The following is a 57671-nucleotide window of genomic DNA, read 5'->3' on the forward strand; positions in this document are numbered from 1 at the left end:
GCCCAGCACCCGGCACAAGGTCAAAGTCATGACCTACCACTCTGACATCGTCAAGCAAAAGGTTCTGGGCAAGCTGTATGCGCCCCTGATGCGCTACACCTTGGGCAACATGGATGCGGTGGTGGCCACATCGCCACGTTATGCGCACACCAGCCCGGTGCTTTCGCGCCATGTGGCGCCCGACCGCCTGCACGTTATTCCCCTGTGCATGAGCGACTCAACGCTCGAACCCGAATCGCTGGCACCCACCGACGTCATCGAGCGCCTTGGGCTGACCAGTCGCCCGTTTGTGCTTTCGCTCGGTGTGCTGCGCGCTTACAAAGGTCTCCACGTTCTGGTGGAAGCCGCGAACGACGTCGCGGGTACCCTTGTGATCGCTGGCAGCGGCCCTGAAGAAGCCAACCTGCGAAGCCAGGTGGCCCGCCTGGGGGTTCACAACGTCGTCTTTGCCGGGCAGGTCAGCGAAACCGAGAAGCACGCCCTGCTAAGGCATTGCGCCGCGTTGGTCTTGCCTTCACACCTGCGCTCTGAAGCCTACGGCATGGTCCTGCTTGAAGCCGCCATGCACGCCAAGCCGATGATCAGCTGCGAGATTGGCACAGGAACCTCCTATGTCAATCAGGACGGCGAGACTGGTTTCGTCGTTCCGCCCGAGGAGCCCGCCGCGCTGGCCCAGGCGATCAACCGATTGCTGGCCCATCCCGAACTGAGCCAGGAAATGGGGCAACGGGCCCTCGAACGCTACCAGCGCCATTTCACGCCCAACGTGATGGCCGACCTCTATTTCAACCTGTATCAGGAATTGCTCAAGGCCTGAGAGGTACCATCTAGGGGTTTCGGACCGCTCACTCACCATTCATGCAAATCATTCCAGTTGTACTTTCAGGCGGCGCAGGAACGCGGCTATGGCCCGTTTCGCGTGAGGCACACCCCAAACCTTTCATGCTGATGCCTGATGGCGAAAGCCTGTTGCGCAAGACCTACGCACGGGCTGCGTTGGCTTGCAACGGTGCTGCCCCGCTCACCATAACCAACAGAGAGTACTTTTTCTCAAGTCGCGATGCCCTTCTAGAAGCCGGCAACAGCGACCAGGGATTTTTTCTCCTGGAAGCGCAGGGGCGCAACACCGCCGGCGCCATCACCATGGCCGCGCTTCAGTTGCAGCAATCGCACGGCGATGAGGCGATCATGCTGGTGCTTCCCGCCGATCACCTGATTCAAAAACAAACAGCCTTTCAGGAGGCTGTGCAAGCAGCGACCGAGCTTGCCCAGAAGGGCTTGCTGGTGACATTTGGTGTAGTGCCCACGCACCCGGAAACCGGGTTTGGCTACATTCAAAAAGGGGCCGCGCTGGCGCCTGGCTACGCGGTTGCACGCTTTGTGGAAAAGCCACCGATCGACACAGCACGGGAATACCTCGCCTCGGGTGACTACCTGTGGAACTCTGGCATGTTCTGTTTCGGTGTGGGCGCGTTCCTGGCGCAAATGGCGCAGCACGCACCAACGGTGCTCGACGCCTGCCGCCATTGCATGGTCGACCTCAAGCCGCGCGAACTGGGCGGCGCGCATGGGCTCGAGATTCCCGATGCTACCTACCGGTTGGTGCCGTCAATCTCGATCGATCATGCCTTGATGGAAAAATCAGCCGATGTCGCCGTGGTGCCCGCAGACATCGGTTGGTCGGACATCGGGTCATGGACCGCCGTGCGCGACCTCTCTGAGCCCGATGACCGGCACAACCGCAGCACCAGCGAAACCCTGTTTATCGACTCGGACAATACCTACGTTCACGGCGACAGCCGGCTCATTGCAACGGTCGGCACCCGCAACCTCGTGATCGTCGATACCCCTGACGCGCTCCTCATCTCCGACGCCGACCGTGTGCAAGATGTTCGCGAAGTGGTCAGCTTGCTCAAAGGCCGGCAACACCCGGCCTACCAGCTGCACCAGACCGTGGCCCGCCCCTGGGGCACCTACACCGTGCTGGGCGAGGGAGACCGGTACAAACTCAAGCGCATCGAAGTCCGGCCAGGCGCCAGCCTGAGCCTTCAGATGCACCACCACCGCAATGAGCACTGGATCGTCGTCAGTGGCGTGGCCGAAGTCACCAACGGCGACCGTATCCTGAAGCTCAATGCCAATGAATCCACCTACATTCCAGCCGAACACCGGCACCGCTTGACCAACATCGGCCCTGACCTGCTGGTCATGATCGAAGTGCAAAGTGGGTCCTATCTTGGCGAGGACGACATCGTCCGTTTTGAAGACAAATATGGCCGAACTCCTGCAATCTGAACCCACCGCAAAAAAAGCCCTGAGCGATCACGCTGACGACTGGTACAACCACGACGGCAGCACCGACATCTGGGTGGCTTTGCGCAACGTGCATGTCTGGGCCGCATTGGGCTGGCACGACATCCGCCAACGCTACCGCCGCTCGGTCATTGGCCCATTCTGGTTCACGCTGAGCACCTTCATCATGATCGGCGTGCTCGGCCTGCTTTACTCCGAGCTATTGAATCAGGACATCGTGACCTACCTGCCCTACCTGGGCATTGGCTTGGTGCTGTGGCAATACCTGTCCACCAGCATCGTCGAAGGGGCCAACGGATTCATCGGCGCGGGCTACCTCATCAAGCAGATTCGCATGCCGGTGACCACCCACATCTGCCGAATTGTGTGGCGAAATTTTTGTATTTTGCTGCACAGCCTGCCTGTTGTCGTGTTGTTCTCGCTGGCGTTGGGCAATCGTCCCGGCATCAGCTTTGTCCTCGTCATACCTGGCCTGTTTCTTTTGTTGCTCTGTGGCGTGTGGATGGGGATCGTGCTGGGCATTCTTTGCCTTCGATTTCGAGATGCGCTGCCCATCATCACCAACGTTCTGCAGGTTGCCTTCTTCTTCACTCCCATCATGTGGTCTCCTTCACTCCTGAAGGACCGCGCATGGATCGCCCACTACAACCCGCTGTACCACCTGATCGAGATCGTTCGAGCGCCCATGACAGGCGAGCCCATCGAAGCCGTTTCATGGCTGTGGGCGATCGGCCTCATTGTGGTTGGTTTCGCCCTGGCGCAGGGTCTGATGAAAAGAACGCGGCACAAACTTTCTTACTGGCTTTGAGCCCATGACTTCAAGCATCATTGCAAACCACCTGACCGTCGAATTCCCCATTTTCGAGAACTCGCATCGTTCCCTCAAAAAGAAGATGCTGCGCCTCAGCACCGGGGGCATTATCGGCAACGACGCAGGCAGCCACCCCGTGGTGACCGCACTCAGCGATTTGAGCTTCAACTTTCAAGATGGGGACCGCGTCGGTTTGGTTGGGCACAACGGATCGGGCAAGACCACGCTGCTGCGCACGCTTTCGGGCATTTACGCGCCGACGCACGGACAACTGCAACTGCGCGGGCGAACGGCGTCTTTGCTCGATATTTCCCTGGGCGTGGATCCAGACGCCACTGGGTTCGAAAACATCTACCTGCGCGGCATCATGAACGGGTTCAAGCCCAGCCGCATCAGAGACAAAATCGACGAAATCGCCGACTTCACCCAACTCGGCGAATACCTGAACCTGCCGGTGCGCACCTACTCCAGCGGGATGATGCTGCGGCTCACGTTTGCGATCTCCACCAGCATCGAGGCCGATATCCTGATCATGGACGAGTGGCTGAGCGTTGGCGACACCGAGTTCCAGGATCGAGCCGCAAAACGACTCAAGTCGTTGGTAGACAAAGCCTCCATCCTCGTGATCGCCTCGCACAGCACCGACCTGATTCAGAGCGTCTGCACTCGGAAGATCCAGCTCGAACACGGTCGCATTGTTACCGATGAAGCTGTCGTGGCCACCGCCAACGAAACCGAAAAATCGACGGGTGAAACGGCCCCGGCGCTGCCTCTACAACATTGAGTCGGCACCCCATGCGATTTGAAGTTCACGCCGATCATCCGGCGCTGCCTTATCTGGAATGGATCTCTGCGCGCCAACCTGTTCGGGCCCTCAAAGGTCTCGTGAGTGCGCAAATGGCCTACCCGGTGGCCGAGCGGATGGAGCATCGTGACGTGCGCTCCAAGCTGGCAGCGCTGCACGGCACCTACCGCACACCGTTCGAAAAGCGTTTGCCAGCCCTGCGCGGCCAGATGGCGGACATCGTGAGCTTTGCCCAGCGCGAGGTGCCTTACTACCGCGACACGCTCCAGGCGATCAAATTCGACCCCGAGAAACTCCGCAACGATCTCCGGTACCTGGACGACCTGCCCTACCTGACCAAAGACATCATCCGGGAACAGGGTGAGCGGCTGCTCAGCCGGCCATTGGCCGACTTGAGGCACCATGCCTGCAAAACCGGCGGATCCACAGGGCAATCCTGCGTCATCTACTACGACCAGCCTGCCGCCGATTATTCTGCGGCCGTTACCCTGTATTGCAGGGCCCGCGCAGGGAAGTCCCAGCGTCAGCCCGAGCTGCATTTCGCCTGCCGTTTCCCTGGCGACCCGGTGCCCATGTGGCCATCGCGCGAAGACTTCAAGTGTTTCGCCATGAACCGCAGCAACATCTTCTTCGGTGCACTCGACGAAGCGGGGCTGGAAGAGATTTGGGCCACGCTGAAGCGCCGCCGGCCCTACCTTGTCCACGGGCACCCTTCCACCATCTATGCCCTGGCCTGCCACATCGAAAGCACACGTGGGAGCGCCAAGTGTTTTGAGGTGTTCGAGTCCAGCGGTGAACTGATGGAAGAATACCAGCGAGCCAAAATCGCGAAAGTGCTGCAATGCCGTGTTGTCAACCGGTACGGCCTTGCAGAGCTCGGCGTGGTGGCCTACGAAATGCAGCACCCTTCCGATGGCACGGGCATGCAGCTCCTTGATTCCGAGGCCTGGTGCGAAATGGCGCCAGTCGACAACGAGACCATCGGCGAAGGCCGTGGAGAGCTGGTGTTCACCGGCCTTCGCAACCGCCTCATGCCCTTGATTCGCTACCGCAGTGGCGACCTCGGCCGCGTGGAGCAGCGCAGCAGTGGCATGTTTCTCACCGAAGTGATCGGGCGCATTCACGACATGGTGCCCATCAACGGGGTGCCCCATGCCACCCACCATATTCAGGACGTGCTGGACCACCGTGTTGGCGGCATCCAGGAGTTCCAGATCGATCTTCGCTCTGCGATGCCGGTGCTGCGCATTGTGGTGGACACCCATGGCAATGCTGAGCAGATTCGCCAGCGCATTGAGTCCTATTGGCCGCAGGCATTTGAGGTGCAGTTCGTCGAACACAGCGATTTTGTTCGGGTCGGCCGGCACGCCAAGTTCCGCCATGTTGTTACAGGGTAAGGCTTCCAATTGATCCACGTCATTGCACCAGGCAGCGAGCAAGCCACGGCCCAACTGCTGGTCTCGGCGCTGCAACGCAGCTGTGGCCAGGGATCCGCCACACTGGGTAGCGCCTCTTTATTGGCAATCCTGCCGGGCGAGCAACCAGCCGTCTATGTGCTCATCCACCCTCGCGAAGAGTGGACCGATGCACTGTTGAAGTTGCTGCGCAGTCCGGTCAAGCTGATCCTGCTCGGGCGATTGTCCACAGGCCTGGCCCAGGCCCTCGACGTGACTTTGGCCCACGAGTGGCCCCAAGACTGGGCCGTGACCACCACCTGCCCCCCTGCCCCGATCCACGGTGCGGCTGAAAGCACCGCCCGGGTCGTCTACCCGGCAACGGCACCCCAGATTGCCAACCGAGTGCCCGCACAGATGGAGCGCCCTTTTCGGCGCTACGACTATGCCGAGGAATGGAACAACCTGGGCTATGGAGCCATCACGGCAGACGGTACCTGCTGGAGCATCGCCCAACATGCAACGGCCCAGTCAGAAAACCAGCTGGCCCAGGTCCATCTCGGCGAAGCACTCCTTTGCTCTTTCGCCGCCCTGTGGGACCGCCCTGCCAGCAGCGTGCTGTGGTTCAACCGTGCTGCGGGGCCCATTGACTCGCAAGAGTGGCGCATTGTCGAAGATTTCCTCTCCTGCCATCGCCACAAAGAGCTGCCGTGCGAGCCGGTTCTGTCAGAGGTACCTCACGGCTTCGACAGCGCCGTGACCATGCGCCTGGATTGCGACGAAAACATTGAATCCGCACGCGCACTGTGGGAGCTGTACCGATCAGAAGCAGTTCCTTTCAGTCTGGCTCTTCATGCCAGGGTGTTAACCGACGAACGCCACCACCGTCTGCCTTGCGAAGTGCTGGCCGAAGGCGGCGCCATACTCTCGCACACCGCAACCCATGCCCCCAACTGGGGCGGTAACCACGAGGCCGCATTCCATGAAGGCCAAACCTCCGCCGCCGTCATCGAATCCGCTATCGGGTGCCGTGTGCGCTACGCTGTGTCACCATTTCACCAGACACCCGCTTACGCACGCCTGGGGCTGGCAGACGCGGGCTATCAAGGTTGCATCGGCGGCATCATCTGCAACGACCCCGACTTTCTGACCGCTCGCGCAGGGATCCCACCCGCATCTGGCATGGGCTTCATCGGCCACAGCCAGCAATGCATGCTGCATGGCGACTGCATGCTGGCCGAGGGCGACCCGCTGCGCAGCTTCCGCCAGGCCTTTGATATTGCCCGGACGGGCGGTGCGTTTTTCGGCTACCTCGACCATCCCTTCTCCGAGCGGTACACCTACGGATGGCTCAATGAAGAACAACGCCTCCAGGCACACAAAGATCTCATTGCACACATCAAGACTGCAGGTGGACGCATCTTGTGGGCCAACGAAGACGACGCCATGGACTTCCTGTTTGATCGAGCCCACACTGCAGTGATGTCATTGGACGGCAGCTACCGAATCAAACGCACAGTGCAGAACTCTTCCTGGCCTCTGAGCGTGCGCCACCGCGGCCAGCACATATGCATCGAGCAAGAAGGGCTGCTGCCATGAAACTGATGATCGTTTTCGGCACCCGCCCTGAAGTGATCAAGCTTGCACCGGTGGTTGCCGAAGGGCAGCGCACGCCCGGCATGGAGATCATCACCTGCTCGACCGGCCAACACCGTCAGATGCTCGACCAGGCGCTGGCCTGCTTTGGCATTCAGCCCGACATTGAGCTGGATCTGATGCGTGAAAACCAGACGCTTCCGTCGCTGACCGCGCTCTTGCTCGAGCAAATGACGAAAACGCTTCAAGAGCAACGCCCCGATGCGGTCATGGTCCAGGGCGATACAACAACCGCCTTCACTGCAGCGCTGGCTGCGTTTTACCAACGCATCCCGGTCGCGCATGTGGAAGCAGGGCTGCGCACCGGCGACCCCTATAGCCCATTCCCCGAAGAAATCAACCGCGCCATGATTGCGCGCATGGCCAAGTGGCACTTCACCCCCACCGACCAAGCCACGCGCAACCTGCTGGCCGAAGGCATCTCCGCTTCGGCCATCACCCAGTGCGGCAACACCGTCATCGACGCCGTGGAGCTGATCAAGCAGCAATGGACAACCAGCCCCTATGTCGGTCCGGGCCGCGAATGGTTTCCTGAGCGGAACCTCGTTCTGGTCACCACCCACCGCAGAGAAAATTTCGGCGAAGGTCTGGAGAATATCTGCTCGGCGCTGCTTCAGCTGTGCAAGGACTACCCTGAACTCGGGTTCGTGTTCCCTGTGCACCTCAACCCCCAGGTGCAGCAAGTGGTGCGCCAACGGCTACACGGCGCAGCAAATCTGATGCTCACAGGTCCCGTTGACTTTGAAACCAGCCTCTATCTGCAAAGTCGATCAACCCTCATCCTGACCGACTCCGGTGGCATTCAAGAAGAAGCCCCCTCCTTTGGTGTCCCTTGCGTAGTCATGCGCGAGCACACCGAACGGAGCGAAGGCATTGATGCCGGGTTTGCTACGTTGGCTGGAACCGGCCAGGTGGCTGTGCTTTCCGCCGCCAAGGCATGGCTGGAAAACACAGAGCACGCTGCACAACTCAAACAACAAGCCAACCCCTATGGGGACGGGCAAGCTGCTTTGCGCATATTCAGTACCCTGACGAAAGACCAATAATTCGAAAGTCGCCAGTCTTTTGCGCAAAGCTACCAAATTCCGCAAGATCAATCATCCATTCAATTCAGACCATGACACAACCCACGCAGCCCTCAGTGACTATTCACCCTGACGACGATATGTTCTCAGGCTCACTTGAGCATTATGAGTCAGTCGGCAAACAGATGGCGGGCCACATTCAAGCAGCGAGTCGCCTCCAAAACTCCACGTCGGCTCCTCGCATCCTTGAACTCCCCTGCGGGTACGGGAGGGTGACCCGCCACTTGGTCTCCATGTTTCCTGCCGAACACATCTGTGCGTCAGACATCATGGTGCCAGCAGTCAAATTTGTCACCGAGCAGTTTGGCGTCATGGGTCATCCCGCCCAAGCTCCATTCAACGAACTCACCGGCTTGTCCGACAACATGTTTGATGTTGCCGGCATGGGCTCTTTGATAACACACCTATCTGCATTCAACTCCACCACACTGCTCAAGCACTTTTTCAGAGTAATCAAACAAGGGGGCATTGCCGTTGTAACCATCCACGGGGTTCGATCCCGACAACTACTTGCAGAGCGCGATGTTTACGAAATTGGTGAAGTGGCGCGGCAGCATTTAATCGAAAAATTCGACAAAGAGCAATTTGGTTTTGTCAACTATCTACCAAATCACAATTTCGAAGCCAAGACCGTCGAATACATTGGTGACAGCTACGGTATTTCGTTGATACCAAATCAATGGATGCAGCACATTGCTGAAGAGCATGAAATGGACCTGATAGAAAAAATCATTGGTGGCTGGGACAACCACCAAGATGTCTACTACCTCAAGAAGCGCTAGAGAGTACTGGCATCGCCCAAAGGCTGCGAAAATTAGGATAATTGTCACATCAATTCTAACCTACGGTTCTCGGAAAATTGGCCACTCAAATGCAACTCGACATAAGATCCCAACTGGGCGATATCAACGCCTGCTTTCCCGAATTGCCCATTAAATGCATCTTTGATGTAGGTGCAAACATCGGACAGTCGGCCGAAGTATTTCACATAAAGTGTCCTGATGCAGAAGTACATTGCTTTGAACCAACATCAGAATCCTTCGCCAAATTAAGCGAAAAATTTTTTTCGAATCCACTGTTCAAACTCAACAATGTCGGCCTGTCAGACGCTCAAGTGGAGGTGAGGTTCGACGCCTCGGGAACATCCACAATGAACAGAATGCGCTCCGATGGTGTTGGTAACGTGACTGTCAAACTTACGACCCTCGATCTGTATTGCAAAACCCATAATATTGAATGCATTGACTATCTGAAAATCGACACCGAAGGGAGCGAACTCAAAGTTCTTGAGGGCTCACTTCAACACCTGCAAGATATAAAGTTCATCGAAGCAGAGGCATCTTTGAACCCACACAACAAATACCACAATTCGTTTTTCGACATCTACAATAAACTTACCAACAATGGGTTCTACCTTTTTGGAATTTATGAACAAATGAGAGAATGGTCTGGTGGAGGTGTGCCAATTATGAGAAGATCCAACCCATTATTCGTTAATTCGAAGCTAATCGGTGCACTCCCGCAAGGCGTTATTAGATTCTGATTTCACTTACCTCCACAGCTAACACTCACAGTGTGGTGCCAGGGAGGTCCCAAAAAAACTTGGGCGAGGAAAGCACCAGTCCGCAATTGATTGATAGTGGATTTTGCTTTTTTGAATCCAATAAGGATTGCTGGTGGTTGTACAAATCCACGAACAAGGCGGAGGTCTTCTCCGGATTTTTCCAAATCTAAGAGAGGTGCGTCGGGAGCACAACCATACGCCCACTCGAGCGCTCGAGCGCTCGAGCGCTCGACCATGCTGTTGAACTATTCATTGGGGCGTATGAGCTGGCGTGCTACCTAAATTGGAACCACGGTTCATTTCATTAATGAAAAGAGATGGGGTCAACCTCGATAAGCGCATTGCCTATGCACGTGAGATGCCTCGCGAATGTACCACAGGCTCTTCTTTCCGGACCGTGATCGGAGCATTGTTTCATCAAATAATCGTGAAGACTATGCGAAATTTTCGTTCCTTGAAGAAATACACCACTCCAACTGTAGGTATTTCTGCAATCTTCAAAAATGAAGCGCCTTATATCATCGAATGGCTTGCACACCATCGCTTGATGGGCATTCATGACTTCTTCATCGCTAACAATGACAGCAATGACGGCACGACAGAATTGCTGGATGCGCTGCAGTTAGCTGGTTACCTTACACACCATCTATTCCCAACCCCCTTGGGTAAGACACCTCAGGTACCAGCATACGAAATGCTGCTGAGGGAGCACGGGAAGGAAGTCGACTGGATGGCCTTTATTGACGCTGACGAGTTAATCTGGCCAACCGAAGCAAGCCACGATCTTCCTGCGTTCTTGGCGAAACTCTACACCAGGCATCCCGACATAGGAGCCCTTGCGCTCAACTGGGCCACCTACGGGTCTTCTGGCCATATTCGACATGACGACAAGCCCATGAGCACGCGCTTTACCTGGCATGCGGCCAAAGGACACGTGCTCAACAAGCAGTTCAAGTCCATTGTCAAAGTTGGATCGATCGAATACATGGTCGGCCCTCACCACGCAAAACTCATACCAAATGCACTCTACTTGCACACAGACGGAGATGAGATAGTCGCACACCCAGGCATCTCGCCGGACCCCTTAATCAACGAATGCCTAAGTCAGACCACCTGCTGGCAGCATTTTCGGATCAATCACTACGTGGTCAAGTCGTACAGTGAATTCACGAAAAAGAGAGCAAGAGGCCGGGCGTACTTGCCGGGGATTCGAGACAATTGCTTCTATATCGCGCACGACAACAACGACTTCCACGCACCGCCCTCCACAAGCTATAAAGTTAGTTTAGATGCTGAAATTCACTCCATTCGCCAAAAGGCTCGTCTTTTCAGCGCACAAGCTATCGGTACAAATTTGAGAGATGCCACTTCGACATGGAGCATCCCTCATCTTGGCAACATCGACTCTATCGAAAACGGTGACCGGTGCATTCGGCTATTTGGTTGGGCGGCGCCATGGGGAAGCCGTGTGGCTCAATCACTGAAAATGCGCGTCGACGGAGGCCCTTGGCGCTATCCACAGGCCTTTTCAAGGGTTGATAGAACAGACGTTGTGACGCACCATCCGCTGGCACCAAACGACACAGGCTTCGTCGCCTATTTCGACCAACACCCACCAAGCTTGGCAACGGCTGCCATCGAGATCAGAGCCATCGCCAAAGGTGGCCTGGCAACAGACCCCATTGCAATGGGAAAATACGCTCGCGAGCACCTCAAGTAATGCGCCGACGATGCATGGCCGGATGCCGAGAAATCCGCCCCCATTCTCTCTTGGCCCTCCCCAAAAAAGTACCTGCCTCGCGCAAGGTTTGCATCCAGCCTTGGAAAATCGGCTAGTACGTCGAATCTCACCAACAACATGTCGATAGCTCAAAACTCCTCCCCACAAACAGCAGGCGACTGCTTGCTCTTTGCGACCGCTGACTGGGACACCCCGTACTGGACCAACAAACAACACACTGCCGACCATCTTGTAAAGGCTGGCTGGCGTGTGTTGTACATCGAGAGCATCGGATTGCGGGCGCCTAAGCTGGGCAGCGGCACCGATTGGGGGCGCATTATGCGACGACTCTGGCGCGGGCTCAAAGGGCCTCAACATATACGAGAGGGTCTCTGGGTGTTGTCACCACTGGTCATCCCGTTCAAACACGCACACCCCTGGATCAGAGCGCTCAATCAAGGCCTTCTCAGCTGGACCATCTCGCGCTTCACCAAACAACAGCGATTTCAGTCGCCCTTGATCTGGACTTACCACCCCTACGTGCTCGAAGTTCTCGATCTGCTCAAATCACGTCATCAGCAACCCCTCGGGCGCTTGGTGTACCACTGCGTAGACGACCTTTCCGCTATTCCGGGTATTAATGCCGAAGCATTTAGCGCAGAAGAACGTCGCCTTCTGGCGCTTGCAGATGCCACGTTTACTACCAGCAAGACCCTGTATGCAAAATGCAACAAAATCTCTGAGCGCGTACATAACTTTCCAAATGTTGTAGACGTTCAGCACTTCTCGCGCGCCCACGATCCTGGAGACTTACCAAGCGATCTCTCAGATATCCCACCACCACGCATTGGCTACGCAGGCGCCCTTTCAGATTTCAAGGTTGATTTTTCACTCCTGAAGGAAGTAGCAAGCCAAAACCCTCAATGGAGTTTTGTGATCATTGGTGAGGAAATAGAGGGGCAACGAGACTCTACGCTCAAGGCAATGGTCCTGTTGCCCAACGTCCACTTGCTGGGCCATAAGCCCTACTCAGTTCTTCCAGAATATTTTCGTGGATTTTCTGTAGGTCTGCTACCAACCAAAGTTAACGAATATACGCGCAGCATGTTCCCAATGAAGTTTTTTGAATATATAGCAGCCGGATTGCCAGTAGTGTCGACATCTCTAGAATTTACAAAGGCAAATACTGAATCCATAACGATTGCAGATTCAACATTAGACTTCACAAATGCCATTCAATCTTCGCTTGACTCTGGAAAGCTCTCAAAAATGCGAGGCAATAAAATTGTTGGGGAAAACACCTGGGGAAATAGACTAGGCAAGATGCTCGAAATTGTGAACCAAGAGAAACAAGCGAAAATTTCACCATAAACCTTTGATGAAGCTTCTCAAACATTTTTGTACCGAACTGACAAAATGATCACCATATACGAACCTATCTACCGGCCAGAGCAGGTACTCTCTGAGAAGAGTTTCATTGCTTACCCGCATACATCCAATGATAAGTTCAAGAAATGGCGAGAATTCAGGCTGCACATCGAGGTGTACCGAGCAAAGCTATATGAAAATAACAAATTGACTGGTATATTCTCACCAAAATTTGGACTAAAAACACATCTAAGTGGCGAAGAATTCATTGCATATTGCCAATCAGCATCTGATGCCGATGTGGTATTCGTAAATCCATTCCCACAGATGCGGTATCGTTCATACAATATATGGATGCAAGCCGAGTCAAATCATCCTGGCATTACAAACTGTGCCCAAAACTTACTTACGGCTGCAGGCATCGACATAGACATTGAAAAACAGCCGAGGCACGATCACAAAACGCTAGCCTATTCCAGTTTTTGGGTTGGGAGCCCTACGTTTTGGGAGCAGTACGTTGGTGGGCTTCTGGAGAAACTCGCCGTTTTTATCGAACACAACGAAAACCATCCTGCTGTAGTTAATGCTCTCGTCGAAACCTTTCACACAGATCCAACGCCATTCCTTCCCTTCATAACCGAGCGCTTGTTCACAACCTATCTATCTCTCCACCCAGAATTAAAGGTTAGCAGCATCTCGCTCGATCCTTTGGATTTCTGCTTGATGGAGGCTGAAAGAAAATTTGTTCAAAGTATTATTCCCGAAATAGATCGTGCAGATCAACTTGGTAGCTTTTCACCCGAATTGGTCCACAGAATGGAAGAGCATTGCGATGCATTAGCGCAGGCTGCCAGGGTACATTTTAGAGATACCCCACATCCCCACACTGGAAGAACAATCACCTAAAATGCCGATGCCGAGCAAAAATTTAGCCCTAAAAAGACGAATTATGATATGAATACGCCACTAGGTAAAGTCACTCACTTCGCGGGTGAAGGACGAAAATTTTGTGTATATTCTCACTTCGATCCCAATGGAAAACTTGCTCGATACGTCAAATTCTATCTAGAGGAAATTACCGCATGTGGATACGATATTATTTTCGTATCCACATCACAAATGGTATCCGATAGCGATTGCAAGTATTTAGACAATTTGTGCTTCAAAACTCTGTTTAGACAGAACGTTGGTTACGATTTCTCATCTTATCGAAAAGGTATAGAAGTACTTTTCGAAAGCGGTATACAGGTAGACTGTCTTTTGATTGCAAACGACAGTGTATTTGGGCCTATCTCGAACCTTAGATCCATCATGGTCCAGATGGAAAATCACGTTGCCGAAATGGTAGGCCTAACGGATTCATTCGACCTAAGCTACCACATCCAAAGCTACTTTATTCACTTCAAAGGAAATTTACTTTCCAGTCAAGTTTTCAGAAATTTTTGGGATTCGGTCACCCTAATTGACAACACTACGCCAAATTTCAAGCAAGAAATCATCAACCGCTACGAAGTAGGCGGGACTCAATACTTTATCTCCAAAGGTTACAAGGTAGCAGCATTATTCCCCTTTTCGGATCTTCTAGAGCAGCATTTTTCGGCGGTGCTAAAAATATTGAAAAATTCGTCAATGGTTGCTGGAGTAGAACCTATTTCCGAGTTCGATCTTCAATTTCGCCTGAATGCCACGCACTATTACTGGAGATATTTGATTGAAATCGGACTTCCCTTCATTAAGAGGGAATTATTGACGAAAAATCCGACCAATACAGATATTTCCAAATGGCCTCAAACGATCAAAGTACATTCTACATACGACCTAACACTGATTAGCGATGCATTGATTGATCTTAATTCCGAACTAGCGATGTATGTAGTAAGCAGATCTGATGCCGAGAAAGCCATCAAAACCAATTTTGATACTATAACGGTTTCAATTAATGAATGCCTTGCTTCTGATCGTGTCTTGAGCACTCTCCCGAAGGAAATGAAATTTCGGTTTGATGAGCAGCGATACTTGGAGTCCTATCCGGACGTGAAAGAAGCCATCAAAAGTGGTAGTTTGGCAAACGCGATATCCCACTACCACGCATATGGATCAAAGGAAAATCGACTTTTTCCTCTGATTAGAGCAGAGTAGACTGACCAAACGCCCTATCTATCAACCCCTTAGCGTGGTCGCTTGGCCTTCAGCGGCGTCAATGGATTCCATTGGAGATGGAAGCATAAATGGAAATAGCGCCATGCCGAGCGCCAGTTAATCATCCAAATTCGAAACTGCAGACGTCAAGCTAATTGACATTGGAGTTGGCAATCTTCTCGAAAGACCAACGGCCCTGTAGGTAGAATTCTCCAAAAAAGAAATATCAACGTGGAGATGTCAAGATGTACCGACAGCCAGATCATGGATGCCTTGAAGCGCGTTGATGCTGGCTTGGTAGTGCGTGAAGGGCCTTGAGGACGAGAATCCGCGCCTCAAGAAGGTGTACTTATAGGAAAAGCTCAAGTCCGAGATCGTGGCGGAGGTACTGGCAAAAAGGCGGTGAGGCCCTCTCGAGGGACAGAGATGGCCAAGTACGAGGTTGAGCAGTGCAGCATCCCCTTACGGGTGGTATGTGTGGCATTCATGGTCAGCGAATCCTGCTACCGCTATGCGAGCAAACACAACGCCGATGATGAAGCCATTGCCAACTGGCTGATGTGCCTGACGGACAAACACCGCACTGGGGATTCAGGCTGTGCTACCTGTACCGGCACAGCTTGAAGAACTTCGACTGGAACCACAAACGGGTGTCCCGCATCTACCGCGAGTTGGAGCTCAACCTGCGTATCAAACCACGCAAGAGTCAGGGGCGGAGAAGCCGCAGCCACTGGCTGTACCGCAGACCATCAACCTGGTCTAAAACGGGCTCAAAGACGGGAGGAGCCCGCGCTTGTTCAATGTGATCGACAAATTCAACCGTGAGGCGCTGGGCGTTGAGGCTGACTTCTCGTTGCCTCGTGAGCGGGTGATACAGGCGTTGCAGCAGATCAAGGCCTGCCAAGGCAAGTCGCAGGTGATTCTGGACCTCACCGGCTTCAATAGCCGATGAACCGCCCCGGCGGGGCGGTTCATCGGCGGGGAAAATGTTGGGACAATGCCGTTGCGGAATCGTTCTTCAGCAGTTTGAAGAAGGTGCGGATCAAGCGGCGTATCTATCCAACCCGTGACGATGCGAGGTCAGACGTGTTTGACTACATCGAGGATTTCTACAATCGCGTCCGCAGGCACAGCCATCTCGACCAGCTGAGCCCGATGGACTTCGAGCAACTTCGAACTGGAAGTTGAAAATTGTCTACAGAAACGGGTGAAGTCCACTCGGTGGATTCAGCCCAAAGCGACATCTGGTCATAGCTGCGTAGTCGTTCTAGCTCTGTCGACAGTGGCACCTGAGAGGATTACGGGACAGGTCAAAACGAAAGAACAATTCAAAAATTGCCACCTGGACCAAAATCAGAGCGCGCCTCCATTGTAGATAAAATCAAGTGCAAAGCATGCAGAGATCTAAACATCAGAAGACTCACCTTCCCAGGGGAGATTTACAGACTAGTCCTCAACACGCCTCTATCTCGCTCGAGAGGCAAGAGGCAAGAGGCAAGAGGCAAGAGGCAACAGCCAAGAGATGCATACATCCACTTCTTCTCAAAAAAAATGGACAACTACTTAGAAGAGCATCAGAGAATCGAAGATCTTGCGCAAAATATCAGACAACATTAATATGAACAACAAGGCGAATAAGGCACCTTTAATAATATGCCTAGTTCTATCTTTCCTCTATATCTCACTGGCAATAAGTACACCTATTTCCATAAACGCTGCAGCGTCTCACGATGACGCTTGGTTCGTCCGAAGCGCTGAAAGCATTTTGCATGGAAAATGGCTAGGCAATTTTAATGAAATGACCTTAATTAAGGGGATGGGATACCCTTACATTTTGGTAATAAATAGTCTGATTGGCATCCCGATAACACTGACATTATCGATTCTCTATTTGGCATCATGTGCTGCATTCGCATTTTCCCTCAGAAAGTGCGGCCTTCAAAAGTTTGCAGCGATCGTCCTATTCGCACTATTGCTATTCCAGCCAGTCCTATTCCCTACAAGAATAATACGAGACAACATATACACCACACTGCTTCTTTTTTCCACATCGGGACTAATTCTTATAGCGCTGCATGAAGTAGATAGGCATCGCAATGCGATACTAGGAGTATCCGGGATTTCATTAGGAATGCTTTTTATCACGAGAGAAGAAGGCATATGGGTAGTCCCAGCAATTATATTTCTCACCATCTACTCATTGTTTGCAAGCTGGAGGAATGGAAAGAGCATTCTTGGCTTTTCGAAATCAGTTGGCATATTCATCGCATTTTTATCAGTTCCACCACTTACCACCGCTTCTATAAACTGGTATGTCTATGGCGTATTTCAAGACGTTGACATCAAGAACAAAAGTTATGTTAGCGCTCTGAACTCGCTGTATAAAGTTAGAGTTGGAAATGAAATTCAATTCATTCCCGTGCATGAAAAGAAAAGGGATGCCATTTACAGGATTAGCCCCGCCTTCAAAGAGCTTCAACCATTTTTTGAGGACATTGGGAAGCACTGGACAGTTCATGGCTGCGCAGTATACAAACATACCTGCGGCGATTATGCGGGGGGATGGTTCATGTGGGCATTTCGCAAAGGAGTTAGCTCCCTTGGTTATTATGAAACGCCAGCCTCTGCCGCTCAGTATTACGATAGAATCGTGAATGAAATAGAAATTGCCTGTGACGAAGGGAAAATCGACTGCGAATTCAATACCCTGCCGTTCGTTCCTTCAATAACGCCAGAGGCAATAAAGAGCATTCCAAAAAAACTCCTTGGCGCCATTAATTTGACAATCTATAAGGCTCCAGGATTCATGTCGGCTGGAGAAAGTTGGGGGCCAATTGAAAGAATAAACGAGATACGGACCTTCTTGGGGAACCCAAGCATATACCCCTCCAAGGAGATCCCTGAGAATACTATAACCGGCTGGTATTACGCTTCAAATGATAAATGGATATCACTAATATGCAGCAGTGATCCAGGAACAGAAAGAATCACCCCTATCAAGAAAATACCGAGTCCGGATGTGGTAAGGAAATTCAATGATAGTCGTGCAGCCTTACGTAGATTCTCAATTTATTTGGTTGAGTCCAGCAATTGTCACATTTCGAGTACGGAATCTGATAAGTTCACACTCCCGATGAGAGAGCCCTCGCAAAATGGTGCTAGAGCCTTCGATTTTGGATCCGGCAGAATTCAATTTGATGACAAAAAGCCTTTGGAACCAAGTGCAAGCGCCGGTCTCGCAATAAAAATAATCAATATACTCAACTCCGGCTTTCAATTTGTTTCAGGCTATCTTTTTGCCGCTGGAACGGCATCTATCCTAGCCGCTATTTTGCATAGTCTCAGAAAAAGAACCTTGCCCAATAATTTGGGAGTTATATCCATATTTTTATGGACGTTATACTACACACGAATAGCCCTCATGACACTTATTGATGTCACGTCATTTCCCGCAATTAATACACTTTATCTAGCACCCGCCTTTGTGTTATGGATAAGCGCATCTGTTTGTGGAATATTCTCGCTATTCAATTCCATCTGGCTTCCCGCGAATGCGAGATTGAAAATATCTCGAAAACCTTGTTAGTCAACGAAATTAAGAATGAAACTTACGATACTTATGCCGTGTCTCAACGAAGCTGAAACGCTTGAAATTTGCATACGGAAGGCCAACGAATGGCTCAAACGGACGAACACAGACGGCGAGGTTCTTATTGCCGACAACGGCAGCACCGATGGGTCTCAAGAAATCGCGAGAGGGAATGGTGCTCGGGTCCTTAACGTCCCAGATAAGGGATACGGATCTGCACTTTTTCATGGTTCAATAGAGGCAAACAGTGAGTACATCATCATGGGAGACTCAGACGACTCATATGATTTTGGTAATCTGGACCCTTTCTTGGAAAAATTGGATCAGGGATTTGATCTAGTAATGGGTAATCGCTTTCTAGGTGGCATCGCTCCGGGAGCAATGCCTTGGAAAAATAGATATATCGGAAATCCGATATTGACATGGATTGGCCGCACTCTTTTTAGATGTCCTGCAAAAGACTTTCACTGTGGACTTCGTGGATATCGAAAGGATGCATTTCTATGTATGGATTTGCGGACAACCGGCATGGAGTTTGCATCAGAGATGGTTATTAAGGCAAATCTGTTTCGAATGAAAATTGCTGAGGTTCCAACAACCCTGTCCAAGGATGGTCGCACCCGCCCCCCACATCTTCGCCCTTGGCGAGATGGATGGCGCCACCTCCGATTTATGCTGCTATTCAGCCCACGCTGGCTATTCCTAGTACCTGGAGTCTCGGTATTTTTGCTAAGCGCCGCTCTGTATTTTTTGATATATGATTCCCCATTGAGGCTCGGAGAAATGGTGTTCGACATCAACACCCTCCTCTTTGCTCAAACCGGAATGACGCTTGGACTTATTGCAACTGTCTTAGGAATCATTGTTCGAATGTTCGGCATGCGAGAAGGTCTACTAAGAGAGCATGCCCTACTGGAGCGATCACGAGCATCCCCAATATTGGAAGTAGGCGGGGTGGCCGGTCTTTTACTTATTTTTGCTGGCACTTATTTAGGTATAGATCTAGTCTCTGATTGGAGCAACAGAAATTTTGGGGTGTTGCTCCAGGGTGAACTTTTGAGATCGGTTAGCTTGGCAACTTTATTGATTACTTTTGGTGGGATTATTTTCTTGGCATCTTTAATCATGGGCTTTTTGGCACTTCCTACCAGAAGAATCCCAAAATAAATTTAAAAAAATTTAGTCAGCCAATGATTTCCGAAAAAATAAAATTTGTTAAATTTCTTGTGGTCGGTGGCCTTGGAGCAATCAGCTACGTAGGAATATCTCATATCTTGACCGAAAATGGCATGCAAGCCTGGATAGCAAGCCTCTTGACATACTCCGGCCTCATCCCATTTATTTATTTATTGCAACGTCGTATCGTTTTTGAATCCAATGAGAACCACTCAAGATCATTTCCCCGCTACTTGATGATTCAACTGATTGGACTAAGTTTTTCAGCCATTTGCCCATATGCGCTCGAAAAATTGAATGTTAACCCTACGCTATCATTCATTCTTGTTGTTATTCTCATCACTTCCACAAATTTCATATTGCAATTAAAGTGGGCATTCCTCGAAAACCACAAAAATGAAAAAATAGCATGAAGTTTCTAGACAAATTTATCCGACAATGGCGTGTGAAAGTTGCCATGAATTCAATTCGAGGTGGTCCCACTGGAGTATTCGATATCGGATGCGATGATTGCTACTTATTAAATCTTCTTGACAACGGGGAAAATCGGCTTGGCGGGTGCGATCCCAGATTGACCACTCAAGCTCCTTCGGACAGATTCAAGCTCTTCAAGGGGTACTTTCCGTCCGCAGTCGAAGGTATTGATTTCTGCGATACATACGATGCAATATTCGCTCTAGCAGTTTTCGAACACTTCAGCGAGGATGATTTGATTAAATCGTCCCAACGAATTTCTGAGATGCTCACCGACAATGGTCGGCTAATTGTTACTGTGCCACATCCCTTTGTTGACAAAATACTAGACGCTCTTGTGTTTTTTCGGCTCATTGAAGGACAAGCGTTAGAAGAACATCACGGATTTGATCCTGAGTCCTTGGTTGAAATTTTGTCAAAGCACCTAAGGCTGGAGTCAAAAAGAACGTTTCAACTTGGTCTAAACAATATTTTTGTTTTCAAGAAAATTTAGCCCTATGAGTCATACATTGAACTCTTTTTAGATTCATTTTTAGGCCTACTTGGTCTATTTATTACATATTCTATCTAGATTTTTTGCATAATTATTTCATTGGAGAAATCCTTTGAAAGCCCTCTTCGCCACCTACCCCACGGGCTTCCACACCGCAGGCGGTGGGGAGGTTCAGTTGCTGGTCGATCGAGACCACCTTCCACAAGTGGCTGTGGTGGTTTCGCAGTACGATCTTTGGAGGCCACGTTTCGACGAGCACGACGTGGTGCCTTTTGCGGTTTCGTAGAACGCTTGCGTAAGCCCTAGGGGATCACATCGAGTCCCTGGATAACTGAAGACACACAACATCCATACTTAATGGACGAAATTCGTGCTCAGCTGTCACTGTCCGACCGCATGATCTCCAAAAATTGCCAATCTTCACGTCATGATCGCGCCTGGGCTACTTCGCCCACCTGATATTCTCGGAAGTACCAACACCGGGACCAAGACCTCTCAAACGACGCCGTCATTGCACGGTTCTTCCACATGCAAGTGCTTTTCAACTCCATAGATGGTCAGACGAACCAAGAACACTCGGTCTGCGTATTTTCGCACTATGACCCAAATGGCGTCGTGGAGCCCTATGTTCGCTACTACTTGCGAGAGCTAAAACGGTGTAATTTTGCTGTCGTGTTCGTCACAACAAGTCCATCGCTTGACGATGAAAGCTTGGCTGCCCTGCGCGAGCTAACCGTCAGCTGCATCTTGAGAGAGAACATCGGTTACGACTTTGGCTCTTACAAAACGGGCATCGACCATACATTTCTGCGCATACCAAAAGTCAAGCAGCTATTGCTTACCAATGACAGTGTTTTTGGGCCCATATATCCGCTTGACAAAGTGCTGGCGACGGCACAAGAGCACGACGTCTTCGGTATGACAGACTCTTTCGATTTTCACTACCATCTACAAAGCTATTTTTTGCTGTACAACAAAAAGACCTTGCACAGCCACGCGTTCAAGGCGTTCTGGGGCAGCGTTGAGTCGATAGATGCGGGTCAACCAGGCTTCAAACAAAAAATTATTCTTCAATACGAAGTCGGTGGCTCTCAGTTTTTTCGAGAGCAAGGTTTTTCACTGAAAGCGGCGTTCCCTTACCGGCAACTGATGGTTTCTGAATTCTCTGATTATCTGCAGGTATTGGAACACGTAGAGGAGGAACCTAGATCTTCTGTAAAACCACTGCACATCAAATTCAACTCCACACACTCCTATTGGAAAAAGCTAATTCAACAGGGCTACCCATTTCTCAAACGCGAATTGCTGCTGGTCAACCCAACAAACACCGACATCAGTACCTGGCCGGCTACTGTCGCGAAGCACTCCAACTATGACCCTACTTTGATCGTATCAGCCCTTCGAAATTTCAGTGGCAGTGACGACTTCTTCTTCCTCACAAATCCCACGGAAACTTCCCAATCGATGAATTCGGACAGCACACTCACTTTGTCAATTAACCCAGCATTTTTCGCTTGGCAACAAGAGTATGATGTACCCTCTCTGCGCACCTTCAAATTTGACGAACAGCGATACCTTAACCACTACCCCGACGTTAAAGTCGCAGTAGAACAAGGGAAAATAGAAAATGGAAAGAAACACTTTCTATTATTTGGCTACAGTGAAGGGCGGCTTTTGGGTTTGACGCGCTTCGACAATAGCAACGCTGCGTCAGCTAGGTTATGAGAGCGCTATTCGCCACCTATCCCATGGCCTTCCACACCCCAGGCGGCGGGGAAGTTCAATTGCTGGCCTACCGCGACCACCTTCCGCAGGTGGGTGTGGACGTAACGCTGTTCGATCTTTGGAAACCCCGGTTCGACGAGCACGATGTGGTGCATTTCTTCTCTTGCGTCGGCGGATCGGTGCATTTTTGCGATTTCGTAAAACGCTTGGGCAAGCCCTTGGTGATCACGTCGAGCCTCTGGATCACCGAAGAAACACAACATCTCTATCCCATGGACGAGATTCGTGCCCAACTGTCACTGGCCGACCGCGTGATCACCAACTCCGAAATGGAGAGCGACACCCTGGCGAAAGTCTTGGGCCTGGACCGAAGCCGTTTCGAATCGGTCTACAACGGTGTGGACGCCGTTTTTCAAGACCGCCCCTCCCCTTCGTTGTTCCGTCAACGTTTTGACGTCGAAGGCCAGTTTGTGCTCAACGTTGGCAACATTGAACCGAGAAAGAACCAGTTGCGGCTGGCACAGGCCATGGACGCCTTGCCCAACCACACCCTGATCCTGATTGGGCACGTGCGCGACCCGTCCTATTTTCAACAGGTGATGGCGGCGGCGTCTCCTGGGCGCATTCGGTACCTGGGGCCTGTTGACCACCACGATGCCTTGTTGCGCTCTGCCTACCGTGCCTGCGACCTGTTTTGCCTGCCCAGCACGCTTGAAACCCCCGGCTTGGCGGCGCTGGAGGCGGCTTCTCAAGGCTGCAAGCTTGTGATCACCGAAGAGGGTTCCACCCGCGAATACTTCCACAACAGTGCAGCCTATATATCGCCACTGGACACCGACAGCATCCGGAAGGGCCTGGTGAGGGCGGCCAATGAGCCAGATGGGGCGTTCCGCCCAGACCCGCTAAGCATCTGGAACCAGTTCGCCTGGCAGAAGGTTGTGGAGAAGCTGAAGAAGGTCTACGAAGGCGTTTGTTGACTTTGCAAGATGCCCAACGACAAGGGCAAGCGATAATTTGCCATTGAGACACTGCCCACTGCTGCCTATGGCGCAGCCCTTTTTCGCTTTTTATGATCAATCTTTCTTCCGAAGCCTCTACGTCTTCCACCCGGTGGTTCTATGAACCAGTGACCACGCCGTCGGGCAACCGGGTTCCGTATTTCATGACCCAGCTCAGCACTTTCTGGCCTGATCTGGAAGAAACCCGCAACGCCCACATGAAGTCGGAGGAAGGCTATGTCAATACCATGGCTTTTTGGGAAAACCCCTTGCGCCATGGGGCTCCGGACATCGTATGGCCGCCAGACGGTTTGTTTCCACCGGTTCTGTTTGAGCCCCAGGAAGGGGTTGAACAAGATGCGGTACTGACGATCACCAAAGGCATGGTCGGCGCCAAACAGGTGCGGCCCGACATGCAGCACTTCGACCTGACTACCCAGTTGGGCAGGCTGCAGTTTGTGCACTGGCGTATCACGCTGGGTTGCCGCGAATACCGTTTTCTGGCGTTGACCGAAGAAGACATCCGTTTTCTTGAAGCACCAAGCACCGCCCACCATGGTGCCATCAAGCACTTGCCCAGGGTGGCGGAATTCTTGCCCGTGCACTGCTCTGACCAGCCCGCCTTGGTGGCGAAGCTGTTGTCTGGTGACGTTGCAAGTTTTGATCAGCTCTGGGCAGTGCTCGAACCCAGCCTGCGCGGCATGCTGACCAATGCCGTGCGTCGATCCACCGAATCAAAATACACGCCCCAGCTGTCCATCGGCACCCACTCCATTGACGGTATCAACGTGGTCGGTTTTGCCACCGGCCAATTCGGCATCGGCGAAGACGCTCGAACCGCTACCCGCGCGCTGTTGCTAGCGGGCATCCAGCCTACGGTTTACGAGCCGCCCATTCCTCTGGCTTGCGCCGTGATCAAAGATGGATGGGTCAACGAATACATCAAGCCAGCCCCCACCGCTCGGATCAACTTGTTCACCATGCCCGCGCCAGACACGCTGCGCATGTTTTTCCTGCAGCAGATTGGTGTGCTGGCTGGCCGCTACAACATCTGTGCGTGGCAATGGGAGCTGCCCAACTGGCCCGATCGCTGGAAGGCCTTGCTGGCCATTCCCAACGAAATTTGGGCACAGTCTCGCTATGTACAGCACATGTTCGAGAAGGCAACCGACAAGCCCGTCATCTACATGCCGTTGGCCGTCGAACAGCCCGAATTTGTGCCCCGTTCGCGCGAGGTGTTCGAGATTCCGGAAGGCCCTTACACCTTCCTTTCGGTGTTTGATTGCAACTCCTGGTTTCAACGCAAGAACCCGCTGGGGGCCATTCGGGCTTTCCAAAAGGCATTCCCCCCTGAAAACCGCGATGTTCAGCTGGTCGTCAAGATGATGAACAAGCGCGATGTCATGCCGGAATACCTCGAGCTCATGCGTGTGGCCGCGCTCGACCCCCGCATTTTTGTCATTGACGAGTTTCTCAGCAGAAGCGACATGCTTGCTTTGCTCGACTGCGTGGACGTGTTCGTTTCGCTTCACCGCTCAGAGGGTTTTGGCCGAGTGGTGGCGGAAAGCATGCTGATCGGCAAGCCCGTGATTTCAACCAACTACTCCGGAAGCGTGGACTTCGCCTTTGAGGGCACCGCCTATGTGGTTGACGGTCCATTGGTGGCCTTGAAAAAGGGCGACTATTCGGAATTCGAAGGTCAGCATTGGATGGATCCCGATATCGGCCATGCAGCACAAGCCATGCGCCAATGCGTGGAAGACCAGGCGGGAACGGCTGCCATGGCGCTGCGAGGCCAAAAGATCATCGAACAGAACCACAGCATTGAAGCTGTGTCCAAGCGCTACGCGCAACGGTTGCTTGAACTGGGGGTAAAAATCGGATGAAAGTCCACATTGTCTCGCCTGACATTCGCGAAGGCGATGCGGTGGGCAATCACTGCATCTACCTAGCGCAAGCGTTGCGCCAAGCTGGCGTCGAGACTGCGCTCTACGCCAAGCGCCACGATTCGCCCGCGGAACCGGTTTTCTCACTGGAATCCCTGGTCGAAACCTGTGGTGCTGAAGACGTTCTGTTGTTGAGTTTTTCAACGTTTCAACCGCAGCTGCCCGCTCTGCTGAGGTTGCCTTGCCGCAAGATCGTCTATTTTCATGGCGTAACACCTGTGGATCTCTTGCTGGATCAAGACCCCGTGGCCGCGTACTGGTCCTCCAAAGCCTTGTTGCAGGTTCCTCAGTTGATGCGATGCGATACCTTGATCGCCAACTCGCACTGGAACCTGGAAGACCTGCTCAAGCATTTTGAACAACGCCCTGGTAGCGAACGCCTTGATGTGATCCCGCCCATCACGCCAGATCTCCCGATCTTCCGGGAATCCCTTCGCGAGCAACCAAAGGGCGATCCATTTGAGGTGATTGTGGTGGGGCGCGTTGCACCACACAAGAAAATTGAATGGGCGATTGAGATGATCGCGCAGCTGGGCAACAAGGGATTGAATGCTCATCTTCGGATCATCGGTTCATCACACAACGGGCACTACCTGAGCCTGTTGCGAGCCACCTCAGAGCGGCTGCATCTGCAAAATCGGGTGCACTTTGATGGCCAGGTCTCCCAGGCCGACCTCATCAACGCATTTCGCCACGCGAGTGCCTTGCTGGTCACCAGCGAACACGAAGGGTTCTGCATACCCGTGCTCGAAGCCATGCACATGGGACTCCCTGCGCTCGTCAGAACCGGCACGGCCGCTTCGGAGGTGGGTGGAGATGCGGTTGCCGGTTTCACGACTGTCGCCGAGGGTGTTGAGGCACTTCAACGGCTGATTCAAGAACCGGGGCTAAGAGACGCAATGGTAAAATCAGGACGACGCAAAGCCGCTGAATGGCTTGAACATGCCTCTCCTGGCAACTGGCTGAAACAGCTTTCTACGGACTGAAGAGACCAGTTATTTGCCCGCTCCATCAGTTGCTGGTGAGCAGCGAATCCTTTTTTTTAGCATCTTGGACACATCCATTCTTGACGGAATTCTACGCAGACCCCACGGCAAGCCGTCCTGAAGCGATAACACCATGATGCAGTATCCCAGAGTTCTGTTAACAACCTACCACCATGCATTCCTCAAGAAGGGTGGAGGTGAATTTGAAATTTTCTCGATTTCCGAGAAACTCAAACGTCATGGGTTGATCGCGGATATTTACGGACCCCACTCTCGCTCACTTGAGCACTACGATGTCGTTTTGCATTTTTCAGTTCACGGTGGTGGGTTGGAAATGCTTCAGCATATCAACAGCCAGGGCAAGCCCATGGTGCTATGGCCAAACCTATGGTTGACCGAGGCCGGCAACGAGTTAACACAACTGGTCAACCAACATGTTGGACTAGCAAACAGTGTCGTGTTCAAATCTCGTTCCGAAGAACAAATTTTCGCCAACCTATTTGACTTGCCTGCAGAAAAAACCCGACACTCGCTGACGCTTGCAGACAGCGCTTATCTCAAGCCATCGCCTCACCAACTGTTTCCAGACCTTTACAACCTTAAAGATTACGCCATTTGCCTGGGGATCATTGAGCCGAACAAGAACCAATTGGCCACCATCAAGGCACTCAAAGCAGCTGGAATAACTCCCGTGATGGTTGGCGGTCACCGAGATGAGGTTTACTACCAGGCTTGCCGCGAAGCAGGTGGTGAAGGCGCAGTGTTTCTGGAGGCTCTTCCTTCCAAATCGGAAATCCTGCGATCCGCCTTGCGGGATGCACTTTTCTACATTGAAACCTCGTTTGAACCACCCGGTCTATCGGCTATTGAAGCAGGCCTGGCGGGCTGTCGACTGGTGGTGAGTGACTCCGACTGGACGCGTGAACATTTCGCCGACCTGGTCCTCTACTGCGATCCGTACGACCTCGAATCGATTTCTGCAGCCATCGCACAGATCAGATTGACCACGCCGGGTGGTAACGCGCTCCAGAGCCATCTGAAAAAGCACTGCGCGGATGAGTCCATCACACAACTCGTCGCCATCCTGAGAGGAGCCACCTGATGCGACTCTGGCTTGTCAGACACGGGCAATCTTTGGCCAACCAGCAGAAGCGCGTCACCGGCACCCAGCTGGACCCTCTGGCGCCCGAGGGTCGATTGCAAGCCATTGCTCTCGGTGAATTGCTAGGAAGTATTTCATTGCGGCCCGACCGCTTAATCTGCAGCCCGTGGTTGCGCGCGAAACAGACGGCAGAATTGGCCCTTCCTTCAAAAACCCTGCATTTCGACGGTCGGATCGGTGAAACCGATGCGGGCCAGGCAGCAGACCTTCCTTTATCCGAGTTTCTCCATTCATTTCCTGAATTCTATAAAAACGCAGGAAATCGCTACCCCGGCGGCGAGTCACATCTGGAGTTGAATAGCCGAATGGCAGACTGGATCGATGAGCTGCGCTCAAAAGGATTCAGTGAAGTACTTGCGATTTGCCACTCGGGGCCCATCTGCTGCCTGCTGCAACGGGCATTAAACATACCCATGACAAGCTTTCCCGCACTGCTTCCTGCGCACGCAAGCTTAAGCATGATCGAGTACGGTGATGCATCTTTCAGTGACGGGCAGGTTAAGCTGTTTTCTCAAATATCAAAGCTGGGCCTCCAGCAAATGGTGAGCACCAAGGCATGAGGACGCTCAAGGTACTGGCGCTACAACGCGAATCACACGTAGCTCCGGGTGTTCCATCGTTATCTGTTGCAGCCAGAATCACTGAAGTTTTGGATTACCTGCAACAAAACGGCTCGCTTGAATACACATCCATAGCCGAAAACAACCCAGCATCTACAAATGGCGTGCGTTGGGCCGATGTGCTGATTCTGAGCAAGCACAGCTCACCAGCCGCACTGGAACTGGTGCGCTTGGCCAAACAGTCCGGGAAACGCATTATTTATGATATCGACGATTGGATTTTTTCCTTCCCAGAATACAGTGGCGGGAAAAAACCCAATGTCAAAACTTCACTCATTCTGGAGATCCTGAGTTTCTGTACTGAAATCACCGTGGCAAATCAGCGGCTCAAGGAGAGGATCTCCGGATTTATCCCTGAATGCCACCATGTTCCCAATGGAATATGGGTTGAAAAATATGCAGCGGTGCTGCCAAAAGAACCTCGTCCAGAAGAAAAAAGGATCGTATTCACCAATGCAGATTTTCTCAAGCTGGAAGCATCAAAAGAGCTGATCCTGACCGCCCTACAACTGTTCTTCATGAAACATCCAGAGTTTGTGCTGGATTTCTATGGCGATCCGTTTCCAGAAATCGTCTCTCTACCCTTTCTCCACTACACCAACCGCATGCCTTACGACGAGTACATGCAATCACTGGTGTCTGGTCAGTACCTCTTGTCGATCACGCCATTGGGTGCTGCCGAGGATGCAAAGGCAGCTGAATTCAACGCATGTAAAAACCCGTTTAAGTACCTGAACTATGGTGCGGCGGGCGTCCCGGGCATTTACTCAAAATCCCCCATATACACCGACTGTGTTGTCCACGATGAAACGGGATGGTTGGTTGAAAACACTCCGAAGGAATGGCTTGGCGCACTCGAGACCCTTGCCTTCGACCACTCCTTGCGGCAGCGCATCCGCACACAGGCTTACGACGACGTGAGCGACCGCCATCACATCAAGGCCAGCGCACAAGCACTCATGACGCTGCTTGCGCCAGCAGTTCGAGGTTGCCGATGACGCGAATTTATGAGCCAATCTACCTAGAACACCAACGCCTTGTGGAGCCGCTATTTCTCCCGCTTCATCTCACTGAAAACCGGTTTTCAGCTTGGCGGGAGTTTCGAATTTTGGTTGATTTTTACCGAGAAAAACGCCATCTCGAGGGAAAGCGCAATGGCATCTTTTCACCCAAATTTCACCTGAAAACGCTTGTTTCAGCTGATGCATTTTTGGCGTTCTGCGATCGGCATGCCGATGCAGATGTATGTCTGATCAATCCGTTCCCTCAGTGGAGCTACTTTGCCTACAACGTGTGGATGCAGGGAGAAAGCTACCATCCCGGCCTGGTTCAATGTGCGCAGGACTTGCTCGATGCCGCTGGACTGTCCCTGCAAATCAGTTCGGTGGGTAGGCATGGCCCAGCGCTGATGGCTTATTCCAACTTCTGGGTTGCCAGCCCTGGTTTTTGGGATCGGTATGTGGGCGGTGTGCTGGATCCCATTGCGAAATTTCTGGAGAGCGACCCCACCCATCCCGCGGCCCTCGCGGTCATGGCCGACACGTACCACACCGACCAGGCTCCCTTCCTGCCGTTCATTGCTGAAAGACTTTTCAGCACGTTCCTGTCTTTCAATCCCGACCTCAAAATCGCCGCTTACCAATTCGAGTCTGTTGATGCACATTGTTTGAACGACGTCCAAAGGGCAATGGTCGCCTGCATGCAGCCAACGGTGGATGCCGCTGACGCAGCAGGACGGTTTGACGAAGGGTTGGTTCGACACCTGCAATACATATGCAGTCGGGAAGCTGAGCTCACGAAAGCGCACTTTTTGCACCATCCCCACCCCCATACTGGACGAACCATTCAGCAGGCATAGAATTTCGTACCGTTTTCCCGGAGCCACTCTTGAAACTCATCATCCAGATCCCCTGCTACAACGAAGCCGAGACACTTGGCATCGCCCTTTCTGCGCTACCGCGCGAGGTCCCCGGCTTTGACCAAGTGGAATGGCTGATCATTGATGACGGCAGCAAGGACGACACGGTCAAGGTGGCCTTGGCGCACGGCGTGGATCATGTGGTCCGCCACACCCGAAATCAAGGTCTTGCCCGTGGGTTCATGAACGGGCTCCAGGCTTGCCTGGAGTACGGGGCTGACGTGATCGTCAACACCGATGCAGACAACCAGTACAACGCTGACGACATTCCCCTGTTGACCCAACCCATCGTGGATGGCAAGGCGGACATTGTGGTGGGGGCCCGCCCCATCCAGGCCATCGAGCATTTCAGCCCCGTGAAGAAGCTGCTTCAAAAGCTGGGCAGCTGGGTGGTGCGGGTGGCAAGCAAAACAGACATTCCCGACGCGCCCAGTGGTTTTCGTGCCATGAGCCGCGCCGCGGCGCGCCGCCTGATGGTGTTCAGCGACTACACCTACACGCTGGAAACCATCATTCAGGCCGGTCAAAAGAACATGGCCATCACGTCGGTCCCGATCCGGGTCAATGGCGATCTTCGACCTTCGCGCTTGGTCAAGAGCATTTCGTCATACATCCGGCGCAGCGTCATTACGATCGTTCGGGTTTTCATCATCTACCGGCCATTTCGCTTTTTCGGCTCCATCGGATTGTTCCTTTTCGGTGTTGGCTTTCTGATCGGTTTGCGCTTTTTGTTCAAGTGGATCGGTGCAGAAGCCGGGTACGAAGGCCACATTCAGTCGCTCATACTGGCCAGCTCGCTCATGGTGGTTGGGTTCCAGACCATCCTCATCGCCTTTGTGGCAGACCTGCTCTCTGCGAACCGCAAGCTCATGGAAGAAGTGCGAACACTGACGCTAGAAAATCGCGATTTCCGCAACTGATGTCTGTCAACAGGCAGGTGTACTGCGCAAGAGTCGCTTGATGGGCTGGGCCCGCCCACTTGCCTGAACTGTTTTCCGTAGAGCCTGGATCGTTCGATGATTGCAATCACTGGAGCCACTGGCTTTGTGGGAAGTGCGCTGAGCAAGCACCTGCTGATGCAGGGGACAAATGTGCGGCGCTTGGTGCGAACCCAGACGAAGGACCCCCAAGGCGCCGATGTGGTGGTCGGCGATATTGGGCCGGACACACCATGGACGCAGGCATTGGCGGGTGTTGATTGCGTGATTCACTGCGCTGCAAGGGTGCATGTGATGGCCGACGGCGAAAGCGACCCGCTTGCCGCTTACCGCCGCGTCAATACCCTGGGAACAGCGCAGCTGGCCGAGTCGGCCGCAGCGCGCGGGGTGCGCAGGTTGATATTTCTGAGCTCGATCAAAGTGCTCGGGGAGCAGACGCCCGCCAACCAGCCATTCCACGCGAACAGCCCCGCCCAGCCACAAGACGCCTATGGCCAATCCAAATGGGAAGCCGAGCAAGCAGTGGCGGACATTGCTCAGCGCACCGGGCTGGAGGTGGTGATTGTTCGACCGCCATTGGTCTATGGACCGGGTGTAGGAGCCAATTTTCGTGCCCTGGCCAAAGCGGTGCAACGTGGCCTCCCTTTGCCGCTGGCGAGCATCCAGAATCATCGATCCCTGGTCGGCCTGTCCAACCTGCTGGACCTTCTTGCCCTGTGCATCCATCACCCAGGCGCTGTGGGTCAGACCTTTTTGGTGTCTGACGGTGCCGATCTCTCTACCCCCGAACTGGTGCGCCAGATGGCTGCGGCGTTGAACACTGGCGCCAGACTGGTTCCTTTTCCGGTCGCCGGTCTGCGTCTGGCGGGTCGACTGGCCGGGCGCTCGGCTCAGGTGAGCCGGCTCACAGAATCCCTTCAAGTTGAAATCGGTGACACCACACGCAAACTCGATTGGCGCCCCCCCTGCTCGATCACCGAAGAGTTGGTTCGGACATTCAAGACATTGAATCCATGAAACGCTTGTTTGACTTTACCTTGGCCTCCCTGCTCTGCCTGGTATTCGCGTTGCCGTTGATCTTGGTGGCGCTGGCCATTCGCCTTACGTCGCCCGGCCCAGCCATTTACTGGAGCGATCGGGTCGGCAAAGACAACCGAATCTTTCACATGCCCAAGTTCAGGTCCATGCGCGTAGACACCCCAGCGGTCGCCACGCACCTGCTCTCGGATCCCGGTGCGCATCTCACGGTCATGGGCTCCTTCATTCGCAAAAGCAGTATCGACGAGTTGCCTCAACTGTGGAGCATTCTGAAAGGTGACATGAGTTTTGTAGGCCCTCGGCCTGCCTTGTTCAACCAACACGACCTCGTCGAGCTTCGTACCCGCCATCACGTGCATACACTGGTGCCCGGATTGACTGGCTGGGCACAAATCAACGGCCGGGACGAATTGTCCATCGCGGACAAAGTGGCACTCGATGCGGTGTACCTGCAGCGCCAATCGTTCATTTTTGACCTGAAGATCATTGCGCTGACCTTTGCTCGGGTGCTGTGCAGCCAAAAGGTCTCGCACTGAAGGTCTGAAACAGGCATTTCCGTTTAGCGAGCTGCCACAGTAAAATCAGCAAGCTTCACAACACCGTCCCTAGATGCCGATTACCCGCCTTGCACCGCCGATTCTGGGTATGCCCCGTGCAGCCAAGCGCGTCGTTGTTTTGGCCGTAGACACCTCCCTGTGCATCCTGGCTGTCTGGCTGGCTTACTACCTCCGGCTGGGTGAATGGGTCAAGCTGTCGGGCGATCCGTACTGGTTACCTATGTGGGCGGTTGGCGTTTCCTTGGCGGTGGCGCTGCCCATCTTCATCGTCAACGGTTTTTACCGCGCCATCTTTCGATACGCAGGGCTCACCGCGCTCATGACGGTGGTCAAGGCCATGGGGGTCTACGGACTGGTGTATGCCACGATTTTCACTGCGATCGGTGTAACCGGCGTGCCCCGCACGGTCGGGGTGATCCAACCCATACTCTTGCTGGTTCTGATCGGCACTTCACGCATGCTGGCCCGATTCTGGCTGGGTGGCATTTACCGGGATCAAGTGCGCAATGCCTCGCTGCCCAAGGTGCTGATCTATGGTGCGGGGAACGCTGGCCGGCAGCTCGCGGCGGCCATGGCGAACAACCATGACATGCATGTGATCGGGTTCCTGGACGACGACGATCGCCTGCATGGCCATGTGCTGAACGGCTTGACCATCTACAGCCCGGCGGACCTGCCCGGCATGGTGACCTCGATGGGGGTCACCACCGTGCTGTTGGCCATTCCCTCAGCCAGCCGCCACCGGCGCAACGAACTGATCACGAAAATGCTCAGCGCACATGTGCTGGTGCGTACCCTCCCCGGCGTGAGCGAACTCGCCCAGGGACACGTCGGCACCTCGGATTTGCGGGATCTGGACATTGACGACCTGCTGGGCCGGGAACCGGTGCCCCCCAACCACATCTTGCTGGGCAAAAACGTGGTCCACAAAGTGGTCATGGTCACTGGCGCAGGTGGCTCCATCGGCAGCGAGTTGTGCCGGCAGATCGTGGGCATCGGACCGGCGGTGCTGCTGCTGATTGAACAGAGTGAATTCGCCCTGTACGAAATACACCAACAACTGGAGCAGCGGACGAATTCCGCGTCCATTCGCCTGGTCCCACTGCTGGCCTCGGTGCAAGACGAGAAGCGTTTGCACGAAATCATGGCCGCGTGGAAGCCTCACACGGTCTACCACGCTGCGGCCTACAAACACGTTCCTCTGGTCGAGCACAACCCAGTGGAGGGCTTGCGCAACAACAGCTGGGGCACGCTGGTAGCGGCAAACGCCGCTGCAGAAGCGGGTGTCGCAGATTTCGTCCTGATCAGCACGGACAAGGCGGTTCGCCCCACCAACATCATGGGGGCCAGCAAGCGACTTGCCGAAATGATTCTGCAAGCGCTCAGCGAAGTCCACACACAGACGCGTTTTTCGATGGTGCGATTCGGCAATGTGCTGGGATCTTCCGGCTCAGTGGTACCCAAGTTTCGCCAGCAGATTCGCGACGGGGGTCCCATCACCCTCACGCACGAGGACATGACGCGGTACTTCATGACCATTCCGGAGGCCGCCCAGCTGGTCATTCAAGCCGGCGCGATGGCCCGTGGGGGCGACGTGTTTCTGCTCGACATGGGTGAGCCCGTGAAGATCCTCGATCTGGCGTATCGCATGATCGACCTTTCCGGGCTCACTGCGCGCGACGCTGAGAATCCCGATGGGGACATTGGTATTCAGATCACCGGGCTGCGACCTGGGGAAAAACTGTTTGAGGAATTGTTGCTGGGGACCAGTTCGATGCCCACCTCACACCCCCGGATCATGACTGCACACGAAGAGTTCCTGCAGTGGCCACAGCTGACTTCGCGTCTCGAGGCGCTGAAAGCCGCGATGGACGCGGGCGAGGTGGGTACCATCCGGCAAAACCTCGCTGAATTGGTTTCAGGATACGAAGGCAAAGGGGACGTGGTTGACTGGGTGCTGATGGAAAAGGAAATCACCCGACAGGGAGCCGTGGTCAACCACCGGTAGAGCCGGTCGCCCGTGGACCGCGCTGCATCAACTCTCGGTCACACGGTCCGTTGAGCCACGACACCCCCCAAAGCGTTTGAGATCAACAGCGACGGAACGGTCAGCACGTTTGAAGCAGCTCAAGTTGCTCGGAGCGGAACCAGGGCAGGTGCGGGCGGGGGTCTCCATGGTCGAAGCTGACAGGGTGCCGGTTCATGTACGCCAGCCATCCGTGCCCCGAGTGGCGAGCGGCGTCATGGAAGTACGCCATGGCTTTCGCGTCGTAACGACCCTCAGCATCCCAAGCGTCCACGTCATCACCAAACATTTGAACGCACTCCCGCTCAAAGGGGAAAACGCAGCAGGCCAGTATTTCTTCACGGGTGCGCGGATAGAAAGCCGCTGAGCTTCCAAATTCCGACTGGATGTAGAGGTTGGTCGCGCGTTCAAGAAAGAACGGCAACCCGCCCGGTCGATGGGCTGCCTGCCCGTAGTAGCGCACCGGTTGGTACAGGAAATCGTGCAGCTCGGAGCCCAGTTCAGACCGGCTCAGGTTGATCACCGGTGTCACCAGCTCGGTCACGAATTTCGCCCAGAAGCGTGGGGAACCAAACCAGTAGCTGCAAAGCCCATAGTTGCCATTGTGCTGGCGACCGATCGCCTCATAATTCAGTGGAATACTCGCAGTGTCGAGAACCCGCTGACAATAGCTTGAGAAGTCCGGTACACCGTGGACGATCTCGGAGCGGACGTTGCTGTTGAAGTTGGCATAGCTCAATTGAGGCCAGGGGTTGACCACATAAACGTCTTTGCCTGGATCGGCGCGAATCCACCGACGCACGTCGTGTCCATCGATCAGGCCCTTTGCCTGAAACCGGCTCGACAAAGCGCCAAGAATGTCGGCTTCCAGGTGAAGCCCATTTTGATGGATATGCTCGAAAATCTGGAACTCGCGGCAATCTGGCCTGGCGTTCACGCGAAAGTCCAAAGAATCAAATCCCGGAATCAAAGCTGAGAAATGGCCTGGGTTAATACAGTTTTGAAGCAGGTTGATGCGCATCGGTTCGTGGATGGTGGCGTTCATGTTGAGGCGGAACTCTGTCGTTCTCGCAGGCGGCGAGGTAAAACATTTTGTCGCATTTTGACCGGAATTCGAAGCGCGCAAGGGAACGCTTGAACCCACCGATGACGTCAAGGGGTGCATTCTGCGGGCCAACCACGGGGCTGCCGGTTTTTCCGCCGTTCAAAACACACCCATCACAACACGGCGCCCCTTGAGGCGGCCACCAATCAAAGGCCGTGGCGCACAGCAGCTCGAACACCCGAAAATGATCGCCCAATCGATTAACCTTGAACTTGGACGACCAACTTTCGATTGCTCAGCCTGAAGGGCGTGTCGGTCACCCATCAGCTGGCCAGCAACCACGAGGGACGCAACCTCCACTTTTCACAAGGCTCAAACAGAAATGACCGAGGAACACAGTGGTGCCTTGCCGAGAACCCACTACCGGCCCGATATCGATGGACTGCGCGCCATCGCTGTCATCGCGGTTGTGCTGCACCACGCCATGCCGGCGGCTCTGCGCGGCGGGTTTGTCGGTGTCGATGTCTTTTTCGTCATCTCGGGCTATCTGATCAGCTCCATCGTCCTGACGCAGCTGAGCGATAGGCGTTTCAGCTTCGCCAACTTCTATGCGCGTCGAATCCGCCGGATTTTCCCGGCCCTGATCCTGGTTCTGCTGGGCACATTCGCGGTGGGCTGGTGGTGGATGACGCCGCTGGATCTGAAGCATCTGGGCAAGCACATGCTGGCCGGCATCAGTTTTCTCGCGAATGTGGTCTTCTGGCGCGAGGCGGGCTATTTCGACGATGCATCGTCGGTCAAACCATTGCTGCACCTGTGGTCGCTGTCCATTGAAGAGCAGTTCTACCTGCTTTGGCCACTTTCTCTGTGGGTACTGCACCGCTGGCGAGCCAACGCCCTGCGCTGGACGCTTGCCTTGTTGCTGGCGTCCTGGGTATTCAACATGGTGCTGGTGCGCAACGACCCGACAGCCGCTTATTACCATCCCTTGGGGCGATTCTGGGAGCTCATGGTGGGTGCGCTGCTGGCGTCCATGCATGTCTACCAAGTGGGCTGGCGGGGGCTTGTCGGCTTGCCCGGGCCCGGTTCAGTCGCCCCCGTCTCTCAGTCCCTCTGGCGCAAGCATCTGCTGGCAATCATGGGACTGGTCTTGCTGTATCTGGCATTTTCACGCATCCACCCCGAACGCAAATTTCCAGGTGGCTGGGCCTTGCTGCCCACAGTGGGCACAGCACTGCTGATAGCTGCAGGGCCACATGCTTGGCTGAACCGGCGGGTGCTGTCGTTCCGGCCTTTGGTCTGGATCGGGCTGATCAGCTATCCGCTGTATCTGTGGCATTGGCCATTGATGGCTTTTGCCAACCTGAAGGCCGGGGGGCAAGCATCCACATCCGTTCTCGCAAGTTTGGCCTTGGTCAGTGTGTTGCTCGCTTGGCTCACCTATGTGTTGGTGGAAATTCCCGTCCGGTACGGCCGGTTCAATCGGCGCGCTGTGACTGGGCTTCTGATCGGACTGATGTTCGGCATTGGTGCACTGAGCATCTGGAACTGGCGCCAGAACGGCTTTGAAACGCGATTCCCGTCGATCGTGCGCGATATGACAGCGCGGGGAGGCAGCGCGGTCATCACGGAAGGCTGGCGCTACCATGATTGCATCCTGGAACCCGGTGTCGACCCGTCGCACTACAAGGATTTTTGCATCGAAGAGAACCGCCGTCCGCTGGTGTTTCTGTGGGGTGATTCCCATGCCGCTTCGCTGTACCCGGGCTTCAAGGCTTTGCAGGACGGTGGCAAATTCCAGTTTGGGATCGGAGAACGCGCTGGCGCCATATGCCCTCCCATTCTGGGCACGAATCCCAGGCCCATGTGCCTGGAACAGAACGAGTCCAATATGGAGGCGATCCGCCGCAGCCGCCCAGACATCGTGATTCTGTACGCGTGGTGGCACCATCCGCGCTACGACCTCAAGCCCCTGGAAGCGACCATCGCCGAAATTCGCCGGGCAGGCGTTTCGCGCATCATCCTCCTGGGAGCTGTTCCCTACTGGCACAAGCCGTTGCCTCAACTGCTGATGGATGCCTGGCGCAAAGGACCCTACTCCCAGCCACCACCGCTGCGCTTGCTCGATGGCCTGGATCCTCAGCTGACAGAAATTACCGCGCAAATGCGCGCCCGCTCAAAGGAAATGGGCATCGAGTTCATCTCGGGCATGCAGTTCTTCTGCGATGAGGAGGGCTGCCTCACCCGCCTGAACGAAGAAGCCAAACAGCCACTCAGCTACGACTATGGCCACCTGTCCACCAGCGCGGTCATCTACTATGTCGAACAGCTGGCTCCGCTGATTTTCCAGCACCCCTGAGAGCAAGACCCTTCAGGCGAAAAAAAACCGGGCCAGGCCCGGTTTTTCCATTGGGGCCTAAGCCCCCGGGTTCTCACATTCAGCGCGGCTGGCGGCGGGCCACCGGACGGGCAGGACCCGAACCTTCAGGACGTCGCGGGGCAAACTCACCGCCACGCATCGCAGTGCGCTCGGAATTGCCACGGTCGCTGAAACGGTCACCGGTGCTGCGGGGAGCGCTGGCGTTGTCGTTGCGACCGAAGCTGGAGAAGCCTGCCTTCGCACCGGGCCGAGCTGGCGCACGGTCGGCAAAATTGCCACGGGGCGCAGCTGGACGGCTGTCGCCACCGCGTGGGTCGAAACGGGGTTCCTGGCGTTGTTCGCCACGGTTCTCGAAGCGGCTGTCAGCACGGGGAGCTGCAGCACGGTTCTCGAAACGGCCTTCAGGGCGCTGCTGTTCGAAACGGCCACCTTCGCTGCCACGCTTGTCGAAGCGGTTGCCTTCGAAGCGAGGCGCGTCTGGACGACCTTCGGCACGGGGACCGCGCGGAGGTGCACCCCGGCGATCACCAAAACGCTCATTGCCACGCGATGCATTGGCATAGTTGCGGCCCGGAGCGCCACGGCCCATGGGTTCGTTCTGAGGCGCACGCTGGCGTGGCTCCATACCGGTCACGGTGTCCACAGCAATGCGCTGGCGCGTGAAAGCTTCGATGTCGAAGATTTTGCGGCGATCGCGCATTTCGGCAAACGTGATGGCCAAGCCATCGCGGCCGGCACGGCCGGTGCGGCCAATGCGGTGGGTGTAATCCTCGGCCTTCATAGGAAGACCAAAGTTGAACACGTGGGTAATTGTGGGCACGTCAATACCGCGAGCGGCCACGTCGGTAGCCACCAGGATCTGCACCTGGCCACTGCGCAAGGCCATCAGGCGGCGGTTGCGAATGCCCTGGCTCAAAGCGCCGTGCAAGGCCACTGCTGCAAAGTTGGATTGCTGCAGGTCGTTGGCCAAACCATCGCATTCGATTTGCGTGCTGCAAAACACAATCGCTTGGTTGATCGTGGTGTCACGCAACCAGTGGTCCAGCAATGCGCGCTTGTGTTGGGCGTTGTCGGCCCAGAACAGTTTTTGCGAAATGTTGCTGTGTTGCTCTTGCGGGCTGTCGATCTGCACTTTTTGCACGTGCTTGCCGCCATCGTGCATCACACGCATGGCGAGCTGCTGAATGCGGGGAGCAAACGTGGCCGAGAACATCATGGTCTGGCCGCGCTGGCTGGTCAGATCGTTGATATCGGCGAGGTCGTCGGAGAAACCGAGATCCAACATGCGGTCGGCTTCGTCGACCACCAGGAACTGAACCTTGTCCAGCTTCAATTGCTGTGAGCGCTGCAGGTCGAGCAAACGGCCAGGGGTTGCAACCACGAGATCGGCATTTTGCAGCTTGGCAATTTGCAACTGGTAAGGCATGCCGCCCACCACGTTGGCCACGCGCAGGCCACGGCAATGGCGCACCAGGTCGATGGCGTCATTGGCCACCTGCTGAGCGAGTTCGCGCGTTGGGCACACGATCAGGGCGCCAGGGGTTGGAGCCTTGAAATTGCGTGGGTTGGTGGGGTCCTTGCGCTTGGGGCGCTTGGGTGCGGCTTCGCCGTTGGCCACAGCATCGGCTGCGGCCTGGTCGAATTCGGCGCGTTCCTGGGCTTCCTCTGCGGCGCGTTGTGCCAGCAGCGTGTGCAACACAGGCAGCAAGAAGGCAGCGGTCTTGCCGCTACCGGTCTGACTCGAAACCATCAAGTCAGCAAAACGCTTCTCACCCTCGCCCAGAAAGGCTTTGGGGATCACGTTTTTCTGCACGGCCGTGGGCTGTGTGTAGCCGAGGTCGGTACAGGCTTGCACCAACTCAGGCGCCAGGCCCATGGTCACAAAACCATTGGGCTCGGCAACAATCGTTTCATCCGCAGCTTGCTCGGTTGCTTGCTCGGTTTCCTGATCGTTGATCGAGGTGTCGGGGGATTGATCGGGCGTGAATTCGCCGCGGTCTTCAAAAGAGTCGCTCATGTTCGTCCTTGCGCATTTCGCGCAATTGATCGAAACCAAAGCTCAGGCCAAGTCAGCCAATGCATGGCTGACGCTCCTGGGCGCAGGATCCGTTCGTGGTTACAAAACACCAACCATCAAACGGATAACGCGCCATGGGTCACAAACTATCAAGTGACGCCGGGAGCGAAGACCTCATCCAGATTGCCATCGGTTGGAACCGTGGCAGGTGGGTTGAGAACCGCGCTGTGGGCGCAGACAACCACCGAATCCGGGAGGCCTGTGTGTGAGGCAGATGCACAAATCAGCACAGTTTCCTGCGCAGCCTTGGATTATGGCAGATTTCTAGGGAAAACCCTAGAATTATTTTCAGATCCGATCAACGGAGCACGGCCGAGACGATCTGAAAGAGCACCGCAGCCAGGATGGCGGTTGCGGGCACGGTGATGATCCAGGCCGCGACGATTCGCAGAACAGCCGAACGTTTGACGATCTCTTTTTTGTAGGCTTTCTTGAAAGCCTTGCGCTCGTTTTTGGCGAACATCGCCCCTTCAGCCGCCTCGCGCAACTTCGTGCGCTGCTTCATGTCCGCCAACATGCGCTTCTTCTCGGTGACTTCAGCGGCTTCAAAACGTTGCAGGTAGGTTTCAACTTCACCCCGGTCTTCACCCTGGTGACCCGCGAACACCACCGACTCCATCTTGGCGTAGTTCACCTTGAGCAGCTCACGCAGGAAACCCACTCCGAATACCGCGCCGATCGAAATATGGGTCGTGGACACGGGCATGCCCAGCTGGGAGGCCACAATCACCGTGATGGTGGCGGCCATGGCAATGGAATAGGCGCGCATGTTGTCGAGCTCGGTGATTTCCTTGCCGACGGTGCGGATCAGGCGCGAACCGTACAAGGCCAGGCCCACGGCGAGCCCCAAGGCCCCCAGCACCATCACCCACAGTGGCGTCGAGGCCTTGGACGCGATGGCGCCCGCCTTGACCGCTTCGTAGATCGCGGCCAGCGGACCCACGGCATTGGCCACATCGTTGGCGCCGTGTGCGAAGCTCAACAGGGCTGCTGAACAGACCAGGGGCCAGGTAAAGAGGCGGTTCACCCCTTCCTTGGTGTTCACCTGCACCGCGGCCATGCGGGCAATGGGTTTGCGCACCACCACCACCACCACGGCGGCGAAAGCCGCGCCGACGAACAACGCCGTCAGGAATCCCACCTTGATCAGCTGACTGAAGCCCTTGAGCATCATGTAGGTCCCGAAGGCCCAAGCCATGATCGCGATCAGCCAGGGCACCACACGGCCCGCTGCGTCGGTCATTTCGCTGCGGTAGGTGATGCTGCGTTTGATGAGATAGAGAAACCCCGCCGCAATGGCGCCGCCCAGCACAGGCGACACCACCCAGCTCATCACGATGGAGCCGATCGTGCCCCAGTTCACCAGCCCCCAGCCTCCGGCGGCAATCCCTGCGCCCATGACGGCGCCAATGATGGAGTGCGTGGTCGAAACCGGCGCACCGATGGCCGTGGCAAGGTTGAGCCACAAGGCGCCTGCGAGCAATGCAGAGAACATGACCCAGGCGAACAGCGCTGGGTCGGTGATCTGATTGGGGTCAATGATGCCGCCCTTGATGGTCCCCACCACATCCCCGCCCGCGACGATAGCGCCCATCGCTTCAAACAGGGCGGCCACGAAGATGGCCGTGCCCATGGTCATGGCGCCAGAGCCCACGGCGGGACCCATGTTGTTGGCCACATCGTTGGCGCCGATATTCATGGCCATGTAGCCACCGACCACAGCAGAAATGATCAGCAACCACACCGATGCGGTGGACAAACCCAACGCATTGGCCCCTGTCAGCGACGCGTACAGGCCCACCAGCAACAAGAATGCCAGCGAGGCGCCGAGTTGAACCACGTCCTGGTGGCGGGATAGAAAAGCTTTGCGGGAACGTTTTGTCATGAAAAGTCTCGTGAATGTCACGATTTTGACATGTCAACTGACAGGGTGGCCAATCAGACCCAACGCGCAGCGTCGCGTTGGGTCGGGTTGGATCAGCGCAGAAAGTGCGTGCGGTAATGCTCGAGTTCGTCGATGGACTCGTGCACATCGGCCAGCGCCGTGTGTTTCTGGTGTTTCTTGAAGCTGTTGTAGATCTCCGGGCGCCAGCGCTTGGCCAGCTCCTTGAGCGTGCTCACATCCAGGCAGCGGTAATGAAAGTAGGTCTCCAGTTTGGGCATGTACTTGACCAGGAAGCGGCGGTCCTGGCTGATGGTGTTGCCACACATGGGCGAGCCATTGCGGGGCACATATTTCCCGATAAAAGCCAGCAACTCGGCCTGCGCCTGTTCTTCGGTGACGGTACTGGCCTTCACCTTGTCGATCAGGCCGCTCCTGCCATGGGTGCCTTTGTTCCAGGCATCCATCGCGCCGAGCACAGCATCGCTCTGGTGCACCACGATCACAGGGCCTTCCACCCTGGGGGTGAGATGGGGGCCGGTGATCACCACCGCGATTTCCAGCAAGCGTTCTTTTTCCGGGTCCAGACCACTCATTTCACAGTCGAGCCAAATCAGGTTCTGGTCGCTTTTGGTGAGCGTGGCGGCGGGTACGGGTGCATTGACAGCGGCAACAGCGCCGTCCGTCGAGGGGGTCAAGTTTTGCGTCATGCCCTATTTTCACCGATGCCCGGGCACCGTGGGACGGTGTTCAAAACGCCCGCCATGCGCGTTCGGGTCCAAAACGGGATGGCTGGCGCGCTTGCCTGGCGGGTCAGACGCCCATTTTGAGCCGAGCCCATATGGGTCGTGGGTTTGTGGGCCCCTATACGAAGCGCAGATTTCGTCGCGAATTCAGGGCAGCCGTCCAGGCTGACCCTGGAATTCGCGCCTCGCGCCATATCCCGCAAGTCCACGCCGCGCAGGTCGCGGGTGTTGAACACCCTCCCTTGCTTCGCCCTGTTGCCACCGAATGCCTGCCGGGTTCGATAGACTCGGTCCATGCAAACTTCCGATCTCGTGTTTTCTCTGGTTTTTGGCGCTCTGTTGATCGCCGGTCTTGTGGTGCGCACCTGGCTGGCCAGCCGGCAGATCCGCCACGTCGCCCGCCACCGAGGCGCCGTTCCCGCGGCATTTGCCGACACCATCACACCGCAGGCCCACCAGAAAGCGGCCGACTACACCATCGCCAAGACCCGTTTTGGCCTGCTGGACGGCGCGTTGGAGGTGGCCTTGCTGCTGTGCTGGACCCTGTTTGGTGGTCTGCACTGGCTGAACCAGGCTTTGCTGTCGGTCATGGGCGGTGGCATGTGGCAACAGCTGGCGCTCGTGGCGGCGTTCAGCGTGATCGCAGGGTTGCTGGGGCTGCCCGCAGCCTGGTGGTCTACCTTTCGCATTGAAGAGCGTTTTGGGTTCAACAAGATGAGCCTGGGACTGTGGCTGGGCGACCTGCTGAAAAATGCCGTGGTGGGCGCCTTGCTGGGCTTGCCCATCCTGGCCCTGGTGTTGTGGCTCATGGGGGCGGCCGGATCCATCTGGTGGCTGTGGGCATGGGGCGCCTGGATGGGATTCAACCTGCTGATGCTGGTGGCCTACCCAACCTTGATCGCGCCCTTGTTCAACAAATTTGAGCCCTTGCAGGACGAAGCCATCAAGAGCCGCGTCAGCGCCCTGATGGAACGCTGCGGGTTCGCGGCCAAAGGCCTGTTTGTGATGGACGGCAGCAAGCGCAGCGCGCACGCCAACGCCTATTTCACGGGCTTTGGGGCCTCCAAACGCGTGGTATTTTTTGATACCTTGCTGAAGCAGCTGGCGCCCGAAGAAATCGATGCGGTGCTGGCTCACGAGCTGGGCCACTACAAACGCCGCCACATAGTTCAGCGGGTGGTCCTGATGTTTGCACTCAGCCTCGTGGGCTTTGCGTTGCTGGGCTGGCTGTCCAACCAGAGCTGGTTTTACACCGGCCTCGGTGTCATGCCCTCGCTGACCGAGCCGAACCATGCGCTGGCTATCTTGCTGTTCATGATGGTGGTGCCACTGTTCACGTTTTTCCTCTCGCCACTGATGGCACGGCTGTCAAGGCGGCATGAATTCGAGGCGGACGCCTACGCCATGGACAAGACCGATGGCCTGGATCTGGCCAGCGCCCTGCTCAAGCTTTACAAAGACAATGCGAGCACGCTAACGCCCGACCCGCTTTTTGTCCGCTTCTATTACTCCCACCCACCCGCCGGCGAACGGATTGCTCGCCTGCAGGCGAATGGCGCTTAAGAACACCCACCCCATGAACCCCATCCATCAAAACCGCCGCGCCCTTTCCGCTACCGAAATCGTCACCCAGCTGACCCAGCTCAACGGCGAGTCCGCCCAAGGGTGGAAACTGATCGATGGCGCCATTGAAAAGACCTTCAGCTTTCCCAATTTTCACGAAACCATGGCTTTTGTGAACGCCTTGGCCTGGGTGGCCCACCGCGAAGACCACCACCCCGATCTGGCCCTCAGCTATGGTCGATGCACCGTTCGTTTCAACACCCACGATGTGGACGGCATCTCGGCCAGCGATACCTTCTGCGCCAAGGCCGTGGACAGCTTGCTCAAAGACTGAGCCCCCTTTTCAAACCCATCGACACCCCATGTACCGCCCTGCCGGCCCTCGCCCTTGAACCGCCCTTCCAAAAAGCCCTCGCAGGGCTCTGGCTCCCCCATAGCAACCCAGGCCGGGTTGGTGGTTGCCTCATTTGGACGCCATTGCCTCGTCGAGAGCGCGGATGGCCAGCGCCGCATCTGCCACCCACGTGGGAAAAAGAGCCAGGTGGTGGTGGGCGACCGGGTGCAATGGTCCTCCACGGCCGATGAGGGCAGCATCGAACAGGTCAACCCGCGCAACAACCTCTTCTACCGCCAGGACGAGCTGCGCACCAAGTCGTTTGCATCCAATCTGGACCAGATTCTCATGCTGGTGGCCGCAGACCCCGAATTCTCAGAGCGGCAACTTGCGCGCGCACTGATCGCGGCCGAAGCGCAAAACATCCCCGTGTTGGTGGTGCTCAACAAGAGCGATCTGCAGCCGGCTTTTGACCGCTCCTGGCAACGCCTGGCGCCCTACCGCGAGATGGGCGTTGAGGTGCTGCCCTTGCGGCTCAAGGCCGAGACCGCTGCCAGCAGCGAAGCGGGCGTCGTCGAACTTGAAGCCCGCCTGGCTGGCAAAACCACGCTGGTGCTGGGCCCATCGGGTGTCGGCAAAAGCACGCTGGTGAACCGGCTCGTGCCCCACGCGAGTGCCCTCACGGGCGAGATATCCCGCGCCCTCAATTCGGGCAAACACACCACCACCAGCACCACCTGGTATTGGGTAGACCCGGAGAACCGTGTCACCGCCCTGATCGACTCGCCCGGCTTTCAGGAGTTTGGGCTCAACCACATCGAGCCCATGCAGTTGGCACACCTGATGCCCGACTTGCGGGCCAGGCTGGGCCATTGCCGCTTCTACAACTGCACCCACCTGCACGAACCGGGCTGTGAGGTACGGTCGCATGTGAGCCAAGCGGCCGGCCAGGCAGAAACCGGCGGTGACGCCAGCATCAACGCCAACCGGTATCAAATTTACGGCGAGCTGTTTGCCGAACTTTCAGACCGCCGAACCTATTGAATGAACGGAGACCACGCAATCCAGCGTGGGGGGCTCACACCAATTGGCGTTCAAATCAGGAACATGGCGCGAGGCCACAAACAGTGCTGTCGCACGGCAAGTCCGAACCAGCCCTCCGCTTGCTTTGAAGGCGGCCCGGTATCAGCCCAACAGGCGTGAGAGCGTGAGCAGTGCCAGCAGCAGCATCCAGAGCACCACGCTGCGCCAGACCAAGCCGACCGCACTGGCCAGATGCGCCAACTGGGGCTCGGCACGCGCACTGCCATCGGTGTTTTCTTGGGTCGTGCCTTCGGCGACCTCCACCAGGCGGACCCCCAGAGCGCCCGAGGTGGCCGCCAGCAACACACCGTCGTTGCCCGGTGCAAAGCGGTTCGACTCGCTGCGCCAGCTCGCCACAGATTCCTCAAAATTCCCGACCACCGCAAAGCCCAGGGCCGTCACACGGGCAGGCACAAAATCGACCCAGCGCCAGGCTTGCGTGGCCGCCTCTCGCAGGCCGTGGCTGGAGGTACCGTCGGCATGCCCACGCCAGACGCGCGACAAGTACTCAGCCATGCGGTAAAGGATGGCGCCCGCAGGCCCCATGCCCAACACCCAGAACAGCACAAAACAGGCGAGCACGCCAAAAACGTGGCGATGGGACGACAGCACAGCGTGCTGGATCACCTGCCGCAGCAGCTCTGCGCGAGGCAAGCTGCTCACCTCAACACGCAACCACCGCGCCAGCTTTTCCCGTGCGCCCACTTCATCGCCCGTTTCCAGCGACTGGCGGATATCGGTGAAGTGGTGGCTGAATTGGCGGAAACCCACCGTGACGTAGAGCACAGCCACCAGCCACACAAAAGCCAGCACCGTGCTGAAGCGCCACAACCCCCAATACACCAGCCCGGTCAAGGCAGCGGGCAAGACCGCAGCCAGCACCCAGGCCAGCCAGCCGTGCGCACGCTCACCTGCGTCGAGATTGCGGCGCACCACGCGCGCCCAGGCACGCAGCCCGGCGTGCACAGCGTTGTCATGACCGAGGGGACGAACTTGTTCCAGCAAGAAAGCCAGAAGAATGGCAAAGAAACTCATGCCCCAATCATAGTGTCAGAGAACAGGGCCATTCTTGAAGCCTCGCCTGAAAGGGCAAAGGTGGCGGAGAGAAGGTCAATTGCCAGGATTCAGGCACTGAGGAAACGGTAGAAATTGCGCAACATACCCGCGGTCGCGCCCCAGATGAATCGCTCTTGTCCAGCATCGTCGTATGGCATGGAGTACCACTCACGAACCGCACCCTCCCAATTCCATGCGTGGCGGCGGTGGTTGGATGGGTCCATGAGGAAGTCCAAAGGCACCTCGAACACATCGGCCACCTCATCCGGATTGGGTGCCAGCTCAAAACCCGGTTGAATCAGGCCCACCACCGGGGTCACGATGAAGGACGTTCCCGTCACATATTCGGGCAACACCCCCAGCACCTCGACACGCCCGGGTTCAATGCCAATCTCTTCATGGGTCTCCCGCAGCGCTGCGGCCACGGCATTGGCATCGCCGGGATCAAGCTTGCCGCCGGGCAAGGCGATCTGGCCCGAATGGCTGTTGAGGTGTGCCGACCGCAGGGTCAGCACCAGGCTCAACCGGTCTCGCATCACCAACGGGAGCAACACGGCCGCATGCGTCGGCACCCGGTCGCCAAACCGCTGCTCTCGGACCAATTCGGGCACCCACGGGGGTGGCTGGGCAAACAACGCCCTGAGGCCGGCAGGCGTCAGCCGCTCAGGATGGGCTGGGTACAGGCGTTCACTGCCCAGCTGCGGGACGATGGGCACGTCGCGAGGATTGAAAAGCGGCAACGTTGGAGAGGACATGGTTGGAGAGCTTACGGCAGGCGGCGTAAACGGCATGGCCACCTGGCGACAACCCCTGCGAGAGCCTGGCAGATGGCCGGGGAAATATTTGGGCGAAAAAAAACCGCCCCAGCTGGAGCGGTTTCTTTGGAAGCCCAAGGGCTTAACGGCCCAATTTTTCCTTGATACGAGCCGAACGGCCGCTGCGCTCGCGCAGGTAGTACAGCTTGGCACGGCGCACAGCACCGCGACGCTTCACTTCGATCTTGGCGATACGGGGGCTGTACAGCGGGAACGTGCGCTCGACACCTTCACCGTTGGAGATCTTGCGAACGATGAAGCTGGAGTTCAGACCACGGTTGCGACGGGCAATCACCACGCCTTCGTAAGCCTGCAGACGCTTGCGGGTGCCTTCAACCACGTTCACGCTGACGATGACGGTGTCACCAGGCGCAAAGACGGGGATCTCTTTGTTCAAACGAGCAATTTCTTCTTGCTCAAGGGTTTGGATAAGGTTCATGGTTTCCTGATTTCACGATCATGCCCGCGCTGCACTAAAGGCCACGATTCCGGCAGGGCTCCGTCCCACACACCTTCCGTGAGAAAGGCTTCCACAAGGGAAGTGTGAGCGAGGTGGCCCGGTCGCGGCGGCCGGTCAGAGGATCGAAAAGCCTTGGATTATAGCTTTTTAATAGAACGCAGGAAAGATTCGTCTGTCTTTGTCAATTGGCCGTCGGACCGGGCCTGCTCCACGAGCTCCGGACGCAGCCCCTGGGAGAGCGCGAGGCTTTGCTCGCGGCGGTAGCGCTCGATGCGCTCGTGATGCCCGCCCAGCAACACATCCGGCACACCCACCGGACCACGAGGGCCCTCCCAAATTTCAGGCCGCGTGTGGTGTGGGCTGTCCAGCAGGCCACTCAAGGCTGGATTGAAGCTGTCTTGCTGGTGGCTGCCCGCGTCGTTCAACACCCCGGGCATCAAACGGGCCACGGCGTCAAGCAACGCGATCGCTGCGATTTCTCCTCCCGACAGCACAAAATCACCCAGGCTGATTTGTCGGTCCACGCAAGCGTCAATGAACCGCTGATCAATGCCCTCATAGCGGCCGCAAAGCAACACTGCCCCACTGCTCTCCGACCAACCGTTGGCCATGGCATGGTTGAGGCGGTCGCCGATCGGCGAAAACAGCACCACAGGAGCCGGGTCTTCTGCCGATTCGGAGCGATCCAGACGGATCGCCTGCAGGCAGCACCACAAAGGCTCCGCCATCATGACCATGCCCGGCCCACCGCCAAAGGGCCGGTCATCTACCCGGCGGTAATTGCCTTGCGCAAAGTCGCGCGGATTCCACAGCCGCACGTCCACCTGCCTGGACTCAAACGCACGGCGCGTGATCCCGCTCTTGAAAAGGGCTCGAACAGCTCGGGGAAAAGGGTGATGACGTCAAAACGCATGAAGGTATTGTGAGGGAAACCTCCCCCCGCGCCGCCTTCGGCGTCACCCCCCAGGGGGCGGCACTGGCGGCCGGGCAAAGCCCGTTTTGCGGTGCCCTTGGGGAAGACACGCCTGTCAATCGATTTATAGGCGATTGGCGAAAAAAATCCAGTGGAGAGAGGTGACTCTTTCCAGCGAACGCTGCGGAACCGGCTTTGCCGGGCCGAGGCGTTGCCCCCAACCTCCCCGAGAAGGGGGAGGCCGCGTCAGTGGCGCAAGGGGTCAGTAATCAAGTCCCCAGTCAACCGTGATCAAGCGCTCAGCCTGATCCACTTTGTCAACGTAGGCATCCACGAACGGGATCATGCGCTCGGCCACCTGCGTTTCACCTTCAGCGGTGGTCTCGGTGAATTCAAGCACGAGCACGGAATTTGGCCCTGTGGATATGAGGTCGCGCACCACACCCATGTCCACACCTTCGCGGTTGACCACTCGCAACCCGATCAGGTCAACCCAGTAATACTCGCCTTCGGGTGTGGCTGGAAAGGCCGATCGCGGTACGTGGATGCGCACACCTTTGAGGGCTTCGGCCAGGTTGCGGTCGTCCATCCCTTCCAGGTGGGCGACTATGCCGGCGGTTTGGGTCTTGATTTCCGCCACGGTGACCGAAACCGTGCCACTGAACGCAGAAAAACCACGCGCGAACTTGGGTTCGGGTGGTTCCAGATGCCAGACTTTGGAGGCAAACAGCGCATCGGTGTCGGCGCTGTGGGGATGGATGCGGACCCACCCCTTGATGCCAAACGCTTCTTGAATCCGGCCCACCTCAATGGCATCAGCCGGCAAAGGCGATGCGGGAAACAGACCAGAATTCATGAAACGCAGGGAATTGGAAAGGCCATCCCTCAGGGAATGGCCATCACCATCAGGCTGCGGCAGGCGCTGCAGGTGCAGCGGCAGCAGCTTTGGCGCCTTGCTTGATCAAACGGTTCACGGTATCCGAAGGCTCGGCACCGACACCCGTCCAGTACGTCAGGCGATCGGCAGCGATACGCAGAGGCTCTTCACCACCACGGGCCAGCGGATTGTAGAAACCGATGCGTTCGATGAAACGGCCATCGCGGCGGTTGCGCTTGTCAGCGACCACGATGTTGTAGAAAGGACGGGCTTTGGAGCCGCCGCGGGAAAGTCGGATGACGACCATGATTTATCCTTCGGGTGGGAGGCAGCCACTATTGACTACCTCACCGGGCCAACACCGGAGCGATCAGATCGCCCCGACAAATAGCCCGTTTCATTGCAACGCTTGAGACACACGACTGACCACCCGGCCAGCGAAACGCTACACAACCCGCAATTATAGCGTCTTGGGTCACCCCCGTGCATGAAGGTTGACGTGTTTCGGCGAGAATCTGATTTCGCACTCCCCCTATTGGCTCCAAATTACCCGCTCATGCCCACCATACGCCCCAGCCTGGACAGCGATCTGCCCGCCATCACCCGCATTTACGCTCACCACGTCTTGCACGGCACCGGCACCTTTGAGACCACCCCGCCCACCGAGGTCGACATGAGCACCCGGCGCAACGATGTCCTGAGCAAGGGCTTGCCCTGGCTGGTGATTGAAGAAGGCGCGCAGATCCGGGGTTTCGCTTACGCCAACTGGTTCAAACCGCGCCCGGCTTACCGGTTTTCATGCGAAGACTCGATTTACATGGCACCGGAATCGGCGGGCAAAGGACTGGGCCGGGCGCTGCTGGCCGAACTGATGGCTGGCCTGGAGCGCGCAGGGGTTCGCAAAGTGATGGCGGTGATCGGTGACTCGGCCAATGCCGGATCGATCGGTATCCACAAAGCGCTGGGCTTCGAGCCGGCAGGGGTGATCCACAACTGCGGCTGGAAATTCGAACGTTGGCTCGACATCGTGCTCATGGAAAAAACGCTTGGGGTGGGCGCGTCCACCCCGCCTGACGAGAAACCTGCCACACCATGAGCCGCTCAAATAGTAAAAACAAGACACTTGCTGCGTGGCTGGCTGTGCTGTTTGGCAGCATGGGCGTGCACCGCTTCTATCTGCGGGGCCTGGGTGACTGGATCGGCTGGCTGCATCCCATGGCTGCCGCTCTGGGCTGGTGGGGGGTAGAGCGGGTACAGCTCTACGGCCTGGATGACAAGCTCTCCTGGATCTTGATTCCGTTTCTGGGCGTCAGCATCGCGGCCGCCTGCCTGGCAGCCATCGTTTATGCCTTGAGCGACCGCCCCAAGTGGAACCGCTGGTTCAACCCCGGCCTGGAAGACGAAGACGCCGCCGGGGCCACCAACTGGTTCACCATTCTGGCACTGGTGCTGGCCTTGCTGATGGGCACCATTGCCTTCATGGGCAGCCTGGCGTTTGGTGTGCAGCGTTACTTTGAATACCAGGTGGAAGAAGCCCGCAAGATCAGTCAATAGCTGTGGATCCCCCCGCGCCGCCTGCGGCGTCACCCCCCAGGGGGCAATGCGTGTGGCCCGGCAAAGCCGGCTCCACCGCATCTTGCGGCGGAGACATTTCGCGCCGAAGAAGGGCGAGGCGCAACGAGGGGTAGCTCAACCCAGGGCACCGCGGAACTGGCTTTGCCAGGCCGCCAGTGCCGCCCCCTCGGGGGGTGACGCCGCAGGCGGCGCGGGGGGATCTCTAGTTGATCCAGGACATCACCAGCATCACCAGAGTCAAGGTGAACAGGGACAAACCGGTCGACAACACCATGCTGGCCGTGGTGAGATCCTGGCCCACCTCGTAGCGCTGGGCAAACATGAACACGTTGGCGCCCATGGGCATGGCGGCTGCCACCACCATCACCGTCAACGGCAACCCGGTGATACCAAACACCCAGGCACTGATGCCCACCATCAGGGGCAGCAGCAGGTTTTTGGACGCGGTGATCCACAGCGCTGGGCGAATATGCCCGCCCAGCGGCGTGCTGGCCATGGTCACACCCACCAGCACGAGTGCGATCGGACCAAAAGCGCTGCCCAGCAACATCAACGGCTTGTCTACCACCACAGGCAAGGTCCAGCCGGTTTGCGCAAACAGCAAACCCGTGATGATCGGCAGAGGAATCGGGTGAATCAACGCGTTCTTGAAGGCTGACCAGGTGGTTGCCAGCAGGTGCGGCGCTTCCATGCCCTGCGCGCGGTTTTCGCCGGCGACAGCCAGTTCCAGCGTGATGGTGGTCACGGTCAGCAAAATGATGGCGTGCAAGGACACCACTGTGAGCAAGGTGACCAATCCCTCTTTGCCGTAAGCCAGCTGCACCACGGTGATGCCGATCATGACGAGGTTTGAGAACACCCCTCCGAGCGCCATGACCACACTTTTCCGGTTGAAGCCGCGCCAGAAGACGGAGCCGCCCAGCAGCAGCAACGCGGCCAGGAAATAGGCGACCAAGGGTCGAAGGTCCAGCGTTTCGACATGCACGGCGCTCATCGTGCGAAACAACAGCGCCGGGATCAGCAGCAAAAACACCAGGTTGGACAAATCCTTGATCGCGGCGGCGCGGATCCACTGCAATCGCCCGGCCAGGTAGCCGCATGCAATCAAAATAAAGACAGGCGTCAGCGACGCGACAACGGGGTGGTCAGTGATATTCACGGGTCGATGTTAGCGCCCTGCCCGCTCAACGCACGCCACACAGGTCTTGCCAGCGACTGGGCCTGCGCTTATTTCACCTGTCGTGCGCCAGTCATGCGGTAGTACAAGCCCTGCGGGTCGTCTTTCAACACCTGAAACCGGCCCTCGATCACCAGCACATTCTGGGAGTACTTCAAGGGTTTCGTCGTGCGCACCTCCACCATGCTTTCGGCCCCACCGGGCACGCAGAACGGGCAGGTCGGTGGCACCGACAACAAGAGAAAATGCCGGTGCGAAGTGCCAGCCTCGAGTGGGGCCATATAGCCCTGCATCTTGACGGTGGTGCCGTTGAGCTGGCGCACCTTGTCCGTGAACGTGGTGGTGATGCGCGGTTTCTGGAACACCACGGACACATCGGTCAACACCGACCACGGCACCACATCGGCCCGCTCCACCAAGGGCGGAAAGGCGCTGCCGGCACCGTGTATGCCAGGTCCTTGCCCGGCGGCAACAGGGGCATCAGGCGCGGAGCCCATAGGCGAACTCAACACTTGCGCCCCCACCACAGCACAGCCGCTGAGCATGCCCAGACCCAGCAGGCAAACCGCCCAATCTTTCCGTTTCATGCTTGCTCCTGGACCAGGCTCAGTGCGCGTGCTTCATGCCACAGTATTTTCCAATGGCCAGACCCTTGCAGGCCTTCTGCAGTTCGGCCAGGCAGGCTTTCTCGCCCTTGCCGGCTTCCATGCATTGGGCAGCGGCCTCGTGGGCGGCGGCCATTGCGCGGTGCCGCGCAATGTCTTCTTTGGCCTCTTCGACAGAGTGCTGGGCCAGAGCCGATGTGCACACCAGCGCGGAGGAAAAAAGCACCCCAATCGATTTCTTCATCAGTTCCATTTCAAGACCTTGCGTTCAACAAATGGGTCACGTCGACCCGATAAGCGCTGATCGACGGCACCAGCGCCGCGATCACCGCCACCCCAAAGGCCATCAGCGGTATCCCTGCTTCATAGGGAACCCACCGCCAGCCTTCAATCGAAAGCGATTGCTCGGACATGGCCATCGCACCCACCATGGCCATCGAACCGTGTGCCGCCAGCAAGCCCAAAACGCAGGCCAGCGCCGCCAGCCACAACGATTCACACAGCAGCAGCGCACCGACCTTGCGCGGGGAAGCCCCCAGCATGCGCAGCATCGCCAAATCCGCCCGGCGCTCGCGCACCGCATTCCACAAGGCGATGAACACCGACAAGCCCGCCACGCCAAGCAACACCGCGCCCAGACCCTGAAGCACCTGAGCCCCCACACTGAAAAGGTTCATCAAACGCGCCACTTCCAGCGCGGGCGACGCCGCCTGCATGGCGGTGGTGCCGTTGATGAAGCGCGGAAAACTCAGGGTCGCCAACGGACTCTTGTAGCGAATCAAGGCCACGGTCACTTCGCGGTCGGCGGCAATGGCTGCGAGGTCTTCGTCGTCCATGTCGTCCGTGGCATGCATGTCGTCGTGCACTTGCCAGGCGGACTCGGTTGCGGTCAGCACCAAACGGTCGAGCACACAGCCACAGGGCGCGAGCACACCCGTGGTCATGTAGCGGGAATCGCCGTGGACCGCCCCGCCGTTGCCCAGTCCGTGCGCGCCAACAAAGCCCTGGCCTGTCGTCAGCCCCAGGGTTCTCGCCGCATGTGCACCCATGACCGCCTCCATGGGCTGGGTCCACCAATGGCCTTGAGCCAAGGTGGCGCCGTAGTGCGCCGGGTAATCGGGGGTGGTGCCGATGATGCGAAAACCCTGCAGGTTGTCACCCATGCTGAGAGGAATCGCCTGGGCCACCTGGGGGTTGGCCTGCAGCGATTGGAGATCGTCGAGCGAGATATTGCCCGTGGGTGCATCGATGTGAAACACGCCGGACAGAATCAATTGCAAAGGACTCCCTTTGGCCCCCACAACCGCATCGATGCCGCGCAGATCGCGCTCGAATGCTCGGTCGAGCTGGTCTTGCGCGATCAAAACCACCGCCATGGCCGCGAGACCCAGCGTGAGCAGGAGGAGATTGAGCGAGGTGGTCAGCGGGCGGGCCCAAAGGTACTGCCATGAAAGCTTCAACGTGTTCACCGGGCTGCATCCCGCACCGCACCCAACAGCAACGTCTGGGCCTGCGGTAAAGCGCGCTCGACCCGCGCATCGTGCGTGGCAATCACCAAGGTCGCCTGCGCCTGTTCCGCGCTGTCGCGCAACAAGGCCAGCGCCCGGCCACAAGCCGCGTCGTCCAGGCTCGCAGTGGGCTCGTCCACCAGCAAGACCTGCGGACGCAACAGCATGGCCCTGCCCAATGCCACACGCTGGGCCTGCCCACCTGACAACTGGGCGGGTTTTCGGCGGGCCAGCGCCGTGATGTCCAGCGCGGCGAGCACATCGGCGATGGCCGCGCGATCCACCGGTTGACCGCTTGCAAAGTAGACCAGCCCCAGGTTGTCGGTCACGGTCAGCGCCTCGCTCAACCACAGTTTTTGTGGCAAGAACCCGATGCACCGAGCACGCCAGCGGTCGCGCTCGCCACCCCGCAGCGCTGCAACCGACTGGCCGGCAACAAGTATTGAACCTTCACCAGCTGTGAGCAGCCCTGCCGCCAAGGCCAGCCAGGTGGATTTGCCGCTGCCCGATGGACCGCGCAACAAAAGCGCGCCGCCCTGAGGCACCTGCACATCGGCAAAACCGATGGCGGCGCCACCCGCGTAGACATGGCGCAACGCCCGGGTCTCGATCACCGGCGAGCCTCTTCGAGCTGCGCTGGTGTGCAACCGGCGCAGGTGCCGTGGATCGCCACATCCATGCGCACGCCATGGTGACCCAGCTCGGCCAAGACTTGGTAGAAGCGAGCGGCGGCGGCCTGAGTGGACGCCTCTGCGTTGGGCAAGCGGAACTGCTGGTGGCAGGCATCGCATTCAAAGCTCGGCGCACCGCCGCCCACCTCGGCTTCATGGAGATCGGCCAGGCGAAAGCGCCAGGTGCGCGCGGTGTCATCGGAGAAACGGGCAAGCACCCCACAGGCCGCCAGCCGCTCCAGCAGGCGGTACAGCGTCACGCGGTTGATGTCGAGCCCCCGGGCCGTCAACAGCGAGAGGGCCTGCGCATGGTTCAGGCTGCGTTGGGGGCTCGCCACAAACAGCCCCACCACCGCCCGGGTGGCCAGGGTGCGGCGCAGGCCTCCTGCCTCCAGCCGTGTCTGGATGGCCTGCGGCACAGGCACGGATTCTTTGGGTTTGCGGGTCACCATGGGCATGCTTTCATTATCGCAACAAAGTTGCATTAAGATCAACACTATCGCAATTGAGTTGCAACAGTGTACTGCCGACCCGTGCCCCACCCTTCCCCCGCCGCCCGCTTCAACGCACCCACCGTCGTCTTGCAGGACCTCACCTTGGGCTACGAGCGCCACCCTGCCGTGCACCACCTGAGTGTGCGCATCGAGCCGGGCTCGCTGCTGGCCGTTGTGGGTCCCAACGGTGCGGGCAAAAGCACCTTGATCAAGGCGCTCGCAGGCACCATGCGGCCGCTCAGCGGCACGATCGAAGGCTTGGCGCCACCGCAGCGCGTGGCGTGGTTGCCACAGCACAGCGAGCTCGACAGCAGCTTTCCGATTGATGTGCGAGGCATGGTGGCCATGGGGTTGTGGCACCGCATGGGCGCACTGGGGCGCTTCACCGCCGAGCTAACGCAGCGCTGTGATCAGGCCCTGGCCGCCGTGGGCCTGGCCGGGTTTGAGCGGCGCGGGCTCGACACCTTGTCCGGCGGCCAACTGCAGCGCGCCCGGTTCGCGCGGCTGATCCTGCAAGACGCGCCGGTGGTGTTGCTCGACGAACCCTTTTCCGCCGTCGACCAGCGCACCACCGCCGACCTGCTTGGGTTGCTGCACCAGTGGCATGAGGCCGGCAAGACGGTGGTGGCGGTGTCGCACGATCTGGCCCAGGTACGCGCGCATTTCCCCCTGACGCTGTTGCTGGCGCGGGAGCCGGTCGCGTACGGCCCCACCGAACAGGTGCTGACCGAGGCGAACTGGGCAAACGCGACCGCCATGCGCGAACCGCTCGACGACGGGGCACCCGAGTGCGCGCCCGAAGGCACCCACCACCACGATCACACCGACGAATCGGTGCAGCACAACGCGGCGTTTGCCAAGGCCACGCCATGAACGACAACACCCTGCTCATCGGCCCCTTCATCGAATTCGCCTTCATGCGCCAGGCACTGCTGGGCTGCCTGGCGCTCTCGCTCAGCGCCGCGCCAGTGGGCGTATTCCTGATGTTGCGGCGCATGAGCCTGACCGGCGATGCCATGGCCCACGCCATCCTGCCCGGCGCGGCGATCGGGTACCTGATGTTTGGCCTCTCGCTCATGGCCATGACGGTGGGCGGCATCATCGCCGGCCTGACCGTGGCGGTGGGCTCTGGCCTGGTGGCGCGCAACACCCTCATCCGGGAAGACACCTCGCTCGCCGCTTTCTACCTGCTCTCGCTGGCGCTGGGCGTACTCATCGTGTCGGTGCGTGGCAACAACGTGGATCTGCTGCATGTGCTGTTTGGCACCGTGCTGGCACTGGACGGACCGGCGCTCACACTGCTGTGGAGCATCACCGCGGTGACGCTGCTGACCCTGTTCATCATCCGCCGCCCGTTGATGCTGGAATGCCTGGACCCTGGATTTCTGCGCCAGGTCAGCCGCTGGAGCCCGGTGGCGCACTACGGGTTTCTGGGCCTGCTGGTCATCAACCTGGTGGCTGGTTTTCATGCGCTGGGCACTTTGATGGCCGTGGGCATCATGGTCTTGCCCGCCGCGAGCGCGCGGTTCTGGGTGCGCCGCATCGGTCCCATGTTGCTCATCGCCACCGGCCTTGCCCTGCTGGCCAGCGCCGGCGGCCTGTTGATTTCGTACCACGCCGACTGGCCCACCAGCCCCGTGATTGTGTTGAGCCTGGGCCTGGTTTACCTGCTCTCCCTGTTCTTGGCCCCCAACGGCTTACTGCGCCAGCAACGCGCCGCGCAGACACACCTGAAAGCCTGATTTTCGCTTTTTAACCCAGGAAACTGTATGCACCACCCTGCCCTTCGCTCCCACCGCCGCCATGCCCTGAACGCCCTCATCGGCCTGGTCTCGCTCACCCTGCTGCCTTCGTTGACGCTGGCGCAGACCACCACGCCCGCCCGGGCCGTGGCCAGTTTCAGCATCCT

General features: G+C 56.7%; 57 protein-coding genes and 2 pseudogenes (2 of these 59 only partly in view). 43 read left to right on the forward strand and 16 right to left on the reverse strand.

What is annotated here, in order from left to right; translation table 11 throughout:
- From E5678_RS10010 to E5678_RS10160, 33 genes and pseudogenes are all read left to right on the forward strand, one after another.
- On the forward strand, window positions 1–817 hold the 3' portion of the coding sequence (locus E5678_RS10010) for a glycosyltransferase (RefSeq protein ID WP_136178389.1). It extends 314 nt beyond the left edge of the window; 817 of the gene's 1131 nt are visible here — the last part of the coding sequence; the start codon falls outside the window, past its left edge; the stop codon is at window positions 815–817.
- Window positions 818–858: 41 nt separating this feature from the next.
- Window positions 859–2295 carry a mannose-1-phosphate guanylyltransferase/mannose-6-phosphate isomerase gene (locus E5678_RS10015; protein WP_136178390.1) on the forward strand — a complete coding sequence of 479 codons (1437 nt, stop codon included), beginning with the start codon at window positions 859–861 and terminating at the stop codon, window positions 2293–2295.
- Window positions 2273–3121 (forward strand): ABC transporter permease, encoded by an 849-nt coding sequence (locus E5678_RS10020; RefSeq protein WP_136178391.1) that lies wholly within the window; start codon window positions 2273–2275, stop codon window positions 3119–3121. The genes E5678_RS10015 and E5678_RS10020 overlap by 23 nt, the downstream gene beginning before the upstream one ends.
- Window positions 3122–3125: 4 nt before the next feature.
- Entirely contained in the window at window positions 3126–3908 is a 783-nt protein-coding gene (locus E5678_RS10025; protein WP_136178392.1) for an ABC transporter ATP-binding protein, read from the forward strand.
- 11 nt (window positions 3909–3919) lie between these two features.
- Window positions 3920–5326: a phenylacetate--CoA ligase family protein gene (locus E5678_RS10030; protein ID WP_136178393.1), complete on the forward strand. Its 1407-nt coding sequence runs from the start codon at window positions 3920–3922 to the stop codon at window positions 5324–5326.
- A 9-nt stretch (window positions 5327–5335) separates the two neighbouring features.
- Entirely contained in the window at window positions 5336–6922 is a 1587-nt protein-coding gene (locus tag E5678_RS10035; RefSeq protein ID WP_247596976.1) for a polysaccharide deacetylase, read from the forward strand.
- Window positions 6919–8025, forward strand: a complete 1107-nt coding sequence (wecB, locus tag E5678_RS10040; RefSeq protein WP_136178394.1) for a UDP-N-acetylglucosamine 2-epimerase (non-hydrolyzing) — start codon at window positions 6919–6921, stop codon at window positions 8023–8025. The genes E5678_RS10035 and wecB overlap by 4 nt, the downstream gene beginning before the upstream one ends.
- 71 nt (window positions 8026–8096) lie before the next feature.
- The gene (locus E5678_RS10045) at window positions 8097–8846 is read left to right on the forward strand and encodes a class I SAM-dependent methyltransferase (RefSeq protein WP_136178395.1); all 750 of its coding nucleotides are present in this window, start codon (window positions 8097–8099) and stop codon (window positions 8844–8846) included.
- Between the two features lie 89 nt (window positions 8847–8935).
- Window positions 8936–9607, forward strand: coding sequence for an FkbM family methyltransferase (locus E5678_RS10050; RefSeq protein ID WP_136178396.1), 672 nt, complete (start codon window positions 8936–8938; stop codon window positions 9605–9607).
- A gap of 475 nt (window positions 9608–10082) precedes the next feature.
- Complete coding sequence (locus E5678_RS10055; RefSeq protein ID WP_168708533.1) at window positions 10083–11348, forward strand: glycosyltransferase family 2 protein; 1266 nt, start codon at window positions 10083–10085, stop codon at window positions 11346–11348.
- 138 nt (window positions 11349–11486) lie between these two features.
- On the forward strand, window positions 11487–12719 hold the full coding sequence (locus tag E5678_RS10060; protein WP_136178398.1) for a glycosyltransferase: 1233 nt from the start codon (window positions 11487–11489) through the stop codon (window positions 12717–12719).
- A 45-nt stretch (window positions 12720–12764) separates the two neighbouring features.
- Window positions 12765–13622, forward strand: coding sequence for a hypothetical protein (locus tag E5678_RS10065; RefSeq protein ID WP_136178399.1), 858 nt, complete (start codon window positions 12765–12767; stop codon window positions 13620–13622).
- Between the two features lie 48 nt (window positions 13623–13670).
- Complete coding sequence (locus E5678_RS10070; RefSeq protein ID WP_136178400.1) at window positions 13671–14855, forward strand: rhamnan synthesis F family protein; 1185 nt, start codon at window positions 13671–13673, stop codon at window positions 14853–14855.
- A 426-nt stretch (window positions 14856–15281) separates the two neighbouring features.
- Window positions 15282–15479: a hypothetical protein gene (locus E5678_RS22460; RefSeq protein ID WP_136178401.1), complete on the forward strand. Its 198-nt coding sequence runs from the start codon at window positions 15282–15284 to the stop codon at window positions 15477–15479.
- 169 nt (window positions 15480–15648) lie between these two features.
- On the forward strand, window positions 15649–15807 hold the full coding sequence (locus E5678_RS22295) for a hypothetical protein (protein ID WP_168708534.1): 159 nt from the start codon (window positions 15649–15651) through the stop codon (window positions 15805–15807).
- Window positions 15808–15821: 14 nt separating this feature from the next.
- Window positions 15822–16043, forward strand: a pseudogene (locus tag E5678_RS10080) (IS3 family transposase); the annotation flags it as partial.
- 430 nt (window positions 16044–16473) lie between these two features.
- Window positions 16474–18441 (forward strand): hypothetical protein, encoded by a 1968-nt coding sequence (locus E5678_RS10085; RefSeq protein WP_136178402.1) that lies wholly within the window; start codon window positions 16474–16476, stop codon window positions 18439–18441.
- 15 nt (window positions 18442–18456) lie between these two features.
- Window positions 18457–19611 carry a glycosyltransferase family 2 protein gene (locus E5678_RS10090; RefSeq protein ID WP_136178403.1) on the forward strand — a complete coding sequence of 385 codons (1155 nt, stop codon included), beginning with the start codon at window positions 18457–18459 and terminating at the stop codon, window positions 19609–19611.
- A gap of 23 nt (window positions 19612–19634) precedes the next feature.
- A complete protein-coding gene (locus E5678_RS10095) occupies window positions 19635–20033 on the forward strand; it encodes a GtrA family protein (protein WP_136178404.1) in 399 nt (132 codons plus the stop codon).
- A complete protein-coding gene (locus E5678_RS10100) occupies window positions 20030–20587 on the forward strand; it encodes a hypothetical protein (RefSeq protein WP_136178405.1) in 558 nt (185 codons plus the stop codon). Before E5678_RS10095 ends, E5678_RS10100 begins: the two co-directional genes overlap by 4 nt.
- A 112-nt stretch (window positions 20588–20699) precedes the next feature.
- The gene (locus E5678_RS22300; RefSeq protein ID WP_168708535.1) at window positions 20700–20873 is read left to right on the forward strand and encodes a hypothetical protein; all 174 of its coding nucleotides are present in this window, start codon (window positions 20700–20702) and stop codon (window positions 20871–20873) included.
- A gap of 242 nt (window positions 20874–21115) precedes the next feature.
- Window positions 21116–22312, forward strand: a complete 1197-nt coding sequence (locus tag E5678_RS10105) for a rhamnan synthesis F family protein (RefSeq protein ID WP_136178406.1) — start codon at window positions 21116–21118, stop codon at window positions 22310–22312.
- 23 nt (window positions 22313–22335) lie between these two features.
- A complete protein-coding gene (locus E5678_RS10110; RefSeq protein ID WP_247596977.1) occupies window positions 22336–23289 on the forward strand; it encodes a glycosyltransferase family 4 protein in 954 nt (317 codons plus the stop codon).
- Window positions 23290–23381: 92 nt separating this feature from the next.
- The gene (locus E5678_RS10115; RefSeq protein WP_136178408.1) at window positions 23382–25196 is read left to right on the forward strand and encodes a glycosyltransferase family 4 protein; all 1815 of its coding nucleotides are present in this window, start codon (window positions 23382–23384) and stop codon (window positions 25194–25196) included.
- A gap of 236 nt (window positions 25197–25432) precedes the next feature.
- The gene (locus E5678_RS10120) at window positions 25433–26242 is read left to right on the forward strand and encodes a glycosyltransferase (protein ID WP_210732022.1); all 810 of its coding nucleotides are present in this window, start codon (window positions 25433–25435) and stop codon (window positions 26240–26242) included.
- Window positions 26243–26375: 133 nt separating this feature from the next.
- Window positions 26376–27344, forward strand: a complete 969-nt coding sequence (locus E5678_RS10125) for a glycosyltransferase (RefSeq protein WP_247596978.1) — start codon at window positions 26376–26378, stop codon at window positions 27342–27344.
- Window positions 27344–27964 (forward strand): histidine phosphatase family protein, encoded by a 621-nt coding sequence (locus tag E5678_RS10130; RefSeq protein WP_136178410.1) that lies wholly within the window; start codon window positions 27344–27346, stop codon window positions 27962–27964. Before E5678_RS10125 ends, E5678_RS10130 begins: the two co-directional genes overlap by 1 nt.
- Entirely contained in the window at window positions 27961–29022 is a 1062-nt protein-coding gene (locus E5678_RS10135) for a glycosyltransferase (protein WP_136178411.1), read from the forward strand. The genes E5678_RS10130 and E5678_RS10135 overlap by 4 nt, the downstream gene beginning before the upstream one ends.
- Entirely contained in the window at window positions 29019–29882 is an 864-nt protein-coding gene (locus tag E5678_RS10140; RefSeq protein WP_136178412.1) for a hypothetical protein, read from the forward strand. The genes E5678_RS10135 and E5678_RS10140 overlap by 4 nt, the downstream gene beginning before the upstream one ends.
- A gap of 29 nt (window positions 29883–29911) precedes the next feature.
- Complete coding sequence (locus E5678_RS10145) at window positions 29912–30862, forward strand: glycosyltransferase family 2 protein (RefSeq protein WP_136178413.1); 951 nt, start codon at window positions 29912–29914, stop codon at window positions 30860–30862.
- Between the two features lie 96 nt (window positions 30863–30958).
- Window positions 30959–31897, forward strand: coding sequence for an NAD-dependent epimerase/dehydratase family protein (locus E5678_RS10150; protein WP_136178414.1), 939 nt, complete (start codon window positions 30959–30961; stop codon window positions 31895–31897).
- Window positions 31894–32454 carry a sugar transferase gene (locus tag E5678_RS10155; RefSeq protein ID WP_136178415.1) on the forward strand — a complete coding sequence of 187 codons (561 nt, stop codon included), beginning with the start codon at window positions 31894–31896 and terminating at the stop codon, window positions 32452–32454. Before E5678_RS10150 ends, E5678_RS10155 begins: the two co-directional genes overlap by 4 nt.
- 73 nt (window positions 32455–32527) lie before the next feature.
- On the forward strand, window positions 32528–34483 hold the full coding sequence (locus tag E5678_RS10160) for a nucleoside-diphosphate sugar epimerase/dehydratase (protein ID WP_136178416.1): 1956 nt from the start codon (window positions 32528–32530) through the stop codon (window positions 34481–34483).
- 100 nt (window positions 34484–34583) lie between these two features.
- Here the strand turns inward: E5678_RS10160 and E5678_RS10165 are convergent, their stop codons facing one another.
- Window positions 34584–35546 (reverse strand): hypothetical protein, encoded by a 963-nt coding sequence (locus tag E5678_RS10165; protein WP_136178417.1) that lies wholly within the window; start codon window positions 35544–35546, stop codon window positions 34584–34586.
- 382 nt (window positions 35547–35928) lie between these two features.
- Here E5678_RS10165 and E5678_RS10170 point away from each other — a divergent pair, with 382 nt between their 5' ends.
- Window positions 35929–37905 carry an acyltransferase family protein gene (locus E5678_RS10170; protein ID WP_136178418.1) on the forward strand — a complete coding sequence of 659 codons (1977 nt, stop codon included), beginning with the start codon at window positions 35929–35931 and terminating at the stop codon, window positions 37903–37905.
- Between the two features lie 79 nt (window positions 37906–37984).
- On the opposite strand, the gene E5678_RS10175 is transcribed toward E5678_RS10170, so the two are convergent.
- Window positions 37985–39943 carry a DEAD/DEAH box helicase gene (locus E5678_RS10175; protein WP_136178419.1) on the reverse strand — a complete coding sequence of 653 codons (1959 nt, stop codon included), beginning with the start codon at window positions 39941–39943 and terminating at the stop codon, window positions 37985–37987.
- On the opposite strand from E5678_RS10175, the gene E5678_RS22305 reads away from it, so the two are divergent.
- Window positions 39942–40100: a hypothetical protein gene (locus tag E5678_RS22305; RefSeq protein ID WP_168708537.1), complete on the forward strand. Its 159-nt coding sequence runs from the start codon at window positions 39942–39944 to the stop codon at window positions 40098–40100. The two genes, E5678_RS10175 and E5678_RS22305, sit on opposite strands and share 2 nt — an antisense overlap.
- 201 nt (window positions 40101–40301) lie before the next feature.
- Here the strand turns inward: E5678_RS22305 and E5678_RS10180 are convergent, their stop codons facing one another.
- Both E5678_RS10180 and orn read right to left on the reverse strand, forming a co-directional pair.
- The gene (locus tag E5678_RS10180) at window positions 40302–41888 is read right to left on the reverse strand and encodes an inorganic phosphate transporter (RefSeq protein ID WP_136178420.1); all 1587 of its coding nucleotides are present in this window, start codon (window positions 41886–41888) and stop codon (window positions 40302–40304) included.
- A 92-nt stretch (window positions 41889–41980) separates the two neighbouring features.
- Window positions 41981–42595, reverse strand: a complete 615-nt coding sequence (gene orn / locus E5678_RS10185; RefSeq protein WP_136178421.1) for an oligoribonuclease — start codon at window positions 42593–42595, stop codon at window positions 41981–41983.
- A gap of 330 nt (window positions 42596–42925) precedes the next feature.
- On the opposite strand from orn, the gene E5678_RS10190 reads away from it, so the two are divergent.
- Genes E5678_RS10190 through rsgA form a run of 3 tightly spaced genes read left to right on the forward strand, consistent with a single transcriptional unit; the run spans window position 42926 to window position 45572 of the window.
- The gene (locus E5678_RS10190; RefSeq protein ID WP_136178422.1) at window positions 42926–44194 is read left to right on the forward strand and encodes a M48 family metallopeptidase; all 1269 of its coding nucleotides are present in this window, start codon (window positions 42926–42928) and stop codon (window positions 44192–44194) included.
- Between the two features lie 13 nt (window positions 44195–44207).
- Window positions 44208–44528 carry a 4a-hydroxytetrahydrobiopterin dehydratase gene (locus E5678_RS10195; protein WP_136178423.1) on the forward strand — a complete coding sequence of 107 codons (321 nt, stop codon included), beginning with the start codon at window positions 44208–44210 and terminating at the stop codon, window positions 44526–44528.
- Window positions 44529–44582: 54 nt separating this feature from the next.
- The gene (gene rsgA, locus E5678_RS10200) at window positions 44583–45572 is read left to right on the forward strand and encodes a ribosome small subunit-dependent GTPase A (RefSeq protein WP_136178424.1); all 990 of its coding nucleotides are present in this window, start codon (window positions 44583–44585) and stop codon (window positions 45570–45572) included.
- A 141-nt stretch (window positions 45573–45713) separates the two neighbouring features.
- Here the strand turns inward: rsgA and E5678_RS10205 are convergent, their stop codons facing one another.
- The 6 genes and pseudogenes from E5678_RS10205 to rpsP form a co-directional block, all read right to left on the reverse strand.
- A complete protein-coding gene (locus E5678_RS10205; protein ID WP_136178425.1) occupies window positions 45714–46646 on the reverse strand; it encodes a CobD/CbiB family protein in 933 nt (310 codons plus the stop codon).
- Window positions 46647–46735: 89 nt separating this feature from the next.
- Complete coding sequence (locus E5678_RS10210; protein ID WP_136178426.1) at window positions 46736–47422, reverse strand: CoA pyrophosphatase; 687 nt, start codon at window positions 47420–47422, stop codon at window positions 46736–46738.
- Window positions 47423–47564: 142 nt separating this feature from the next.
- Window positions 47565–47921, reverse strand: coding sequence for a 50S ribosomal protein L19 (gene rplS / locus E5678_RS10215; protein WP_136178427.1), 357 nt, complete (start codon window positions 47919–47921; stop codon window positions 47565–47567).
- A 158-nt stretch (window positions 47922–48079) separates the two neighbouring features.
- A pseudogene (trmD, locus tag E5678_RS10220) lies at window positions 48080–48855 on the reverse strand (tRNA (guanosine(37)-N1)-methyltransferase TrmD).
- 262 nt (window positions 48856–49117) lie between these two features.
- Entirely contained in the window at window positions 49118–49711 is a 594-nt protein-coding gene (gene rimM, locus E5678_RS10225; protein ID WP_136178428.1) for a ribosome maturation factor RimM, read from the reverse strand.
- A 49-nt stretch (window positions 49712–49760) separates the two neighbouring features.
- Entirely contained in the window at window positions 49761–50039 is a 279-nt protein-coding gene (gene rpsP, locus E5678_RS10230) for a 30S ribosomal protein S16 (protein WP_136178429.1), read from the reverse strand.
- Between the two features lie 249 nt (window positions 50040–50288).
- Between rpsP and E5678_RS10235 the strand changes: the two genes are divergently transcribed.
- Window positions 50289–50828, forward strand: a complete 540-nt coding sequence (locus tag E5678_RS10235; RefSeq protein ID WP_136178430.1) for a GNAT family N-acetyltransferase — start codon at window positions 50289–50291, stop codon at window positions 50826–50828.
- Window positions 50825–51286 (forward strand): TM2 domain-containing protein, encoded by a 462-nt coding sequence (locus E5678_RS10240; RefSeq protein ID WP_136178431.1) that lies wholly within the window; start codon window positions 50825–50827, stop codon window positions 51284–51286. The genes E5678_RS10235 and E5678_RS10240 overlap by 4 nt, the downstream gene beginning before the upstream one ends.
- A gap of 223 nt (window positions 51287–51509) precedes the next feature.
- On the opposite strand, the gene E5678_RS10245 is transcribed toward E5678_RS10240, so the two are convergent.
- The 6 genes from E5678_RS10245 to E5678_RS10270 all read right to left on the reverse strand — a co-directional run bounded on the left by E5678_RS10245 (window position 51510) and on the right by E5678_RS10270 (window position 55726).
- Window positions 51510–52466, reverse strand: coding sequence for an AEC family transporter (locus tag E5678_RS10245; RefSeq protein WP_136178432.1), 957 nt, complete (start codon window positions 52464–52466; stop codon window positions 51510–51512).
- 68 nt (window positions 52467–52534) lie between these two features.
- Complete coding sequence (locus tag E5678_RS10250; RefSeq protein WP_136178433.1) at window positions 52535–53071, reverse strand: DUF3299 domain-containing protein; 537 nt, start codon at window positions 53069–53071, stop codon at window positions 52535–52537.
- A gap of 19 nt (window positions 53072–53090) precedes the next feature.
- Window positions 53091–53333: a hypothetical protein gene (locus E5678_RS10255; protein ID WP_136178434.1), complete on the reverse strand. Its 243-nt coding sequence runs from the start codon at window positions 53331–53333 to the stop codon at window positions 53091–53093.
- 10 nt (window positions 53334–53343) lie between these two features.
- Complete coding sequence (locus tag E5678_RS10260) at window positions 53344–54558, reverse strand: ABC transporter permease (protein WP_136178435.1); 1215 nt, start codon at window positions 54556–54558, stop codon at window positions 53344–53346.
- Window positions 54555–55211: an ATP-binding cassette domain-containing protein gene (locus E5678_RS10265; protein WP_136178436.1), complete on the reverse strand. Its 657-nt coding sequence runs from the start codon at window positions 55209–55211 to the stop codon at window positions 54555–54557. Before E5678_RS10265 ends, E5678_RS10260 begins: the two co-directional genes overlap by 4 nt.
- Window positions 55208–55726 (reverse strand): Fur family transcriptional regulator, encoded by a 519-nt coding sequence (locus E5678_RS10270; protein WP_136178437.1) that lies wholly within the window; start codon window positions 55724–55726, stop codon window positions 55208–55210. Before E5678_RS10270 ends, E5678_RS10265 begins: the two co-directional genes overlap by 4 nt.
- Before the next feature lie 75 nt (window positions 55727–55801).
- Between E5678_RS10270 and E5678_RS10275 the strand changes: the two genes are divergently transcribed.
- The 3 genes in view from E5678_RS10275 to E5678_RS10285 are tightly spaced (at most 27 nt apart) and all read left to right on the forward strand, a layout consistent with a single transcriptional unit that may run on beyond the window.
- On the forward strand, window positions 55802–56635 hold the full coding sequence (locus E5678_RS10275; RefSeq protein ID WP_136178438.1) for an ABC transporter ATP-binding protein: 834 nt from the start codon (window positions 55802–55804) through the stop codon (window positions 56633–56635).
- Entirely contained in the window at window positions 56632–57504 is an 873-nt protein-coding gene (locus E5678_RS10280) for a metal ABC transporter permease (RefSeq protein WP_136178439.1), read from the forward strand. Before E5678_RS10275 ends, E5678_RS10280 begins: the two co-directional genes overlap by 4 nt.
- Before the next feature lie 27 nt (window positions 57505–57531).
- On the forward strand, window positions 57532–57671 hold the 5' end (the start) of the coding sequence (locus E5678_RS10285) for a metal ABC transporter substrate-binding protein (RefSeq protein ID WP_136178440.1). Its footprint extends 838 nt past the window's final position; 140 of the gene's 978 nt are visible here — the first part of the coding sequence; the start codon lies at window positions 57532–57534; the stop codon falls past the right edge of the window.

Source organism: Hydrogenophaga sp. PAMC20947 (assembly GCF_004795855.1).
Classification (GTDB): Bacteria; Pseudomonadota; Gammaproteobacteria; order Burkholderiales; family Burkholderiaceae_C; genus Hydrogenophaga.

What these genes read in the sequence shown, in the direction of transcription:
- E5678_RS10115 (WP_136178408.1), top strand. Translation starts at nt 23,382, where the DNA reads ATGATCAATCTTTCTTCCGAAGCCTCTACGTCTTCCACCCGGTGGTTC.
- E5678_RS10240 (WP_136178431.1), top strand. Translation starts at nt 50,825, where the DNA reads ATGAGCCGCTCAAATAGTAAAAACAAGACACTTGCTGCGTGGCTGGCT.
- E5678_RS10165 (WP_136178417.1), bottom strand. Translation starts at nt 35,546, where the DNA reads ATGAACGCCACCATCCACGAACCGATGCGCATCAACCTGCTTCAAAAC.
- E5678_RS10170 (WP_136178418.1), top strand. Translation starts at nt 35,929, where the DNA reads ATGACCGAGGAACACAGTGGTGCCTTGCCGAGAACCCACTACCGGCCC.
- E5678_RS10045 (WP_136178395.1), top strand. Translation starts at nt 8,097, where the DNA reads ATGACACAACCCACGCAGCCCTCAGTGACTATTCACCCTGACGACGAT.
- rplS (WP_136178427.1), bottom strand. Translation starts at nt 47,921, where the DNA reads ATGAACCTTATCCAAACCCTTGAGCAAGAAGAAATTGCTCGTTTGAAC.
- E5678_RS10015 (WP_136178390.1), top strand. Translation starts at nt 859, where the DNA reads ATGCAAATCATTCCAGTTGTACTTTCAGGCGGCGCAGGAACGCGGCTA.
- E5678_RS10050 (WP_136178396.1), top strand. Translation starts at nt 8,936, where the DNA reads ATGCAACTCGACATAAGATCCCAACTGGGCGATATCAACGCCTGCTTT.
- E5678_RS10110 (WP_247596977.1), top strand. Translation starts at nt 22,336, where the DNA reads ATGGCCTTCCACACCCCAGGCGGCGGGGAAGTTCAATTGCTGGCCTAC.
- E5678_RS10280 (WP_136178439.1), top strand. Translation starts at nt 56,632, where the DNA reads ATGAACGACAACACCCTGCTCATCGGCCCCTTCATCGAATTCGCCTTC.
- rpsP (WP_136178429.1), bottom strand. Translation starts at nt 50,039, where the DNA reads ATGGTCGTCATCCGACTTTCCCGCGGCGGCTCCAAAGCCCGTCCTTTC.
- E5678_RS22305 (WP_168708537.1), top strand. Translation starts at nt 39,942, where the DNA reads ATGTTCGTCCTTGCGCATTTCGCGCAATTGATCGAAACCAAAGCTCAG.
- E5678_RS10180 (WP_136178420.1), bottom strand. Translation starts at nt 41,888, where the DNA reads ATGACAAAACGTTCCCGCAAAGCTTTTCTATCCCGCCACCAGGACGTG.
- E5678_RS10190 (WP_136178422.1), top strand. Translation starts at nt 42,926, where the DNA reads ATGCAAACTTCCGATCTCGTGTTTTCTCTGGTTTTTGGCGCTCTGTTG.
- E5678_RS10235 (WP_136178430.1), top strand. Translation starts at nt 50,289, where the DNA reads ATGCCCACCATACGCCCCAGCCTGGACAGCGATCTGCCCGCCATCACC.
- E5678_RS10250 (WP_136178433.1), bottom strand. Translation starts at nt 53,071, where the DNA reads ATGAAACGGAAAGATTGGGCGGTTTGCCTGCTGGGTCTGGGCATGCTC.
- E5678_RS10085 (WP_136178402.1), top strand. Translation starts at nt 16,474, where the DNA reads ATGAACAACAAGGCGAATAAGGCACCTTTAATAATATGCCTAGTTCTA.
- E5678_RS10140 (WP_136178412.1), top strand. Translation starts at nt 29,019, where the DNA reads ATGACGCGAATTTATGAGCCAATCTACCTAGAACACCAACGCCTTGTG.
- E5678_RS10155 (WP_136178415.1), top strand. Translation starts at nt 31,894, where the DNA reads ATGAAACGCTTGTTTGACTTTACCTTGGCCTCCCTGCTCTGCCTGGTA.
- rimM (WP_136178428.1), bottom strand. Translation starts at nt 49,711, where the DNA reads ATGAATTCTGGTCTGTTTCCCGCATCGCCTTTGCCGGCTGATGCCATT.
- E5678_RS10195 (WP_136178423.1), top strand. Translation starts at nt 44,208, where the DNA reads ATGAACCCCATCCATCAAAACCGCCGCGCCCTTTCCGCTACCGAAATC.
- orn (WP_136178421.1), bottom strand. Translation starts at nt 42,595, where the DNA reads ATGACGCAAAACTTGACCCCCTCGACGGACGGCGCTGTTGCCGCTGTC.
- E5678_RS10135 (WP_136178411.1), top strand. Translation starts at nt 27,961, where the DNA reads ATGAGGACGCTCAAGGTACTGGCGCTACAACGCGAATCACACGTAGCT.
- E5678_RS10030 (WP_136178393.1), top strand. Translation starts at nt 3,920, where the DNA reads ATGCGATTTGAAGTTCACGCCGATCATCCGGCGCTGCCTTATCTGGAA.
- E5678_RS10210 (WP_136178426.1), bottom strand. Translation starts at nt 47,422, where the DNA reads ATGTCCTCTCCAACGTTGCCGCTTTTCAATCCTCGCGACGTGCCCATC.
- E5678_RS10065 (WP_136178399.1), top strand. Translation starts at nt 12,765, where the DNA reads ATGATCACCATATACGAACCTATCTACCGGCCAGAGCAGGTACTCTCT.
- E5678_RS10090 (WP_136178403.1), top strand. Translation starts at nt 18,457, where the DNA reads ATGAAACTTACGATACTTATGCCGTGTCTCAACGAAGCTGAAACGCTT.
- E5678_RS10105 (WP_136178406.1), top strand. Translation starts at nt 21,116, where the DNA reads ATGCAAGTGCTTTTCAACTCCATAGATGGTCAGACGAACCAAGAACAC.
- E5678_RS10060 (WP_136178398.1), top strand. Translation starts at nt 11,487, where the DNA reads ATGTCGATAGCTCAAAACTCCTCCCCACAAACAGCAGGCGACTGCTTG.
- E5678_RS10100 (WP_136178405.1), top strand. Translation starts at nt 20,030, where the DNA reads ATGAAGTTTCTAGACAAATTTATCCGACAATGGCGTGTGAAAGTTGCC.
- E5678_RS10175 (WP_136178419.1), bottom strand. Translation starts at nt 39,943, where the DNA reads ATGAGCGACTCTTTTGAAGACCGCGGCGAATTCACGCCCGATCAATCC.
- E5678_RS10270 (WP_136178437.1), bottom strand. Translation starts at nt 55,726, where the DNA reads ATGCCCATGGTGACCCGCAAACCCAAAGAATCCGTGCCTGTGCCGCAG.
- E5678_RS10025 (WP_136178392.1), top strand. Translation starts at nt 3,126, where the DNA reads ATGACTTCAAGCATCATTGCAAACCACCTGACCGTCGAATTCCCCATT.
- E5678_RS10070 (WP_136178400.1), top strand. Translation starts at nt 13,671, where the DNA reads ATGAATACGCCACTAGGTAAAGTCACTCACTTCGCGGGTGAAGGACGA.
- E5678_RS10125 (WP_247596978.1), top strand. Translation starts at nt 26,376, where the DNA reads ATGATGCAGTATCCCAGAGTTCTGTTAACAACCTACCACCATGCATTC.
- E5678_RS22460 (WP_136178401.1), top strand. Translation starts at nt 15,282, where the DNA reads ATGGCCAAGTACGAGGTTGAGCAGTGCAGCATCCCCTTACGGGTGGTA.
- wecB (WP_136178394.1), top strand. Translation starts at nt 6,919, where the DNA reads ATGAAACTGATGATCGTTTTCGGCACCCGCCCTGAAGTGATCAAGCTT.
- E5678_RS10205 (WP_136178425.1), bottom strand. Translation starts at nt 46,646, where the DNA reads ATGAGTTTCTTTGCCATTCTTCTGGCTTTCTTGCTGGAACAAGTTCGT.
- E5678_RS10150 (WP_136178414.1), top strand. Translation starts at nt 30,959, where the DNA reads ATGATTGCAATCACTGGAGCCACTGGCTTTGTGGGAAGTGCGCTGAGC.
- E5678_RS10160 (WP_136178416.1), top strand. Translation starts at nt 32,528, where the DNA reads ATGCCGATTACCCGCCTTGCACCGCCGATTCTGGGTATGCCCCGTGCA.
- E5678_RS10255 (WP_136178434.1), bottom strand. Translation starts at nt 53,333, where the DNA reads ATGAAGAAATCGATTGGGGTGCTTTTTTCCTCCGCGCTGGTGTGCACA.
- E5678_RS10095 (WP_136178404.1), top strand. Translation starts at nt 19,635, where the DNA reads ATGATTTCCGAAAAAATAAAATTTGTTAAATTTCTTGTGGTCGGTGGC.
- E5678_RS10020 (WP_136178391.1), top strand. Translation starts at nt 2,273, where the DNA reads ATGGCCGAACTCCTGCAATCTGAACCCACCGCAAAAAAAGCCCTGAGC.
- E5678_RS10130 (WP_136178410.1), top strand. Translation starts at nt 27,344, where the DNA reads ATGCGACTCTGGCTTGTCAGACACGGGCAATCTTTGGCCAACCAGCAG.